The following is a 57,671-nucleotide window of genomic DNA, read 5'->3' as shown; positions in this document are numbered from 1 at the left end:
CCGCCAGATTGACGTACATTGCTTCGTAATCGAGTGAGGATGTAAAATTGCCGACGCTGTAAGTTGAGTTATAGCTGTGCGAAAGCGTAAAGGCGCTAAATAGCTTTCGGAACGGTTTCAGTTGCGACAGTCCATTGTAATCGACCCGCCAGTTGGGCAACGGAAACCGCAGGAATGGATTCTTATCCACCGTGTTGGGATCTTTCCCGCTGTAAGCCGCAAAAAATGCCGGAATCAGCACGTCCTGCGACGTCAGATTATATTGTCCGCCGTTTCCGGATTCGGGATTTTCCCGCGTCAGACGATTCAAAATGATTTTGCGGTATTCGGCAAAGCGATCGAAAATGGGCGATGAATTATCCTTATTCAGCTTGGAAAAGGCGGTTTTGAACGACAGGAACGACATGCTGAACTGGCCATTCCGGTAGGGACTCAGGCTCTTGTAGGAACCACCGATGGTATCGGGCCGGTAGATTTCCTGGTAACTATCCTGCCGGGTCAGCCGGGCTTCTACCGTAATCCGGAAATCCTTGAACGGCTCCAGCGTAGTCCGGGCGTCGAACTTCTTGCCCCGGGTTTGGGTAAACGGCTGATTTTGAACGGTACTGTGCGACAACCAGCCCCGCTCGGAAGCTTTGCGGTTAATAGCCCGATCCTGACTGCCTAACACAAACGGCAGGCCCGGCGCATTCTCGCGCGAAAGGCCAAAAAACCGGGGTGTCGGTAAAAAGCCGGGCAAAATGGTCGATTCCTGAATGGTATAGTTAAAATTAATCCCCCGAATGGTCAGCAGCGTGCGGACGAAACTCTTCAGCACCCGGCTCTCCGACCGCTGAATGTCCTCGATATCACCGGGATTTCGCGTGAAATTTTTCCGGGGAACGGAGGGCGTATTGGCAAACCGCAGGGACTTGATTTTATTATACAGCCGGATGAAATCCACCCGTCCCTGAACGCCCCACTCCCGGTTATTCTTGATGGTATTCCCAAACGGAACATTCAGCGTGTCCGTAATGCCGAATGAATTGGCCTGAAACTGATAGCCAATGTTGTAGGTAAGGTCGGCGGCCACCCAGTCGAGCAGCGGTATTTTGTCCAGCGGCATCCGGTACGTTGTCCGCATGTTCTGTTCAAAGTTTTTCGTCCGGCCAAACCGTTTGGCATTGGCCCAGACCGAATCGATTTTGGCCTGCGTGTTCAGATCCCCGGCGGGTTCGTCGATAATGGCGTTGGCGCGGGCGTTGTAGGTAAAAATCAGGTTGCGGGTCAGGTTCCACTGCAAATCGTAGTAGCGATTGAACCAGAAGAATTTTTCAAACTGCGGCACCATACCGGCCGTGGTCAGTTCGGAATTCCGGAGCTGGGTTTTGATGAAACTCCGGTCCACCTCGCCCCGAATTTGCACCTGCGTGGGCAACAGCGTCAGGTTAAAATCCCGCAACCAGCGCAGATACGGGCGCTCCAGCGATTCAAATCGCTTAAAGGGTTCAAACGGTTTTGGCTGAGCGCTGTACACATAAGCGAGTCCACCCCGGGTTTGCTTTTGTACGTACTGCTCGGTCAGAATATTGGTCCGGGTCGCTTCGTTGAACGCGTACGTAAACGACAGGTTTTCAACATCGTAGAAATGGTTTTTCGCATTCGGATTGGTTTTTACTTTCCGGAGATTGGACAGGTTAAAGCCACGCCGGATCGAATTATCCTCCACCAGTCGCCGGTATTTTTCCCGTTCATTTTCATTCAGCGTCGAAAGGGTCGTTTCCAGCGGGGTGTCTGGATCAAGCGGGTTGAAGTGCGGCTGAATCAGTCGTTTATCGTAGTTGACATAGAGCGGAATCCGCAGGCCCCATTTCTCGGGCAGCAGTTTATCGACCGAAATCTGCGACTGAATCCCGTACTCCGTCGTCGTTTCCCGCGATCGCTCGGAAATCCGTTGCTGCACCCCGCCAAAACCGAAGGTAGATACTTTACCCGAGGCCGTCACCGTGGCCACATCCGCCAGTTTGGCGTTCAGGACCCCCACGGCGGCTCGTCCGGCGGTTTGGTCAAACCCATTTGCGCGCAGTTCGTCCACCCAAACGGTAAAACTTTTGGCCTGTTCATCCGGCGATTTCGGGTTGCGAACCCCAATCATAACCACTTGAACCGCGCTCAGGTCCGGGTTCCCGACCACCGTCAGGTTATAGCGCCCGTCGAGACTGGCCATCGAAAATGGTTGCTGGGAAGATCGGGTAAACTGGCGGTTTTTCTCAGCTTTGAGGTTAATCAACTCATCGATGGCGATATCCAGGTCATTGGCCGCTGGCCACACCACATCGTCAGGCTGGGTTCCTTCGGGCGTATTGACCAGTTTCGGAATCTCGATTTCGTAATAGTTGTCCGTAAAATCGGTTCCCAGCCGGACAAAAGCCGACACCTGGCCGCTTTCTTTTTCCTCGTTGTGCATGTGAATGAACATCTTCAGCCGCTCCCGGAACAGGAGATCGAGGTTGGTATTTTTGAAAGCCGCCCGCGAATCGCCATCCCGCAGGTTGGTTACGCTCAGGCTCATCGACTGTTCATTTAATTCAACCTGGTTGATTTGCGTAAAATCGCGGTCGCGTTGAAAACCGGGTGGCACCCGGTAAATGTATTTGTTGTTTCCGGGGGCGCTGTTCTCCTCAATGTTCACCGCAGCCACTTTAAACTGCGCGTCATACGGTTCCGGCACTTCCTGCAACCCGCGGACCGACAGATCGCCGGTATATTTCCGGTATTGGTTGGAGGTCATCTGCAACTGCGCAAACCGCAGCACCACCGGATCGCTAAAATCCGTCAAGTACATCCGCGCAAACCGCATCGACTTAAACCCGTTGATATTCCCGACTTTCCTGGGATTATCCCGCACCGGGATCCGGAACAGGTACCAAGTTACCGGTTTCCCGGCTTTCGACTGCACATCCACTTTATCGACAATGTACCCCTTGCCAACCGCCAGCTGGCCCGGCCGCAGATCGACTTCGTATTCGTAATACGCTTCGTTATCGTTGATGGTGTTGTCGGTATTCAGGTCTTCAATGTCGGGCAGGGTGGTCGATGCGGGCGTCACCAACTGATTGCGGTCCTGCGATTCCGGCGAATTATTTTCCATCCCCATGTATTGCTTGTACCGGCTGACGATGTACTTGACCGAATCGGCACGCTGGCCGTAGTAGAAAATAAAGTCATCATTGGCGGGGTCGCTCAACAGCCGTTCGCGGGCCTGGGCATTCAGCCGGGGCGATACCTGATCGATGTAACTCTTGAAATACCGGTTTTCGTCGCGGTTGCTCAGACCGTCCAAACCGACGTCCTGTTGCGGTCGGGCCACGTTATCGAATGCCTGCGTGACAAATTGCGAACGCGTGACCCGTCCCCAGGCGGTTGAATCGGGAGATAACCCATTCGGAACCGCCAGACCATTTTCAAAACCGTACCGGCTGTCTTTGACAACGTCTTCCGAAATATCACCCAGGTTGAAAATCAGTTTACCACCCGTGAGGTTTGCTTTGTTTTCAAAGCCGTCGCGAATAATGGCATTTTCGGCGTCAATCGCTCCCAGAAAGGGGTCCATCAGCCAGAATTCGATGTTCTCGATGTTGGCATTGTCGAAATCCGCATCGGATGAAATGGCCCGCATGACGGAACCGAAATTCTTTCTTGGATCACCAGCCAGCCGACCATCGGGAGCCAGGTTCGGGTTAAAATTATACATCCCCCGTTCCCGCGGGAAATAGGCGACGTCCAGAATATTTTCCGGCAGGTTCACCAGCCGCGCCGAGCGCCCTTTGAACAATTCGTTGGAAAGGAAGAACTGTTCGTAAAAGTTCTTCAAATCATTGTCGGTCAGGTTATTCTGCGGTGCCCGGTTAGAGGCTATTCCGGTCGATGTACTAAAAGTATTGTCCACGGTATACACCGAGATTCGGGCGCGGTTGAAGGCGTACCCCAGCGGTTCGGCGAAGGTTCCCTGCGGAAAAGCCCGTTCCGGGGTAGTCGGTGTCGAGCCCAGCCGCCAGCGCGTGGGTTGGCGGGTCAGATCGTAAAGGGTTCGGGCGGCTTCAAAATCGTCGATGAACGCGTTATTGTTCACTCGTGGAGCCACTCCGGGAAACAACTGCGCGACTTCACCTTGGAAAGCGACAGTAGACAGTTCTTTCGTCTGAATGAGGGGCAAACCATCCAGCAGCTTGGTCAATAACCGCGAATCCTTCCGAATCATGGCATCGAATCCCAGGATGGTGTTGTTGACCGGTTCGTTACCAATGGCCACGCGCGTCAGAAAACCGGCGGGCGTCTCCCGCATGTTCATGGCGGTCATCCCCAAATTGACTTCCGGACTCAGCTTATAATCGAGCCGCGTTCCGACCAACCGCCGAATCTGGTTCTGAAACAGGTCCGGACGCTCGAACCGCACTTTAATTTCCTGCCCGGAATTCAGCATGCTTTCGTTCAGAAACCGCACCCGGCCAATTTGGGACTCCACCACAAAGTCAACACCCGGCGACAGCGGAACTCCGCCCGCCGTGACCTGAACCGATTTTTCGTCTACACCATACGGCAAAGACACATCACCGGCGGTTGACGACTGGTAACTTCCCTTCAGGAAAAATTTATTCTTTCCCGCCACCTGTTGCGCATCAACCAGGGTAGTCCGGTACAATTCGTTGTAAACGTACTTCGCTCTAAAGACGTCGGCGTCTGTACCGGTGCCCAATTTCCGGGACAAATACGACCCGAAGGGTTCCAAAACCGGGAATATAACCCGGCCATACCGACTGTCGACGGTGACACCCTCAACAAAATCAAAATTACCGTCCTTCTGCGGATCAAGCTGGGCGTTCACCTGGTCCATGTTGAAGACCTGCACCAGCGGAATATCCTTGATCTGACTTTCCTGCAGGTTCGGGTTATCAATACCGGTTAAATCGTCTTTGTAAACGACTCGCAACTGGAAATTCTGCTTGTTGATCTGCGTGGTGTTGAGCGAATAAATATTCTTCATCATCAGGTTCCACATCGGCAACTGCGTGTTGTTGCGAATCGTCGATGACTTCAACAGCTTCAGAATCAGCACTTCATTATCCTGACGGCTTTGGTAATCTTCCGTCAATTCACCGACCTGATACTTGCGTCCCTGGTAGGTGTATTCGTACGAAACAGCCAGCACTTCGTCGTTGCGCAAGGGCGTCACCAGCGAGATATACCCCAGTTCAGGCTGAAATTTATATTCGGTCTCCGTCAGGCGTTTGGCGCCCCGCAACAGTTCGTAATCGATGCCTTTGGCAAATCCAAAACTCCCATCCAGCAATGCGTTTACCTGATCCACCTGCCGAATGGCGGCATTGGCTTTCAATTTGGTAAAAAGTCCATTACCCGTTGCATTATCCGCCGGGCTGGCCGGATTGGTATTGACGGGTTGTACATTGGGGTTCGCGGTATTGAAGGGCTGAGGTTCGGCCAGATCTGCAAAACCGACAATATTCCGCAAGGTCGTGGTGGTATTGGTGCGGTTGGTCACGTATACCTCTAAACGAGTAATGGTTACACCCGACATGATTTGCGGTAACCGGTTCAGCGCCCGCTCGTAGTTATTCCGGAAAAACTGCGAAAGGAAAAAGTGGCGGTTTTCGTCGTACGAGTCAACCCGGATTTCGTAATTCTTCTGCAAGGAACCGCCTTTGATTGTAATTTCATCCTGCTTCGAACGTTGCTGGGAGGCCACCACCGTGGCATACAATTTCCCGAAACGCAGCTGGGTTTTCACGCCAAACAAGTTCTGAACACCGGGAATCAACTGGCTACTGAGAGGCCAACTAATGTTACCGGCTTCCAACCCCTGAATAATACTGGGGTCCTGCGCCTGAAACTGAGGCACATCCGATTGCATCAGGCTTCCCGCTGTTGGCAAACCGCTTGTCAGGCCGTTGGTACTTGGCAAACCGGGCAATCCATTCGTCAAACCGTTGGCGTTGGGCAAAGCCGGAACCGGCGGGCGGTAATTCAGTTTCAGGACGTTTTCAAAATTGAAACTGGATTTGGTGTCATAATTGGCCGTTACCCCCAACCGTTCCCCGATCTTTCCGTTGAAATTAATATTGATCTGTTCGTCAAATCTAAAATTTCCGTTCCGACGCTGCAGAACCGGTGTCAGCGGGTTATCGATGAATTGGTAGAGGTACCCGAAATCGAGCAATACGAAACCGTTCGGCTTGAAATCCACCAGGTTACCACCAAACAACCGATCAAAAACCGGTGGCAGTTCCAGCTTCGGAACCAAACCCCGCCCACTGACCGCGCTTTGCCCGTCGTTGCGGGCGCTGTATTCCCGCCACAAACTTTTCTGAACACGTTGGTTCTGTAATCGGTTATAGTCTTCGTACGACATCGTTTCGGCCGGACGATACGGTAAACCGGGTGAGGGTTTGGCCGGATTTGTCCCACCGACGGGTGCAATGGTGGCGCCGGTTGTAGCCGCGGGGGCGGTTGCTGTCGCGGAGTTCGGGCGCGTTACGTCCCGCTGGGAACCGATTCGTTCCAGCACCGAAATCTGCCCGGGTTCACTGAGTTGGATGTCCGTAGAAACCGCTTTGGGGTCGCGCAGTAAAAAAGGTGATTTGGGAATTGAAATTGAAAAAGGACTCACATACCGGTCACGCCAGCGAATGATCGGTCGACGTTCAGCGGTGCGCGTGGCCCGGATACTGTCCTGACGTGCGCGCGCAATCGAGTCAGCCAGTGAGACCGGACGGCGTTGTGCAGGTGTCTGGGCTGCCAGTGGATGCGTCCAGGCCGATCCTAAAATTAACGCACACAACACCCCCAACCAGGGCCCTATCCGGCTATTAATCAACCGCAACCGGGTTGATTGGTGGGACTCAACACATTCCAAGAGAGGCACGTATAATTTGATTCGGTGGAATAGGTAGTTTGTTTAATTAAGAGACATCTCTATCACCAAACGGCGAAAACCTTGCCAATATTTTAGTCAAAAGTTAAGAGTTAGGCGTTAAGAGTTGGCTGACACATGCCATTTATCTCACAACTCTTCATTCTTAACTACTAACTATTTGAGTGCTAAACGAATAAGCTGTTCCACACTTAATTCTTCGCCTTCGCGTTTGAGGATTGTATCCAGACTTTTTTCCGCAGCTGGCTTGGGAATTCCCAAGGTTACGAGTGCCGCCAGCGCTTCATCACGCACCGGATTGATGCTCATCCGGTAATTCGGCGTATCGGCCTGCGCCATGATACCCGCTTTCTTCATCTTATCGCGCAGCTCCAGAATAACCCGTTGAGCGGTTTTACTTCCAATGCCTTTGATTGCCTGAATAGCCCGGATGTTTTCCATCAAAATGGCCTGGCGAAGTTCAACGGGCGTCAGCGTCGACAACATGGTCAGGGCAGTATTCGGACCAATTCCCGACACTCCAATCAAATCCAGAAAAAGATTTTTTTCGTCAAGATCCGCAAAACCGTATAAGGTCTGGGCGTCTTCGCGAATGTGCTGATACGTATACAGTTTAAACGGTTCGCCGAGCTTCGGTAATCCCGTTGAAGTATACAGCGAGAGGTGTATTTCATAGCCTACTCCATTGGCTTCCAGGATGACAAGAGTAGGTTCTTTGTGGGTGATTTTTCCGGAAATATAAGCAATCATAGAAGTCTCTTCGACCCGTTGTAAACCGGTCTCAAACAGACAAATATAGGAAATAATTATGAGTTATGAATGATGGATTATGAGTTAACTTACGCACTTTTAACTCATAATCCATCATTCATAACTCATAATTATTTCGGTAATTTCGCTGATTAGCCTACGATCAATCGCTGACCGGGTTTGAGCGAATTGCCTTTGATTTTATTCAGTTTTTTCAGTTGATCGACCGTCAGATCACTGTAGCGCTGCGAAATATTCCAGAGGGTATCGCCATCCTGAACCCGGTGGTATTTGGGTTTATAGGTTTTGGTCCGCTTCGCCACTTCCGGCCGGTCGCTGTTATTTCTGGTCGACTTTGCTACCCGCGAGGAGGTCGTGGGGGCCGCCGGTTCGCGCAGAATGATGAGTTTCTGTCCTTTCTGAATCCGGGTTGAACGCAGGTGGTTCCATTTCTTCAGATCATAGACCTCCACGTCGTATTTTTCCGCTATTCGCAAAAGTGCTTCCCCGCGTTTGACTACATACGTAATTTTTCGGGGCTTTCTGCGGACAACTTCCTCAATATTTTCATCTTCCGAAGCAATTGGATTGGCAGCTACTACCGGTCGAGATTCGCGGGCCTGTTCTTCATTGGCATCCGTAAAGGGGAAATAATCCCGCTTCCGCGACGAATCTGAACTATAATTGACACTCTCCGTCGAAGCCAGCAGCATATTTGTCGACACGGTTGGAGTCCGTCCGGCGGAGTCCAGAATCGCCCGACGGTTTGCCGCAAAATAATCGAAATGGGCCTTGGGTACGCGCAGCACAAAACTGCGGGTTTGATCCGATAGAACACCGGTCATGATCGACGGATTCATCTTTTGCACTTCGGCCAGCGGAACACCGCTGTAGGTACAAAACCGCTCGATCGACAGATAACCGTTGACGTGAATGGTGTCGCAGGGAATGGGGTATTCGGGTTGTTCCGCGTAAATGCCGTGATCATTGGCGTGGTTCATCATGTAAGTCAACGCAATGAACTGCGGAACATAAGCGCGGGTTTCCTTGGGCAAAAAGTTATAAATCGTCCAGAACGAATCGCCCCCGGACCGACGCATCGCGCGTTTGACGGTTCCCGGACCGCTGTTATAAGCCGCCAGCGCCAGGTGCCAGTCGCCAAAAACCCGGTACAGATCTTTCAAATACCGGCAGGCGGCATCAGTCGATTTCACCGGGTCCATGCGTTCGTCGATGTACTCATCCTGATACAGTTTGAAGTCCGCCCCGGTATACGGCATAAATTGCCATAAACCGCCCGCTCCCACTCGCGAAACCGCTTTTGGATCAAGCGACGACTCGACAATTGAAAGGTATTTGAGTTCATCAGGGATTTCGTACTGGGCAAGCAGGCGCTCATACAAAGGGAAGAACATCGGCATCCGCTCCATTACTTTCTTGGTGTAACTCGGACGGCGGAAGGTGAAGTAATCGATAAAACCGTGGACGGTTTTATTGTAGTTTAGCGGGATGGTCTGCTCCAGTTTTGCCAGTCGGTCACGGAGAACGTCTTCCGGAACGGATAAAACTTCCGGCACATCCACCACTTCAATGGTTTCCTGGGTCGAATCAGCTCTGACAATCGTGGTGTCGGCTTGAAAATAAGCTCCCCAACTGCGGGGAACGAGGCTTAAAAAAATCAGTACGGTACAAGCCAATCGGAGGCCGTGAAGGGTCTTCTTCAGGTTCGACATGAGCAGGTGTTTGGTTACATGATGGTTAAGTATTTTTCAAGGCAAGAACGGTCTGGTCGATAAAAATAGGACAAAAAATAGTTTTCATCAAATTTTTAGGCAAAATAGGCCGCAAAACGAATGAAATCAGTCGTTTCTCCAGACGTAAATTTGTGGATATTAGTCAATTAGTCGAAAACCAATTTTCGTGCCGCAGCTTATACGATTTCGATCATTTCTTTACGCTTTCTCTACTAACGTCTGAGTCAGTTCGTTGGCCGCGGCCAGTAAATCAGCTTCCTGGAACGGCGCAGCCATCAGTTGAAAACCGATGGAAAGTCCATTTTCGTCAGTCCCGTTCGGAACGGAAATAGCCGGACAACCAACGACGTTGGCCTGCACCGTGAATATATCCGCCAGGTACATTTGCAGCGGATCGCTGGACTTTTCACCAATCCGGAAAGCCGTCGTCGGTGTTACGGGCGAAGCCATCAGATCGTACTGCGTAAAAAATGCATCGGTTTCGTTTTTGATTAAACGACGAACCTGCTGGGCTTTGGTATAATAGGCGTCGTAATAACTGGAACTAAGGGCAAAAGTGCCAAGGATAATCCGGCGACGAACTTCATCCCCAAAGCCGTCGGTCCGGGATTTTTTGTAGAGCGATTCAAGATCCGTAGCTGCGGGGCTGCGGTACCCAAACCGGACGCCATCGAAGCGGGAGAGGTTGGAACTGGCTTCGGCGGTAGTTAGAATATAATAAGTAGGCAGGATGTGTTTCAACAACGGAAAATCAACGGGCTCAACCGTATGCCCCTGTTCGCGCAACCGGTCCAGGGCTTCCCGCGTTTTTTGCCGAATAACCGGGTCAACGCCTTCACTTTCCACGCCATCGCGCAGGTAGCCAATTCGCAAAGGGCGGTTTAAGGTCAGTTGCTTCGTATAAGCTGGAACCGAGTTTCGGCTTACTGTACTGTCAAATTCATCGGCGCCCCCCATGATTTCCAGCAGCAAAGCCGCATCCTCGACCGAACGGGTAATGGGTCCGATGCAATCGAACGACGACGCGTAGGCAATCAATCCCCAGCGCGACACCCGGGCGTAGGTGGGTTTCAGGCCGACCGTACCGCAAAATGCCGCAGGCTGACGCACGGAACCGCCGGTATCCGACCCCAGTGAAGCCAGACATAATCCAGCCTGAACCGCCACGGCGGAACCACCCGACGAGCCGCCCGGCACCCGGTCGGTATCGTCGGCATTCCGGGCCGGACCAAATGCCGAATTCTCGTTGGATGAGCCCATCGCAAACTCGTCGCAGTTCTGACGTCCGATGATGATCACGTCCTCGTCAATCACCCGTTGCACGGCGGTGGCAGTAAATTGCGAGACAAAACCGTCCAGAATCCGGCTGCCCGCCTGAACGCCGTGCTGGTTGTAACAGAGAACGTCCTTGATTCCCAATACCATTCCGGCCAGTCGCCCGGCCTTCCCTTCTTTTACTTTCGCATCCACTTCGTCGGCCCGTTGGCGGGCTTCGTCGGCGTAAACCGCTACGAAGGCGTTAAGGTGCTTATGGTCGTCAATTCGCTGCAGGTAGTGTTGCACCAACTGGCGGCAGGTAATCGATCCGGCAGCCAGATCGCGCTGAATTTCAGAAAGGGAATCGTACGGTTTTCCGGGCATAGTAAAGTACAGCTGGTAGAAAAAAAGAGACAACAGAACGACCGTTCAGGCCGAGCTGTTGTCTGAAATTCTGATAAAATGATAAATCTTAAATGTAAAATGTCGAATGTAAAAGGTACTGACTGTTACCCACTTTTACATTTAACATTCATCATTTTACATTTATCATTCCTTATTTGATATTCGTATCGCGAAGTCCTTCTTCGATGTTTTCGCGAACGTCTTTGGTAGCGTCTTTAAATTCTTTGATGCCTTTGCCGAGCCCCTTCATCAGATCAGGAATCCGTTTTGCACCGAAAAACAACAGAATCACCAGACCAATCAAAAGAAGTTCAGTTCCACCAAGTGAGCCTAGGAATGCATAAATTGTGAGTAATGCCATGATAGTATGAGTTATGAGTGTATGCAGAAACTCTTTACAAAAGTAACGAATATTACGAATTTATTGTGCACTAAAAAAACGATTTCACCCAATTTTAATCGACGACGCGTGGTTACGCTCCCACTCGGTAAACCGGTTGATATCGTCCGAGATCGAACTTACTAACCAGAACAAAAGCGCAATATCGTCGGTCATTCCCAACAGTGGCAACACGTCCGGGATGAAGTCGATGGGTGAAACGAAGTACACCAAAACCGCTACCATCCGCAGGAGTGTCTTTCCGGGAATGGCCCGGTACTCACCCTTGGCGTAAGCGCGCACCATGCGCACCAATATATTAATCTGGTCTTTGGCGGCCGAATAACTGGCACCAACACCCAATACCCGGGTCTTTTCAGCAACACGGTGAAGCAAATCGAGCAGGCTCTTGCCGCTTCGGGCGTACCGTGACGCTTTCTCAGTCGAACGTTTAAAAAAAATAGAACTCAGGATTGCCGTTAATAAGCGACGGTTTGCCATAGGTTGATTAGGAATTAAAGTCCTTGGATCGCTGGACATACCTATAACACATTTTATACCCCAAATGTCTTATTTCTTAAAAAAAAGCCTGCGTCACGGTGTCAGTGTTCAGCGGCTGTTCTATTTTTGTGTCGTTTAAAATAGTTGTCAGTTAATAAACCATTAACTCTATGAAAATTACCGTAGTAGGTGCCGGGGCCGTCGGAGCGACCTGTGCCGATAACATCGCCCGACGCGAATTAGCCGAGGAGGTTGTGCTCCTGGACATCAAAGATGGTCTGAGCGAAGGCAAAGCGTTAGACATGCTTCAGGCGTCTACTTTGTTAGACTGTGATGTAAAAATTACCGGTTCTTCCAATAATTACGAATTAACGGCCAATTCAGATGTTGTCGTGATCACATCGGGCATTCCGCGCAAGCCGGGCATGACGCGTGAGGACCTGATCGGCACGAACGCCAACATCGTGAAAGGCGTGACCGAAAACATCCTGAAACACTCTCCTGACGCTATTTTCGTCATTATTTCCAACCCGATGGACACGATGACGTACCTGGCGCTGAAGTCGTCCGGTTTGCCCAAAAACCGCATAATCGGTTTGGGAGGAATTCTGGATTCGGCCCGTTTCAAGACGTACCTGTCGCTGGCGCTGAAGTGCTCGCCCAACGATTTGCAGGGAGTGGTCATCGGCGGACACGGCGATACGACCATGATTCCTCTGACGCGGCTGGCAACTTATTCGGGTGTGCCGGTTAGCCATTTCCTGGACGCTGAAACGCTGCAAAAAGTGGCTGCTGATACGATGGTCGGTGGTGCTACGCTGACCAAACTGATCGGAACCTCGGCCTGGTATGCACCGGGTGCTGCGGGTGCCGCTTTGGTGGAAAGCATCGTTCGCGATCAGAAACGTGTCATTCCGTGCTGCGTATATCTGGAAGGTGAATACGGTCAGTCGGACATTTGCCTGGGCGTACCGGTGGTAATCGGTCGCAATGGCTGGGAGCGGATCGTTGATTTTGAACTCAATGACGAAGAACAGGCGGCTTTCAACAAGTCGGCCGACGCCGTTCGGAACATGAACGACATTCTGAAAACGCTGTAGTGAAAAAGACAAGAGAGGTGAGAAGTGAGACAAGAGACTACAGTTTCTGGCTCATTTCTCACCTCTCTTGTCTTACTTCTTTATTCTTAAATAAACACCTGATACTGAAGCACCAGCTGGCCGCGCCGACCCTGCTCCTCCAGCTTTCCGGTAACGGGCTGCGCGATGTAATACGGGCGGTTTTGGTAATCGAGTGTTAATTTGGAATTATGGCCTTTGATCAGCCAGTTGAGGCCGAGGCTGTAAACGCCCATGCTGCCATTTACGCGGTCATAATTGCCAAGCTGTGCCTGAGCGTATGGCATTAGCGTTCCGTTGCTGCCCAGTAAATCCTGCCGGAATAAGTACCCAAGCTGCGAATAAATTACCTGCCCCGTACCGAACATTGGAAACGCATTGCCCTGCGTTCCACTCAATCCACCGATGGGCTGCGTGGTTCCGCTGGCCGGGTTCATAAGGCCGTTGTACCGCAGGTAGTTCCGGCCGTAATCAAGGTTAAAATACCCCAGATACGCATTTATCGCATTTCCCCTGGCCCGATTGACGGGCATATCCACGAAAGCGGCTACCGACCAAAGGTTCATCGTGCGGTAAACCGTATCGGTTGCGGTATCGCCGGTATGCCAAACCGCCTTCTTCTGGGTAATAAAACCGGCTTCGAGGTTCACGATTTTCTTTTTACCCAAATACGTGCCCGTCATGTAGCCCGGTGTCTGGTGCGATTCTTTATCGAAAAACGAGTACAGCAGCATTCCCTGCAACTGTTTGGTCTGCCCTTTCAACGCAAAATTCGCATTTGGCCCCAGCGCCGGCGGAGTTGCGCCATTGGTCTGAATCGGAAACGGATCGCTAACGGCCACGCGGTAATCGATCGGCCCCACCTGACCGCGGGCGTAAATACTCAGCTTCCGGGCAAATTCGTCGGTCTGGTCAACCGTGGCCTGGGCAAAAACCGGTACGTCCATCGACATAATGTTGCTTACTCCCGGTTGTGTGAAGCGGGATAAACCGCTGACGATGGTCAAACCGCCCCCGATCTTCAAATAATCTTTGTTCTTAAAAACCAGGTATTCCGCCACCGCGTCGTGGAAAAAAGCCTGAATTTTCCGGTTTGAAACCGTACCGTTGGTATTAAACGCCGGTGATGCATTCAGGAAATTGAAGTTGTTCATCCCAAACTGGAAGTACAGCAACACCCGGTCGTTGATCTGGCCGAACAGCTGAATTCGGGTCCGGCGCAGGCCAATGTCGAAGGTATTGTCTTTGGGATCGCCAACTACCGTCGTACCGGGATTGCTCTGGTTGAGTCGCAACCACGTCTGATTCAGGAACGTAACTTTAAAAAAATGGGAACCCGACTCGTTCAGATTGTATTTCAATTCATTTTTCTCCGGAATGCGTTTGACGGACGGGGATAAGGAGTCCGCCGGTTGTTGGGCATAAACAAAATTGGTACTGACCAGACCAAGGATCGTCACTAATTTTCTCATAGGAGGTTGTGTGATGGACATACGAATAGAGTCCGGAAGCGAAGAACTCTACTCAGATGGTCGCTTTTATCTCCGGTATGTACCCCGCCGGAAAATCAAAAACCGGACGATCTGATGCCTGATCGTCCGGTTTTTGATTCGGTCAACTGCGGATTTGATGGCGTCGGATGCAACTGAGATGCGTTGCCATCTCATCCTAAACCACCGGTTTTGCCTTTAACTCTGCTTAAACCCAAATTTTATTTGTCGACTGATAAATACCACAACCGCCATCGTCAGTAATCCCACCACCGAACCGATGCCGCCCCACATGATGTCTAAAACACTAAAATTACGGAGCGGTAAAGCCAGTTGGCCTACTTCGGCAATGGCGGCAATGGCCGTCAGTCCAAGGGCGGCCACCAACCACCATGACCACGAATAACGCGAATAGGCGAGCCAGGTACCGGTCAGGAAACCCAGAAATACAAACGGTACCGCCGTGCGAAGATCTTCATTTTGTTTGACATCCGCCCAACGCGCCACCCAATCCGGCAAAAACCACACAAACCGCATGATGGGACTCGGCACCCAGCTTAAATAGAAAACCAGGGCAACACCCAAAATGATAAAAAGATACACAATGCGCATAGAGCAATTCTGCGAATAACTGCCTGAAACTGGCGACGATACAGTCTTTTCAATGGTAAATCAAACCGGGAGACTGAAATCCAGTCTCCCGGTTTGATTCAAAAACTATACCATAATTCTTAATTTGGTTACTTAGTCCACTCGCAGGCCGGTTCTCCCAGCAGGGAATCCAGCCACTCCTGACCGGTATCGATGGGCGCTCCGTCAGGGAGAGTCAAAACCGTTGGTTGGGGTACCAGAGTCGGATTTTGTTCGTATTGCCGGATCAGGTGCGTAATCAGTCCGTAATTAGAAATTGGGTTGGCCAGAGCGGGTTCAACCATCGTTTTGATCCGTAAAAGAGAACGGTGTGCCAGGTCGCGGGTGGTACCGTCGGCGTCTTTGTTCTGAGCTAGTGCGATCAGTTGTTCCGTCAGTTTCAGGGCGGTCATGTGATTTATCGTTCCGGTGTAGGTTTTGTCGACCGGGCGCTTGTAAACGGTTTTAATGAGCTGATCCAGCAACTCATCCAGCCCCAACTGGTTCGGATAGAACATTTTCTGGTAGACCAGCCGGGCGCACCGCTCCGGATTCAGCATCAGCCGCAAAGTCATCCCAACGGCGGCTTCGGGTGGTCCCAGCGGATCGAACGTCATGCCCGTCCGGCGTTTGAATACCTCACGCGGGTTGGCATTGTAACGGAACGGTCGCGGTGGAATGGATTTCAACAGGTAGGGCGGCACCGCCAGAAAAACCGGGTTGAGCGTGCTCAGCAACGCATCCAGCGCCCGGCGTTGTTCGTCCACCGGCACCGTCGACAAAACCGGTTGTCCGTCACCCCGCAGCGCGTTGGTGTAGGTTTGCCCACCCAGCACCTTGGCCGCAGCTTCGGTCTGGTAGCGGTGAAAAAGGTACATTGGGACAAAAACCTCTTCCAGCGTCGCCATCGGCGTTCCGGCCGGTATTTTCTTTTCCGAGAAATTATCCAGCGCAATCCGGCGAACTTCCGTGGTCCGCTTCAGTTCGTCGACGGCATTGCTGCCATTGTCCCACAAATGCGTTGCCGGATGAGCACTCCCTTCGGGCCGGGCATCCTGATCCGTCAAAAAAGTCAATCCTTTGGCGTGCATTTGCTGGACGATTTTATCCAGTTCCTGCTTTTCATTCGTCCCGGCCGGAAAATCCTGGTACCCCCAGGTAATACTCCATTTATCGTAATCGCCGATGCCTTTGGTGTACGCATCCGACAGATCGATACTGGCCCCTTTCACTTTGGCTACCATCGTGGGATAATCCATGACCGACGCCCGGTTTTGCGTGCTGGCAATGTAGTTGTGCGGCAAACCGAGCGTGTGTCCGATTTCGTGGGCGGCCAGCTGGCGCAGCCGGTCGAGCGACATCTGCATCATTTCGGCAACGTGCGATGTATCCGTGTCGAATTTCCCAACCAGCCCCTGCGCAATCAGGTAATCCTGCCGTACGCGCAGTGAACCTAATGTTACTTTCCCCTTGATAATTTCGCCCGTTCGGGGATCGATAATGCTGGCGCCGTATGACCAACCCCGCGTGGAGCGGTGCACCCACTGCACCAGATTATACCGGATGTCCATCGGGTCGGCATCGGCGGGGAGCAGTTTAACCTGAAAGGCGTTCCGGTAACCGGCAGCTTCAAACGCCTGATTCCACCAGGCCGCCCCTTCCAGCAAAGCCGTACGAATGGGTTCGGGTGTGCCGGGGTCCAAGTAATAGACAATCGGTTTAACGGCTTCACTGATGGCGGCTTTCGGATCTTTCTTTTCCAGCCGATGCCGGGAGATATAGCGTTTTATGATCGGCTGACTGACGGGCGTCGCGTAATCGAAATACTCAATGCCACCGTAACCAATTCGCGGATCAAACTCCCGGGCTTTGTAACCCGGTTCCGGCAATTGAACAAACGAATGATGCTGGCGCATGCTGACGGCCGTTGGTGTTGGCACCACCGAACGCAGATAAGCGCCGGGCGCATCGCCGGTCAGCGTGATGGTCGCTTCAAATTCCGTGTTTTGGGGAAAAGCCCTGGAATGAGGCAGATAGATCGCACATCGACTGGCATCCAGCTTGAAACTCCCCTGCCGGGTCTGGCTGATGTCCTGAACCGCTCCCACGGCATCGAGCAATAAAAATGGCGTCAGATCGACCAGAACCCGGTTTCCTTCCTCGGCGACAATATCAAACCCCCAATGAACCGACTGCGCAAACGACTCCTCAACGGCCCGGCGTTCGAGTGGATCATTGCTGATGGCCCGGTACCGGAAATTGGGTTCTACCAGCAATACTTTGGGACCGGTTCGCTGAAATTTAACGATGTGTTCCTGCCCCAATCGCCCGCGGTCCAGGCCGATGTCATTGGAACCAACGCCCGACGCCAGCGACGGGTAATAAAGCAGCTCCGTATCGAATTTATCAATTTCGAGCCAGATCTTTCCCTTTTTTGCGTCCCAATAAAAGGTTAGAAAACCGGGTTGTTTTTCCATCCCACTGGTAAACGTGGAGATAGTTGGTGCCGCCCCGCCCGCCGTCTGGGCTGGTACTAATCGAACAAAAAACAGGAGGCAAAAAAGGAGTAGGCGGTATTTCATCGGTTCTGCTGGTTTGGTACCTAAACATACTTCAGGGGACGATTAGACAAAAGAAAAAAGAGGAGAGAGTTCGTCTTTGATTTTAAGCGGTTAGTCGTTTATCCATTCTCTTTTTCTTTTGTCTGCATTTAGAAAGAACCTTTCCCTTACTGCTCTTCGGCTTTCGCCACGCTGCCGGGCAATTCATACAGCAGCCAGGTTTTGTTCCGAATTGACACCGACTTCTGCCGGATTAAGCGGATGAAATCCGTAATGCCCAGCGGCTCATTTCCGTTGGCGTGGATCAACACCAGGCTGCCCTGCTTCGGTTGCTGATTTTTTGCCAGCCAGGCATCGCTCCCAATGGGCAACAGGCCGAACGTCAGCACCCGATCGAAGACGGTTTTGTCGGAAACAAGTCCCGGAAACCGGAAGAAAATGGACGGCAGCAAACCGTTCAGGATCATGGCCTGCTCGTTCATCAGCACCTCGTCGTTCAGGTTTGTGGCCGGTTCGAGCAGAAAATTAACGGGCAACGGCAACCGCGGATCGTAGCGGTGATGAAACGAATGGTTGACCCACGTAATGTCCAGGTCCCTCCGTTTGACGAGGCTTTTTAAATACGCCAGATCCGACACGTGGCTTTGCATCCACAAACCGGTGATGGTGATCGTCACCGGAATCGGTTTTTCTTCCGGTTCAAAAGCCGCAATCAGTTGTTCAAAAACCGCCCGCGTCAGCGGTTTGGTGGAGGGGCACAAATCGATCGTCAGGCTAAAACCGCGTTCGGTGGTGTCGGCCCGTTCAATGCCCGCGTCCTGCAACGACCCGTCGCGGTTTTTCTCGGCCTGCAACGCCCGCATGTAAGCGGTTTTCGAAAATCGCTGTTCAAGGTCTGCCCAGGTCGCGGCCCGAACACTGGCTGTCGGCGGACTGATGATGCGGGTTTCCAGGGTCTGCGGATGAACGACCAGATACTGCATCCGGCCATTTTGCTGCCATTGACGAAGCAGAATCTGCTGATCGGTGGTGGTTCCGAAAAAGACTTTGTAGGATGATAATTGCCCAAAAACCGGTACCGAAAAAACCAGCCAAATCAGCCCAGTTCGGCTAATCCGGCTCATTTTAACTCAAACGTTACTTTGACCTGCGCCGGGATCCGGATCGTTTGCGGAATATCGAGCAGGTTGCTGCCGTAACCAACCCGGGCGGCCATAACATCCATTTCGGCCCCAAACCGTCGCTGCAAAACCGGGTCCGTTTCTTCCGTATCCCGAACGCTTAACACCGCGCCTAAGGTCCGCCCGGCGGCTTTTGCCATCACGGCGGCTTTTTCGCGAGCCACTTCAACGGCCTTTTCCAGCACACTGTTTTTGCGTTCCTCCTGCTTGGTGGAGCGATAGGACGCCTGAAACCGGTTAAAACCGGCACTGATCAATGCCAGCTGCAAATCCGGATAGCGCTCCGGTTTTTTTAGCTCAAAAATAACCTGCTGCATCGTGATAATTTCCTGCTTCCGTTCCCCGGGTTGGTAAATACCATTATCGTTTTTTTGAACATTCAACAGCGTATACCGAATGTCTTTTTCATCAATCTGGTAATCTTTCAGTAACTTCACCAGTTGCTTTTCGGCATTCTGATGCGCGGCATACGCCTTCCGGGCGTCAGTTGGGTCCGAATATTGCAGGCTTACCGTTACGCGTACCTGATCAGCAGGCAGTTCCAGTTCTGCCTCGCCAATTACCACAATCCGGTTCACGGGCAGATCGGGCGTTTGAGCCAGTGCGGAAGAAAGACTAAGAACACTTAAAATAAATAATGAAAGTTTTCGCATGTTTGTAAAAGATAACCTAAAGTTACCCGTTTTTCAATCGTGATTATTTGTAATTAACACTCGGAATGAAGGTGAATTGCCTTTATGATTCTCTGAATAAATCCATCGAATGCGCATTATATTCTATTTATTGGTAATCTCCCTGATCGGGGTTCATGGATGCAAACATTCCGGTCCAACCATTGACCCTACAACGCCGACAACGGTGGTTTATCATATCAAAGCCGGGGAGAATTTCGCCGATCACAACGACCTTTCGTTTCTCACCAAAACCAGTTTGTCGTTTAGCGCCGTTTTTGACAGCTCCGCGATTTATACCAGTAAAATCCCTGAAAACCAGCACGATATAAACAAATTATACGGTTTTTCCGACTGCGATTCTCACCACCAGACCGCCAGTGCCCGGTACGGCTGGAACTGGCGGGATAAGGCCCTTCGCATTTATGCCTACTGCTACCGCAACGGTGAACGCGTCTCCGAAGAACTCGGCACGGTCGAACTAAACAAGCCAACCGATTACCAGCTCAGCATCGTCGGTGGTAACTACGTGTTTACCTTCAAAGGAAAAGAAACCGTCATTGCCCGTGGTTGTACGACGGTTGATAGCAAGAATCGTTACCGGCTCTATCCGTATTTTGGTGGCGACGAACCCGCTCCCCACAACATTACCATTTCTATCACGGAAAAATAACTTCGGAACTACAGTCCCGGAATTTGCAAAAACAGGTTCGGATTCGGGCAAATCGCCAGGAACCACTCCCGATCCGTCAGCGAACAAACGCCCGGAAAGTCTCCGGTATGACCCAGCAGATCGGTTATCAGTTGGAAATGCAGGTGCGGTGGCCAATCCCCGTTCTCCGGAAACGGACCAATTTCCGCGATTTTCTGACCGGTTTTTACGGGCATACCGACTCGTAATCCCGCCAGCGACGGGCGGTTTAAATGGCCGTAGAGCGAATAAAGCGGTTTTTCGTTCCACTGATGTTCGAGAATGATCGTCGGGCCGTAATCGCCAAAGTGATTGTTGTCCTGAAAACTATGCACCACGCCATCAAGCGGGGCAAAAACCGGCGTTCCGGCAACCGCCCAGAGGTCGATGCCCAGATGGATGCAGCGTGGCTCCTCGGTCTGGTTGAAATGCGGACTGCGCCGGTAAATGACGCGGTGTTCGTTGTAACCACCCACGCCAACGACAACTCCGTTTCGCTGAAGTTTACCAAAAACGTAATTCGTAAACACTTTAGTGTCCGTAAGGTCGATCCCGGCCAGTTCCGGATTGTTGTCAGTAAAATCCAGAATCAGGAACGGGTCCCGGTGAAAATCGAATGGCAGAATCATGGCGCAAATTTGGTCAGTTTCGTTTACAACCTATCAACATTTGGGAGATTCCGGCGCAAGATTTATATTTAATGTTCTTTTACTGAAAAAAGCCGGTTTTTCGTTTTTATTATCATCAACTACCCAACTCAATGGAAGCAACCGTTTCAGCCCCTCAACCCATTTCCGCCAAACATCCGCCAGGCTTGTATGTCCTGTTTTTAACCGAAATGTGGGAGCGGTTTAGTTACTACGGCATGCGGGCCATTCTGCTGCTCTTTCTGATCGACAATGTTCGGGGCGGCATGGGGCTCAGCGAAATGGAAGGGGCGGCCATCTACGGTTTGTATACGGCTTCGGCTTACCTGCTGGCGCTGCCCGGCGGCTGGATTGCCGATAACATTCTCGGACAGCGAAAATCAATCTGGTACGGCGGTTTCGTCATCATGTTCGGTCACATTCTGCTGGCTATTCCGGCCGGTAATGCACTGTTTTTCATTGGCTTGATAACGGTTGCGCTCGGAACTGGATTGCTTAAACCCAACATCAGCTCCATCGTTGGCGAGCTGTATCCCGAAGGGGGTGCCCGGCGCGATGCGGCTTTTTCCATCTTCTACATGGGCATCAACATGGGCTCGTTTCTGGGCATCACCGTGGTGGGTTACCTGGGTCAGAAAGTTGGCTGGCATTACGGTTTCGGGGCAGCAGCCGTTGGCATGTTGTTCGGCCTGATCGTCTTTCGGATTCTCGGACAAAAATACCTTAGTAACTACGGAAACGTGCCGACCAAAACCGAAAAAGCAACCGAAGGCGGAACGCAAAACCGCAGTCTGTTTTTCCTGATTGGTTTGATTGCCCTGCTGATCTTCATGCAGTTTACGGGCGTTCTGGATCTGACCACCGCGCAGGGATTGGCCAAAGGCGCGGGAATTATTATCACCCTTACCGCTGTCGGTTACTTTTTGTTTATTCTGCTGCTGGGCGGTTTAACGCTCGTTGAGAAAAAACGCGTGGGCGTTTTGTTCGTGTTCTTCGCGGCTTCGGCCATTTTCTGGGCCGGTTTTGAACAGCAGGGCTCCTCGTTTCAGATTTTCTCCGACCGGTATACCGACCTGAATGTATTTGGCTGGCAAATCCCGTCGAGCTGGTTTCAGAATTTCAACCCGGCTTTTATTCTGATTTTTTCACCCGTTCTGGCGGCTCTCTGGATTTTCCTGGGCAAACGCAACCTGAACCCTCCCCCCCACCTCAAGTTTGCCGTGGCGCTGCTGCTGTTGGGATTGGGTTATCTGGTTATGGTCGTGGCGTCAAAAATCGCGCTGACCGGCGAGCTTACCTCTCCACTTTTCCTGACGTTCACCTACTTATTCCATACGCTGGGCGAGCTTTGCCTGAGTCCGGTAGGACTGAGTTCCTTCACGAAACTGGCTCCGAAGCGGTATGTGAGCCAGTTGATGGGCGTCTGGTTCGTCGGTACTTCACTCGGTAATCTCATTGCTGGTTTGTTCGCGGGAGGTTTCGACGAAAGCAATGTCCATCAAATGCCCGAACTGTTCATGAGCGTCGTCTACTTCAGCTTCGGTTTTGCAATCCTGATTCTGATATTCTCCAAACCGCTGAAAAGCTGGCTGGGAGGGGTTAAATAATTAACAATGAACAATTAACAATGAATGGCTAACGAACTATTCATTGTTAATTGTTCATTTAAAAATAGCTTCCTCATAAACATGAAAACCACCTTTCTTGCGCTGACCGCCTGGCTTTTGGCGGTTCATCTGGTTGTTGCCCAAAAACCGGGGGCGGTTCCGGAGTGGAAAACCGCTACCAGTAACGGCTACTCGTACCGCTACGTGACCAATGACCCCATGAAGACCCGGTTTTATACGCTCAAAAACAGTTTGACGGTCATTCTGAGTGTCAATAAAAAAGAGCCGCGTATTTTCTCGTTCATGCCAACGCGGGCGGGTTCAAATACCGATCCGCGATCCAATACCGGTTTGGCCCATTACCTCGAACACATGCTTTTCAAAGGCACCGATAAATACGGCAGCCTGGATTGGGCCAAAGAAAAACCGCTGCTCGACCAGATCGATGCGCTCTATGAGCGGTATAATAAAACGACGGATACGGTACAGCGGAAGGCCATTTACCGGGAAATCGATCAGAAATCGGGGGAAGCGGCCAAATTTGCCATTGCCAATGAATACGACAAAATGATCGCCAGCATGGGCGCGCAGAATTCCAACGCGTTTACCAGCTACGAGGTGACGTGTTACCTGGAGGACATTCCCGCCAACGCCGTCGACCGTTACCTGGCGCTTCAGGCCGAACGCTTCCGCCAGCCGGTTCTGCGTATTTTTCATACGGAACTGGAAGCAGTTTACGAAGAAAAAAACCGGAGTCTCGACAACGATCCCTGGAAAGTGGAAGAAGTGCTGATGGCGGCTTTGTTTCCGGTTCATAACTACGGCCAGCAAACCACGATCGGGACGGTGGAACACCTGAAAAATCCGTCGCTGGTTGAAATCCGGAATTACTTTACGAAGTATTACGTGCCCAACAACATGGCAATCATCATGGCGGGCGATCTGAATCCGGATGATTTAATCAAAAAGATTGACCAGAAATTCAGTTTCTGGCAACCGAAAGAAGTCCAGTTGTACAAACCCGCTCCCGAGGCTCCGTTGACGCAGATTCAAACCCGCGAGGTGTTCGGCCCCACGCCCGATAATGTCCGGATTGGCTACCGCATTCCGGGCGCGCTGGATGTCAAATCGTCGCTGCTGGCCACGCTGGCCGACGAAGTGATGTCGAACTCGGCGGCCGGTTTGATCGACCTGAACCTGAACAAGCAGCAGAAAATTCTGGGTGGCGGCTCAACGCTCGAAAAGCTGAAGGCTTATTCGGTCTGGTCGTTGTCGGGACGGCCTAAAAAAGGTCAGACGCTCGAGGAAGTCAAAGACCTGTTGATTGGTCAGGTGGAAAAGTTGAAACGCGGGGAGTTTGACGAAAAAATCCTGCGGGCCATCATCAACAATTACAAGCTCAACGCCATTCGGGCGCTGGAAAACAACTACAGCCGGGTAAGCCCGTTGCTGGATGCGTTCGTCAACGACAAAGGCGAAAGCTGGGTCAGCTACACCCGACGGCTGGATGACATGGGCAAAATCACCAAAAAAGAGGTCGTCGATTTTGCCAATCAGTGGTTTAAAGACAATTACGTGATTGTTTACAAACGCAAAGGCGAGGATAAGAGCATTCAGAAGGTCGACAAACCGACCATTACGCCCGTTGCCACCAATACCGACAAGCAATCGCCTTTTCTGCAAACGGTTAACGATATGCCGATGGCTCCGGTAAAACCGGTCTGGCTTGATTACAAGAAAGATGTGAAACGCGGAAAAGCCGGAATTGCCGATGTATTGTATGCCCCCAACGTTGAAAACCAGATTTTCCGACTGGGTTACCGGCTGAAACTGGGTACTTACCACAGCAAACTGTTGGGTCTGGCAACGCAATATCTGTCGTTTTTGAGCACGGATAAGTTGAGCGCCGAGCAGGTTAGCACCGAATTCTACAACCTGGCCTGCGGTTATTCCATTCAGGCCAGCACCGATTACACGACCATCCGGCTGAGCGGTTTACAGGAAAACTTTGCCCCCGCCGTGAAACTTCTCGAAACGCTGATTCGCACCTGCAAACCCGACGAAAAAGCGCTGGAAGAACTCAAAGGGCGGATGCTGAAACAGCGCGCCGACACCAAACTGAGTAAACAATCGATCATGCAGGGGTTGATGCAGTACGCGCAATACGGCCCGAAAAATCCGTTCAACAATCAATTGACCAACGACGAACTTCAGAAAGTGACGGCTACGGAACTGGTGGCGTTTATCCACGGTTTGATTGATCTGCCGCATACGATTATTTATTACGGACCAGAACCGCTGGCGGCTTTTGAGAAACAGATCGTCACTTTACATAAACTTCCGGCTGCGTTTGCCACTGTTCCGAAAAAGCAGGTTTTCACGCAAGTAGCGCAACAGGAAAACCAGGTGCTGTTTGCGGATTACGACATGGTTCAGTCCGAAATTTCGTGGGTTCGGAATACCAAAGTGTTCGACCCAGCTCAGACTCCCATCGTTGAATTTTACAACAACTATTTCGGGGGTGGTATGGCTTCGGTCGTTTTTCAGACGCTCCGGGAATCGAAAGCACTGGCGTATTCGACGTATGCTTACTACAATACGCCCTCCAAAAAAGATGAACAATATACGCTCATCGGTTACATTGGTAGTCAGGCCGACAAACTTCCCGAAGCCATCGGCGGCATGAACGAATTATTGAATGCGTTGCCGGAATCGCCGGTGGCGCTGGATGCCGCCAAAAAAGGACTGAAAAAAGGCTACGAAACGGAGCGGATTTTGCAGGATGCCGTCATTTACAATTATTTATCCGCCGAAGAGAAAGGGCTTGATTACGACGAACGCCAGAAGATTTACGAATCGCTCGACCAACTCAGCTTCACCGACCTGAAGAAGTTCAGCGACGAATACCTCGCCAACAAACCCTATACCTACTGCATCGTTGCCTCCGAAAAGCGCGTCAACCCCGCCGATTTGAATAAATACGGTAAGGTTATCAAACTATCACTGGAAGAAATTTTCGGATATTGAATGATGAGTTATGAATGATGAACGATGAATTACTGCGTTAGCCCATTCATCGTTCATCATTCATAATCCATAATTCCTCCTCATCCCCCCGCTTTCTTCGCCTTATACCCTTTCCCCGTCAGCCACGCCAGGACTTTGTCGCGGTGATCGCCCTGAATCAGAATTTCGCCGTCCTTGGCCGAACCACCGGAGCCACAGGCGGTTTTTAATTGCTTGGCCAGCTCGGTCAAATCGGCGTCGGTTCCAATAAAATCCCGAACGGCGGTAACGACCTTTCCTCCACCCTTTCGGTCGAGCCAGATTTTCAGGTTTTGCTGCGCCGGTTTCAATGTCTCTGCTTCCGATTCGCCGGATTGATACGCGTAATCCGGATCGGTGGAATACACGATTCCGAAGCGGGATTTATCGCTGGTGTTTTTCTTGCTCATGGTTCTGAGAAATTCCCCTGCTTCAATGCGCTCTTAGAGGGATTGGGTTGCCAAATTTGCCGGTTTCCAAAACACGCGCACTTTACTGGTGTCTACTTTGCGCCGTGCCTGCGCAAGATCGTAGTTTTCCTGCACAGAAAGCCAAAATTCCGGTGTTGTGTTGGCAAATGCAGCCGCCAAACGAATCGCCATTTCAGGTGTTACGCTTTGCTTGCAGTTAATAATGGCTGAAAGTGTTTTTCGGGTTGTACCTAGTCCATCGGCAACTTCCTGCACAGTCAATTTTTGACCGGTTTCCTCCCGCAAACCTTCAATTGTTTCACGAATCAATTCGCCCGGATGGGCTGGAGCAAAGAGTGCCATATTTACGTTTTTGTGTTTCAGTGATAATCCAGGTAATCCACATCGCAGGCATTTTCACCGTCGAAACGAAAAATAATTCTATAATTACCCGATACTTTTACGGAATAAAACCCTTGCAAATCGCCGGAAAGCGCATGGAATTTATATCCTGGCTGATCCAATTCTTGCGCACTGGAAGCTGCCTCCAAACGGGTCAAAATCATTTTTATTTTCTGAACATGCAGTTGATGAAGCTTTGAACGATCGCCTTTTAAAGCGTATAATTCCAGACCTTTGTGTCGGTAACTGACAATAATAACAATATAGTAACGTGAAACGTGCCAGGTAGCAAGAAAAAATTTATTGCTTTTGCAAGCAATAATATAAATAACTTTCGTCGCAATTTCTAAAAAAATTTTACCGAATCACCAGCAAACTCGACGGAACCACTTGCACCATCGCAGTAGCGGTTTCCAGCAAAATGGGCTCGCCATCGACGTGAATCAACAACGGCTCCGCCCCTTTCACTTCCACGGATCGGGCGGGCCGAACGCTCAGGTAACTGGACTGATCGAGTGTTTTATTGAAAAGCTGCCACGCCAGCATCGCAACCGCCTGACGGGGAAACGGTTTCAGATAACAAACGTCCAGCAAACCATCGGAAACGTTGGCTTTCGGCGCAATCCAGGCGTTGTTCCCAAACTGCCCAGCGTTGGCAACCGTCAGCGAAAATAAGGTGTGGCTTTGCCGGTCAATTTCGTAGGCGACCGGTTTGTAATGCCAAAACGCCTGGTATGCCGTTCGGATGTACGTCGGCAATCCCCGCACCGGTTGTTTGGCAAACGCGTGGGCGACGTAGGCATCAAACCCGATACCGGTGGTACAAAAGAAAGGATGCTCGTTGATTCGGCCACTGTCAATCACCACCGGTCGGCCATTGACGGCCTGTTCGATGGCTTTCCGGGGATTGAGCGATAAACCCAGGTGTCGGGCCAGGCCATTTCCCGAGCCAACCGGCACAATTCCCAAAGCGGTTTGCGAGTTCAGAATGGCCCGGGCGGTTTCGTTCACCGAGCCGTCGCCCCCAATAATCACTACCCGGCGAATCCCCGCCCGCATGGCGTTGGCGGCCAGTTCCGTTGCGTGACCCGGGTGTTGGGTAAAAACCGCTTCGGGCGTAAAACCGGCGTCGGTGGCTTTTTTCAGCAAAAATTGAATCCAGTTCTGTTTGTCCTGAATCGAAGCGGTGCCCGATAACGGATTGACAATCGCCAGCAAAGTTGGTTGCGCCACGATCAGGAAAAGAAAATAAACAGAATCAGAATAAACACAATGATAAAAACATAATACCAGCCATCCGAAAAGATGTAGGGCTTATATTCTTCGTAAAATTTGCGGATTTTATTCATTAGTATTGGGGAATTATACGCCATCAAAGTTCGGTATAAAATGAAAAAACTAGGTAGCCTATTCCTTTTTTTGTTGGTAATCACCGCATCTCAGGCTCAGACACCAGCTGACCGGAAAGCGATTCTCGGCATTCTGGATCGTCAAACCGCCGACTGGAACGCCGGAAACACGACGGCTTTTATGAACGGCTACTGGCAATCGGACTCGCTGACGTTCATCGGCAAAGTTGGCGTCACCTACGGCTATGAGGCCACGTTGAGTAATTACAAACGGCGCTATCCCGACCGGGCGTCGATGGGAACGTTGAAGTTTACGATTCTCAAGCTGGAGTTTCAGGCCCCGACGGTGGCGTATGTCATCGGGAAATTTCACCTGACACGCCCGAAAGTTGGCGATGCGGAAGGGTATTTTACCTTACTTTGGCGAAAAATGAACGGGAAATGGGTCATCGTCAGTGACCACTCCAGCTAATCGTGATGTTATGACAACTTTTGAGTTAAACGCCGTTCACCGGCACACGTTCCGTTTTTCGCAGACTGACGTGGAAGCTTTTGCGAAAGTAACCGGCGACGACAATCCGCTGCACCTCGACCCGGTTTTTGCCGCTCAGACTCCTTTTAAGCGCCCCATTATTCACGGCATGCTGGGCGCCAGCGTGTTTACCAAAGTACTGGGAACGGAGTTTCCGGGGCATGGCTCGGTGTACCTGAAACAAACGCTCGAATTCCTGCGGCCGATGTTTGTCGACGCCGACTACGAAGCGGTTTTTACGGTGATCTCGACCAATCCCGACAAGCATACCGCCGAAGTCTCGACCGAAATCAAAGACCAGCAAACCGGGAAACTGACGACGCGGGGCGTGGCGACGCTGATGTATAAAAAAGGATAAGTCAACTGAAAATTGGAACCCGGTTTTCCCATAACCAAACAAGCCCGGCGAAATTCGCCGGGCTTGTTTGATCTGGAGCCAGATCGGGTTTACGCTTTCGCATTTTTCTGACCCTGAACTTCAGAACGAATCTCCTGAGCCAGTGTTTTCAGATCTTGCATGCCTTTACGTACTCGCGTCCCTGCTGCCTGGTTGCCTTTTTCGTAGAATTTCTCGAAATCACCTTCCAGAGAGGTCACCAAATTTTTTATTTCATCGAAGCGTGCCATAACAGAATGTATGGGGTTTAAGTTGTGAAAAATGCCCTATAACGCTCAAAAACCGCGTTTTTGACGAAATATACGCATTCTATTATTCCACGCAAGAATTCGGCAAAAAAAAACGTTGGAAAAGTCCAAATAAAGCACGTTTCCTTACTAAACGGTTATTCAGCGGCCGTTTTTGCGACTTCTGAGGGCATTACATCCCCTCCAATCACCATCAGGTGGGCATTTTCGCGATAATAGCCCCGATTCAGTTTTTCAGACACGTCACTAAACGCATTCAGGGTATGTTCGACGTCTTCGAGCGAGTGAGCCGCCGTCGGGATGATCCGCAACATAATGACCCCTTTCGGCACCACCGGATACACGACGATCGAGCAGAAAACGCCCATGTTCTCGCGTAGATCCCGAACCAGAACACCCGCTTCCGAAACACCGCCTTCGCTTTGCAGCAAAACCGGGGTTACGGGGGAAGTCGTATCGCCAATGTTCAATCCGCGTGCCCGCAAACCGTCCTGCATGGCCCGAACATTTTCCCACAGCTTCTCGCGCAGCTCAGGGTGGTTCTTGATGAGTTCAAGCCGCTTCATTGCGCCAACGACGTAAGGCATCGGCAGCGCCTTTGCGTACGTTTGTGAACGCATGTTGTACTTCAGGTACATAATGATGTCGTGGTTACCGGCAATGAAGGCCCCAATGGCTGCCATCGATTTGGCAAATGTGGAGAAGTACAGGTCGATGCCGTCCTGACACCCCTGCAATTCGCCAACCCCAGCCCCCGTCGCGCCCATCGTTCCGAAACCGTGCGCGTCGTCGACCAGCAATTTAAAATCGTATTTTTCCTTCAGCGCCACGATGCCCTTCAGGTTGCCGACTTTGCCCGACATCCCGAACACGCCTTCCGTAATCACCAGAATGCCCCCGCCTTTTTCGGCGGCTTTTTTAGTAGCCCGCTGTAAATTTTTCTCCAGACTTTCTATGTCGTTGTGGTTGAATTTGTAGTATTCGCCCATCTTGGCTTTGTGCAGCCGGATACCGTCGATCAGACAGGCATGACACTCGGCGTCGTACACAATCACATCGCGGTGATCGACAACGGCTTCGATCGCCGACATGACGCCCTGGTAGCCGTAATTGAGCAGGAAAGAATCTTCCTTGCCCACAAACTCGGCCAGTTGCTTTTCCAATTCTTCGTGAAGATTCGAATTTCCGGACATCATCCGGGCACCCATTGGATATGCTAACCCCCATTCGGCCGCAGCTTCGGCATCGACTTTCCGAACTTCCGGGTGATTGGCCAATCCCAAATAATTATTCAAACTCCAGTTGAGCATTTTCTGGCCCCGAAACCTCATGTGCGGCCCTAATTCGCCTTCCAGCTTCGGAAATGCAAAATAATGGTGTGCGTTAAACTCCCGCGAGGACGACCCGATGGGTCCGAGGTTGGTGCGTAATTTCTCAAATAAATCCACTTTATTGCGCTATTTACCGGTTTATAATGAGTTTGTTAACCACATAAGTACAAAAGTAAATTAAAATCCGCCAACCGCCAAGCCGCACCTGGTTTTAGAAATAACGGGCAGAAATTAGGAGCGGGCAGTGAGAAGTATATTTTTGTAAGCGCATTTCTTTTCGGTTCTGTACCGTTCAACTACCCGATTCGCGCCGAAAAAGAACGATCAATGTATGCCAGCCCGATGACCAAAATTCACAAACTTCTTGTTGCCAACCGGGGCGAAATTGCCCTGCGGATTATGCGAACCGCCCGCGAAATGGGCATTCCAACCGTTGCCATTTACAGCGAAGCCGACCGCGCGTCGCTCCATGTCCGGTATGCCGACGAAGCCGTTTGCGTGGGTCCGCCCCCCTCTTCCGAATCTTACCTGAAAATCGATACGGTCATTGAAGCCTGTAAAAAAACCGGTGCCAACGCAATTCATCCGGGGTACGGTTTTTTGTCGGAAAATGCCGGGTTTGCGCGGGCGGTTCGGAACGCCGGGCTGATTTTCGTCGGGCCTTCGCCGGAGTCGATCGAGGTTATGGGCAGCAAGCTGGCCGCCAAGGCTGCGGTAGCCTCCTACAACATTCCGATGGTTCCGGGCACGCCCGAGGCCATTACAGACCGCGAGGAGGCCAAGAAAACCTCGGCCCGGATCGGCTACCCCATCCTGATCAAAGCCAGCGCGGGCGGGGGTGGCAAAGGCATGCGGATCGTGGAACGGGAAGAAGATTTTGACGAAGGCATGAACCGCGCTGTGAGTGAAGCCACTTCGGCCTTCGGCGACGGATCGGTTTTTATCGAGAAATACGTTACCTCGCCCCGACACGTTGAAATTCAAGTACTTGGCGATCAGCACGGCAACATTATCCATTTGTTCGAGCGCGAGTGCTCGGTGCAGCGCCGACACCAGAAAGTGGTGGAAGAAGCGCCGTCGTCGGTGTTAACGCCCGAAATCCGGGCCGAAATGGGGCGCTGTGCGGTCGAAGTGGCGAGGGCCTGCGGCTATTACGGCGCCGGAACGGTGGAGTTCATCGTCGACGACCAGCTGAATTTTTATTTTCTGGAAATGAACACCCGGCTTCAGGTCGAACACCCGGTGACGGAGCAGATCACGGGCATCGATCTGGTGAAGCAGATGATCTATATTGCGGAAGGAAAACCGCTGGAAATCAAACAGGAAGACCTGGAAATCAACGGCCACGCCATCGAAATCCGCGTTTACGCCGAAGATCCCGCCAACAACTTCCTGCCCGACGTCGGCACGCTCGAAACGTACGTGCGGCCCCAGGGAAACGGCATTCGGGTTGATGACGGTTTTGAGCAGGGCATGGCCATTCCGATTTATTACGATCCGATGATTGCCAAGCTGGTCGCTTACGGTGCCACCCGCGCCGAAGCCATCGAAAAGATGATCCGGGCCATCGACGAATACCGGATCACGGGCGTCCAGACGACCCTGCCGTTCTGCCGGTTTGTGATGCAGCACGACGCGTTCCGGTCCGGTCAGTTCGACACCCATTTTGTTAACCATTACTTTACGCCCGACAAACTGACTTCGGAAACATCGGCGGAGGAAACGCAATTGGCAGGGGTGCTGGCGGCCTGGTTATTCGAAAATAGCCAGCCCAAACCCGAAACTGCTGCGCTTGGCTCGACGCAGCGAAGCAGCAAATGGAAAGAACGACGGCTCCGGTAGCCGCTGCGGTTTTTGCGGTTCCCGACAAAGCGATCAATAATGTTTACGCAAAATATCCGGTTTTACCTCGAACTGGCGGCCCGGTTCTACGTATTTCTCATCATGAATGTGTACGGCTGGGCCAAAATGACGGGCCACCAGTTTTACCGACCCGGTCATTTCCCGGAAAGGGCGGCTCAGATTCCGTTAGCCGAAGCCAGCGGTTTTGATCTGGCCTGGGCCTTTTTTGGGCATTCGACGGCCTATATTTTATTCATTGGCATTGGGCAGGTCATTGGTGCCGGGTTGTTACTCTGGAACAAAACGAAACTAATCGGCATCGCAATCCTCCTCCCGATTTTACTGAACATCGTGGTCGTTGATATTTTCTTTGAGATTGAAATCGGGGCCATGTTCGTTGCATTGAGCTGTTTACTGCTATTGCTGCTTGTTTTGGCCTTAAACCGATCCACTCTGCAAGCTATGTTTGCGGTGGCCTGGCAAAAACCGGCCTCCCAAAAGGTAGCCCTGCGCGAGCGGGTGAAGGCAACGGTTTTCGCGCTGATCCTGCTGGTGCTGCTTTTTGTTCTCGAAAATTTGCTGGCCCGATTCGCCGGATAGCGAGGCTGTTCCATTTGCTTCCGTCAAAAAAATGGAACAATCGGTAAGTAACAACTGAAGTAATTAAGACGGTTGTGTAACTTAGCAGCGGAAATAAAACAGATTCCAATAAACCCTATGAAAAACCTGGTAGTTATTCTGTGTGTAGCGCTCCTGTCTGGGGCCTGCTCAAAATCGTCAACAACGAAAACCGCATCCGGTGGAAAAGCCGCCAAACCGGAAAAAGGCTGGATCAGTCTCTTCGACGGCAAATCGTTCGACGGCTGGAAAGTGGGTAAAAATGCCGATTCGTTTAAAATCGAAGATGGCGCCATTGCGGTGAACGGCCCCGTTGGCCACCTGTTCTACATGGGTCCGGTGAAAGATCACAACTTTAAAAACTTTCAGTTCAAAGCCAAAGTGATGACCCTGCCGGGTTCCAACTCCGGTATGTATTTTCACACGCAGTACCAGGAGGAAAGCTGGCCTAAAAAAGGCTTTGAAGTTCAGGTTAACAACTCGCACACCGACTGGCGCCGGACGGCCAGCCTGTACGCCATTCAGGACGTGAAAGAAACTTACGTCAAAGACAATGAGTGGTATACCGAAGAGATTATGGTTCAGGGCAAAAAAGTAACCATCAAAATCAACGACAAGGTGGTGAACGAATACACCGAACCCGAAGGTGTCGAGCGGCCGAAAGACATGTCCGAGCGCAAAATCGGCAGCGGAACGTTCGCCCTGCAGGCCCACGATCCCAAAAGCAAGGTTTACTACAAAGACATCATGGTGAAGGTGTTGCCTGATTGAGTAGGAAAAAGAGCATAGAGTATAGACAAGAGAGGAAAGATAAAAGGTAGTGTTTACTATTTTTTGTCTTTCCTCTCTTGTCTATACTCTATGCTCTTTTTCAAAACATCTTCCGCGCTTCCGGGTTTCTTAACTATCAAATAACGAGAAACACCATGCATCATTTCGAAACCCTCACGGAAGCAATGGAAAGTCTGCGGGAGCGCGGCTACACACACGATTTCAAACCTAAACGGGATTACCTGGAAGAAACCGGCACCGGTTTAAAGTTAAAAAGTGAAGAAATTAATGTCGATGAATTTCACCGGTTCGAAGGCACGTCCGACCCCGGTGACGAAATGACGCTCTACGCGATTTCGACGACCAACGGCATGAAAGGCGTCTTTGTGTCGGCTCAGGGCACATATGCCAACGAAGTAACGCCGGAATTAATGCAAAAATTTTCGATTGCCGAACGGGCAGAAACCAACACAGAAGGCGCTGTAAAGCCCATTCACGCGATTGGACTGGAAGCAAACGAATAGGAAGCAGCAAGCCGTTTACACGATTTACTTGCAATCGCCCCCCCGCGCAACGTATATTTGCCGGTGACCGTCTGCAAGTACCGTGTTTTTTCAGGAAAAAGCCACGAAATGTAATCGGCTCATCGTCAACTGCTAACTGTTTTTTTGCTAATTTTGCGCTCTTTTAAAAGAGATGCTCTTTTCATGACCGTATGAAGCTGTCCGAATTTAGGTTTGACTTACCCCAAAGTCTTGTTGCCTTGTATCCGCCCGAACGTGGGGAAGCGCGGCTGATGGTTGTTGATCGGAAAACAAAAACCATCGAACATAAACAGTTCTCCGACATCCTGTCTTATTTTGGTGACGGCGACGTGATGGTGATCAACAATACCAAGGTGTTCCCGGCACGGCTTTACGGTAATAAAGAAAAAACCGGTGCTAAAATTGAAGTTTTTCTGCTGCGTGAACTGAACCGCGAAATGCGGTTGTGGGACGTTCTGGTCGATCCGGCCCGGAAAATCCGGGTGGGAAATAAGTTGTATTTCGGTGATAGCGACCTGGTTGCGGAAGTAATCGATAACACCACTTCGCGCGGACGGACGATCCGGTTTTTGTTTGAAGGCTCGCACGAAGAGTTCATGAAAGCCATCGACGAACTGGGCGAAACGCCCCTGCCCCGGGAAATCAAGCGCAAAACCGAAGATTCTGACCGCGACCGGTATCAGACCATTTTTGCCCAGCACGTTGGCGCCGTTGCCGCTCCGACGGCCGGTATGCACTTCACGAAAACCATCATGAAGCGCATGGAAATCAAGGGGATCCACTTTGCACCAATTACCCTGCACGTGGGTTTGGGAACCTTCCGGACTGTCGACGTCGAAGATCTGACCAAGCACAAAACCGACTCGGAAAATTACTCGATTCAGGAATCGGCGGCATCCATTGTCAACGAAGCGCTGGACAACAATAAGCGGGTATGCGCCGTTGGAACGACCTCACTCAAAGCCATTGAGTCGTCGGTTTCGGCCAACGGTCGGCTGAAATCGGTGGAAGGCTGGACGGACCGGTTTATTTTTCCGCCCTATGATTTTAAAATCGCCAATTCCTTGCTGACCAATTTTCATCTGCCGGAATCCATTCTGATCATGATGACGAGCGCGTTTGGGGGGTATGATCTCATCAAACAAGCCTACGAAGTTGCCATTCAGGAGAAGTACAAATTCTTCAGTTACGGCGACGCAATGTTGATTCTTTAAATTGATAAGAGATGTTAGACAAGAGAATAGAGACTACGGAAAAGTCTCTATTCTCTTGTCTTTTTTCTTTACTCTCTTTCCATGATAACCCGTTTCGCCATCATTGTCGCCGGAGGCAGCGGCAGTCGGATGGGCATTGATTCGCCGAAGCAGTTTTTACCCATTGGCGGTTTACCCATTCTGATGCACACCATTCGGCGGTTTCGTTCCTATTCAGCTGATTTACAGATTATTCTTGTTTTGCCTGCGGTACAAATACCGGTTTGGGAAGAATTGTGCCGTCAGTATCAGTTTGATGAACCGGTGGTGATTGTTCCGGGCGGTGCCACGCGGTTTCAGAGTGTCCGCAATGGCCTGGCGCAGATCCAGACCACCGACGGCCTGGTGGCGGTTCACGACGGGGTTCGCCCTTTTGTGACGATTGACATCATTCGCCACGGTTTTGAAACCGCCGAACGTTTGGGAAGTGCCGTTACCTGCGTAGCGCTGAAAGATTCAGTTCGTCTCGTTGAGCCTGATGGCCGCAGCCGGGCCGTTGAACGGGTGAATTACCGACTGATTCAAACCCCGCAAACCTTTCAGCTGGCACTTTTCAAAACCGCTTTTCAAACGGCTGAACAGCCCTTTTTCACCGACTGCGCCAGTGTCGTTGAACACGCCGGTTTTCCAATCACACTCATCGATGGTTCTTACGACAATATTAAAATCACCACGCCCGAAGATTTAGAAATTTCAGAGCAGAAATTACGATTAAAACAGATTTGAGAAGAAAGACAAGAGAGTAAAGACCTACCCGTAAAATCTTTACTCTCTTGTCTTTTCTCTCTTGTCTTTTCTCTCTATTCTTATTCGAACTCATGCGCCGATTCCCTCCTGATCACTACATTTCCGGCATTCGCTCCGGCGACCGGCTGGTGCTCAGCCGGGCCATTACACTGGTGGAGAGCCAGTTGGAAAGCGATCAGGAACTGGCGTTAGCGGTTTTGGAGCAGGTTTTACCGCAGACAGGCCAGTCCATTCGGGTGGGGATTACGGGCGTTCCGGGGGTGGGAAAAAGTACATTTATCGAAGCATTCGGGAAATACCTGACCGGAGCCGGAAAAAAAGTAGCGGTTTTAGCCATCGATCCCACCAGCCAACGGTCACACGGCAGTATTCTGGGCGACAAAACCCGTATGGAAACCTTGTCGATGGACCCGCTGGCCTACATTCGGCCGACGCCTTCCGGCGGGTCGCTGGGGGGAGTTGCCAACAAAACCCGGGAAACGATGCTGCTCTGCGAAGCGGCCGGATTTGAGGTCATCCTGATCGAAACCGTGGGCGTGGGACAATCCGAAACGCTGGTGCACGGCATGGTCGATTTTTTTCTGCTGCTGATGCTGGCGGGCGCGGGCGACGAACTTCAGGGCATGAAACGCGGCATCATGGAACTGGCTGACGCCATCGCCATCACGAAAGCCGACGGCGATAATGCCAACGCTGCCGAACACGCCAGACTGGACTATCAGAACGCGCTGCACCTCTTCCCTCCTGCCGCAACGGGCTGGATACCACCGGTTTTAACTTGCTCAGCGCTCCAGAATCAGGGAATTGTCGACCTCTGGCAAATCATTACCGACCATCAGCGTCTCCTGATGGAGAACGGTTACCGCGACCAAAACCGGCAACAGCAAAACCTGGACTGGCTGCACAGCACCGTCCGGCAGCGGTTGGAAAACCGGTTTTACGCCCAACCCGGTATGCGGGCAAAGCTAACGGAAATTGAAGACGCCGTGCGAAATGGTGAAATTCTGCCTTTGCAGGGTGCCCGGCGCTTAATGAATTTCTCTCCTTAATATTCCTCTGTGGCCAGACTGTAATTTAGCCGCGACCGATACCATTCCACAAACCGGCGAATGCCTTCTTCAATCCGAACAGATGGCTGATATCCAATCAGTTGAGACGCTTTTGCAATATCAGCATACGTCAGCTGAACATCACCGGGTTGCATCGGCAGGCGGTTTATCCGGGCGGTTTCGCCCACGGCCCGTTCGATCACATGAATCAGATCCGCCAACGAAATGGGGTCAGAACCACCAATATTCAGCACTTCGTATCCTTTCAGATTCTCCAGCGACTGGATGATGCCATTGACAATATCCTCGACGTATGTGTAGTCACGTGAGGTTGAACCGTCACCGAAAACGGTGATGGGCCGTCCATTCAGAATACTGTCCGTAAACTGACTGATGGCCATTTCGGGGCGCTGCCGGGGGCCATAAACGGTAAAAAAACGCAGGCAAAAAATATCAAAACCGTACAGGTGGTGGAAGGTATGGCACAGCAACTCGGCGGCCCGTTTGGAAGCTGCATAGGGCGACAGGGGTCGGTCAGCCGTATCGGTTTCCAGAAACGGAACTTGCTGAGAGTCTCCATAAACCGATGAGGAAGAGGCAAATACCATTTTTTTTACCTGCCAGCGTTGCATGGCCTGCAAAACCGTCAGCGTACCGTTTACGTTGACGTCATAATACAAACCCGGGTCCTGAACCGACGGCCGGACGCCCGCCCGCGCGGCCAGATGAACGACCGCGTCGAAGGCATAATTCTGAAATAACGTATCGATCAGTTCCGAATCGCGGATATCGCCTTCGTGGAAGTGGTACTCCGGATCGTTCAACGTTTCCTGAACGTTTCGCCATTTGATATCCGGATCGTAATAGCTATCCAAATTGTCAAGACAAATCACCCGATGACCTTCTTCCAGTAATTGTTTGGCTAAGCTAGAACCGATGAATCCTGCCCCGCCAGTTAGTAAAATAATCATGAACTGAGGTCTTTCGTTAAAGTTGCTGATTGAAAACTGTATACATGACCCGCCAGTGATACCACGGCCGTAATCAGGTAAAACAATAAACTCACGGAAACAGCCGCGTCGGCGGGCACATTTAACACCTGAGCACCTATTAAAAAGGTCAGTTCCCGCGCCCCTGCTCCGCCAATGGTGAACGGAATGGTGGCCACAATCGATGAAAACAGAAACACTAATACATACGTTTCCGGTTTTCCCTGCGCTTCAATGGCCTGCAGCAAAGCCAGAATTTCCAGCATCTGAAGTCCCTGAACCAGGCCGGACCAATCGATCGAACGTTCAAAAACCGGATAAAAAGCGGGCATAAACCGTTCCATCAGTTTTTTGGCCCCAAAATGAAAAACCGGTATACACAACAGCCAAAGCCATCCGATCTGATATTCCAGCCAAAGCGACACTTCCGGAACCACCACCACAAAAACCGCCAGGGCATATACCAATGGTAATAAACCAATCAGTCGATCGATTAGCGTCGCACCTATTAAAACCTTAACCGATGTTCCGGTCAGACGGTTCAATAAAAAAACCTTATATCCGTCGCCACCAATGCCGCCCGGTAAAAAAAGGTTGTAATACATCCCCAACCAGTACAGTTTCAGGTTGGGCAACCGACGCAACCGCAGGTTAACCTGAGCAAACAGCACCCTCAACCGCTCGGCCGATGCGACTTTTGACAAAATGAATAAAACCGTTGCCACCACCAACCAGAATACGTTGGCCTGGGTCAGAACGTCCCAAACCCGTTCTGGTTCAACCTTGCGGAAAACCAGCCACAACGACAGGACCGATAACGCAATTTTAAGAGCGGTTTTCAGAAAGCCCGGCATCATTCCACTTCATTAAACCAGCTCAGACTTGTAAATCCGTCGAATTTTATACGGTTTTTTATCCTGAGATTCATAATATGTTCGCATCTGTAATTCAGTCATGATACCGAATGTAATTAGTTGGATACCCGCCAGAACGAGTATGGTTCCAAGAATCAGCAATGGCCGACCCCAGATGTCGTTGCCCATGAGTTTCAAAATGAGCAGATAACCGTTGATCAGCAGCCCCGCCATCAATGCAATAAGCCCCCAGTTACCGAACAGGTGCATCGGTTTTCGGAGGTATTTTTTCATGAACAGCATCAGGATCAGGTCGCTGACTACTTTCAGGGTTCGTCCCAGGCCATATTTGGATTGACCAATTCGGCGAGGATGATGCTGTACGTCGGTTTGCGTCATTCGCGCTCCTTCCAGCCGGGCCAGCACCGGAATAAACCGGTGCAGTTCGCCGTACAGTCCCAGATTTTTGGCCAGATCTGCCCGGAATACCTTCAGGGCACAACCGTAATCTTTCAGGTGAACGCCCGATGTTTGCCGGATAACCCAGTTGGCAATACGGCTGGGAAGTTTCCGAAGTAGTGCTCCGTCCTGCCGGTTGGCCCGAATGCCGGCCACCAGGTCATAATCGCCTTCTTCGGCCAGCCGAACCATCATGGGAATGTCGGCGGGGTCATTTTGCAGATCCCCGTCCATGGTAACAATGAATTGTCCCTTTGCCACGTCGATACCGGCGGCCAATGCCAGACTCTGCCCGTAATTTGTTTGCAGGTCAACCACGATCAGTCGGTCATTGTGCACGGATTTCAGTTCGGCCAGCGTCCGATCGGAAGAGCCATCATTGACGTATACAATCTCAAAATTGTAACCAACCAATGCCCGCTCGATCTGCTCGATCATCGGAAAAATATTCCCTTCTTCATTGTAGACACAGATTACGATCGAAAGGTACGGTTGCATAAATATTATTTTTTCAAATCGAGGTTAAATCGCTGACAATCAGAACGATTTAAAATCGAATTAGTTTAGCAGGGTGCCGGTCATAGAGGAAAAAGTCCGAAAGTGTCTGGTACCGTTCGTTCCACAGGCTGACCGAGTCGGCGATATAAAGTGCATTCGGAAGCTTTTTGTCCGTCTTCCGCAGAATTTCACTCCTGATTACTTCAATGTGGAAACTGTTAACATCAGTCTGTCCGTCGGAACCGATTGTCTGTTTATACCCATACAGCGGATGTCCTAGCGATTGTTTGGCGATCCGTTCCGACGAATCTTTATACTCCTGTCGGTGGGCCAGCCGGGGCGGAATAACCAGCCAGTTGAAACCATTTCGGAACATGGCCAAAAACGCAATTAAAATAATCAGCCGGTGTTCCGGTTGCCGGATATAGTGGTAAGCGATAAAGGCCAGACCCGCAAACAGCACCCCACATTTCCACCACAAACCGGGTATTACTTTGGTTTCCGGGTGAAAAAACGGCACCCAGGAACCTATTGTCAGAACAACCAGGAAAATGCCCAGAAACCCTTCCCAGCCCCGACGTCGCCAGTCGGTGGGTTTGGTTCGTTCGTAATAAACATAAGCAAAAACCGTAAAGAGCAGGGGCAGCAGCATCAGCAAATACCGGGCATATACCTGCGGAGAAGACCAGTAAATAACGAAGTTTACCAGAAAAATGAGGGCGTTAAAAAGGATAAAAGGATGTCCGGTAATGAGCGGTTTTTCAGAAGCACTTCCGTCGGTTGCTTTCGAGCGTTGAAAGACGCCTTTTCGGAATAACAGAATGACCAGGAACATCCAGGGCGCGTAGTGATACAGCATCTCAAACGGAAACGTCAGCATGTGCAGCAACGTCTCCCTGATACCGAATTGCACCACCGTCCGCTTGGCGCTTTCATCAAACAAAACCGTCGCTATCTTCTCCGGCGGGATGTTGTTACGGTCGAAATATGCCAGGTAATAACTGCCGATGATCAGCAGAAAGAGACCAATTCCGGCAAAATGGGCCAGGCTGAACAACTTCCTAAATTGTCGGGTATAAAGAAAATAAGCAAGTAAAGTCAGTCCCTGGAAAACGATCGATGGCAAGCCTTTCATCATGAACCCCAGCGCGGTCAGCAGGTAAGTCGTCAGAAATAACGCCCAGTAGTTCTTCTTCCGGTCGAAATGATACACCAGAATAAAAGCCGCATAAGTCAGCCATGAGAAGGTGATATCAATCAGACCCAACATGGAATCGTACAATAAAATCCGGGTATTGGTCACGAGCATCAACGCGGCCGCAAAGGCAATCCGCGCGCCCAGTTGCGGCTTTACCAGCAGGTAAATTGTCAGACCATACAGCACCAGCGACACGGCCATCGGAAACCGCAGGGCGAAGGATGAGTAATTGCCAAAGAGGTGGAATGAAGCCGCAATCAGCCAGTTATAGAGGGGCGGTTTGTTAAAATATAATTCACCATTCAACGTCGGCGTGAGGTAATCGCCCGATAAGATCATCTCCAGCGCCACTAATGCCCGGCGGGGTTCGTCCGTACCGGTATCGAGCGGCAGAAAGCCGAGGTACGAAAAAAGGGCCGGAATCAACAAGCCAATACTGAGCAGTTGCCAGAAAACCGGTCGCTGAAAGATGGGACTTTGCATCCTGTAAAGGTAGGACGGATTTACAATCCATCGATACCAATCGATGGGAATAATAGCCGTCCAACAAAAAAGCCCACTGGATGTGGGCTTTAAAAAATACAAAATATGACTTTACGAATGTCCGACGGCTTCTTCGGTATCGCGGTTCCAGTCGGCCCCCGGAACCCGGTCTTCATTCCATTTCGAATCGGCCAGGGCGCCGTCTTCGTCGCGGGCCAAAGCCTCATCGGAAACATCGCCCCATTCAGAAGAATCATTTTTTACCTCATTGGATTGGGCTTCCACCGGTTCGACATCCTCCAGCTCAATATCGTTGGATTGATATGATTCGGAAGGCAGCACATCGCCCGGCAAATCGGTTTTGGCCAGTTGGCTTTGTTCCGGCGCAACACCCATGGTATTGCCCATTCGCTGAGCGGCATATGATTCCGTACTTTCTTTTCTCGAATTGCTTGAAAGGCTCATAACGTTGTTGAGTTAAAATTAATAAACTGGTTTGTGCTCCGTCGATGTGCCCGTGTGGGCCACATCCTCCTCGGTCTTTTCCTGGTCCTGGTCAGCTTTACTAACCTTATCCTGTTTCTTCGCAGCTTTCTGCGCTTCGGGTGTCGGGACATCCTCTGACGAAGCATAATCGTCGGGGCCATGGGTGGTAACATCCACGGTACTCGTATTGGTTTTGGTACCGGCAATGCTCTCCTGACCTTCTTCCGTTATATCTTCAGCGGGATTGTCATTCTCCTGATCGTTGAAACGCAGTAAACCGTTGGCGCTGTCCATGTCCGTACTGCCGATAAACCGGTCATTGCGGCCATCCTCCCCACCGGTTATCTCCCGGCTATCCATCCCGTTGGCCGAATTTTCCTGTTCCGGCCGATTTCGGTTATCTATCTTAGCAATATCCTGCTCGTTGATCTCATTTTCCATACCGTTGAGTGGTGGTTGAAAAGACCACAATGCTATAACCAGCCAGTCGGAAAAAGGTTATCATTTCAATCCATTCTTTTATTCTATTCCGGCCCGATTAAATCCCACAGATTGCCGTATAAATCCTCGAAAACCGCTACCGTTCCATAGACTTCTTTTGATGGATCACGAACAAAGACTACCTCATTCGCAACGAGTTGTTTGTAATCACGCCAGAAATCGTCGGTATGCAGGAACAGAAAAACCCGGCCGCCGGTCTGATTTCCCACCCGGCTTTTCTGCAATTCATTGGCGGCTTTCGCCAGCAACAACCGGCAGCCGGTCGAGCCCGGCGGAGCGACGACAACCCACCGCTTGGTTTCCGACAAAACCGTATCCTCAACGAGGGTGAACTGTAGTTTTTCGGTATAAAACCGGATCGCATCGTCGTAATCATCGACGACCAGCGCAAGTTGAGCAATGTTCTGTTTCATAGTACGTTTAAATCACCAATCTGCTCTCTAAATAACCGGTAAGGGCTCTGACATAAGAAGCCTTCGGCGAACTTCTACCTGACCCTAGCTTTGCGCCCTCGACAATAACCGCATCTTATTCATGAATGCCAAATTACTTTTTATCGCAGCCTTATTGTTCGTCGGCTGTTCCAAAGATCCATCCGCTATTGAAGGGGGAAAGGCCGATTGGGGAATCCAACCCGCATTACCGGTTGTGAATGGGGAAGCAACGTTCAACCTCAATGCCGCCGACGATTACGTAAGTGTCATGGGAAATTCTGTTCCCAGAATGCCTAATTTTCCGAAACTGAGCGCCAGATCGGGCGTCGTTCGCGGTTATGTGGCGGATTTAAGCGGAAACCCGCTGGAGGGAGCGTACATCGGTGTTCGGTCCACTGCAACGGGCGGTTCGTATTCCGGGGCTTCCGACGAAACCGATGTCAACGGCTACTACGAAATTACCGTTCCCTGGGGTGCCGCAGAATTTTATGCCGCCGGTTATACCATTGATTACGGCGAAGGGAGAGCCGTCGTGAGTTTGGGCGCTGCCGACGGCAAACTGGGCAGTTTTGCCTCCGCCGAAGGCCTGGTAAAAAACTTCGTTTTATTATCGTATGGGGTCTTTAATAAAGACCTCGTTAGCCAGAAACCGCGAGACCCGACCAATTACGCGGGTGGCTGTTTCTACATCACCTACAACGTAGCCGACGCATCCAGCGTTTATAATCCGGAAACCTACATCCCGGAGAATGCCGAAATCCAGGTAACTCTCACGCCGGATGAGCCCGGTTTATTCGGCGAAAACAAGAAATTCGTGATTAACAAAAAAGCGAGCCTTCAGAACTATAATTTCATTGTTATGAATGTTCCGATCGGTCGGTATACGCTTACTGCAAAGTTGAATGGAAAACCGCTGCGTATGGAAGCCGTTGGCCGATACGCCAATCTGTACCCCTATTTTGGGTTGAAGCCCGGAACAGCAACCGGTTCGGCCAAGCTCCTTTTTACGCCCGATACCCAATCCGGCAATTCACTGACACTGCCCAACAGAGGTAACTGGGGTTCGCTCCAGATCAAAGTGGAACGGGCCGAATAGACTGACTGTTCAATCGTTTAACCAAAACCCCAACGGAGACATGCACTTAAGACCCGGCTCCGTTGGGCTCAGCAATATTCAGGAATTGTATTTTCCTTCTTTCTTCAATTTCCCCGCCATTGCTTTTCGCAATTTTTCCACTTTGGGCAGAGAAACGTTCTGAATGTAAGGTTGATTGGGGTGCAGTTTGCAATAATTCTGGTGGTAGGTTTCGGCGGGGTAAAACACCGAAAACGGCACCACTTCCGTCACCACTTTATTCGGGTAATGTTTCGACTCATTCACCCGCTGAATGGCGTCTTCAATGGCTTTTTTCTCCGCTGGATTTCGATAGAACGCAATGGAGCGGTAATCGCGCCCAACATCTGGACCCTGGCGATTAAGCGTCGTAGGATCGTGACCAGCAAAAAAAGCATCGAGTAACTCGCTGTAACTGATTACGCTCGGGTCATAATATACCTGCACGGATTCAGCGTGGCCGGTTTCGTCCGTGCCAACCTGTTCGTAGGTCGGATTTCTCAGATTTCCGCCCGAATAGCCCGAAATAACTTCCCGAACGCCCTTCAATTGGTCAAATCCTTCTTCCTGCGCCCAGAAGCAACCTCCCGCGAAGGTCGCAACGGCTTCACCCGGTTTTGGTGTTGGAAGCTTGGCAAAGCTGGGCGATGCTCCAAGCAACTGTGCCTGTGCAATGCCCGCGTATAGACAACCAACCAGTAAAAAAAACAATGGAGTTTTCATGTTATACAGCCATTTTGCGGGTTCAACGCCATGAAGCGGCCCGTCTTTGATCAACGCAAAGCCTGGCTAGTTTGTTGCTTCGCCCGGTGTTCAGAACGTTATTCTAAAAACCGCCGACTGGCTTTTCCAAAACAAAACACCCCGGCTGGCCTTGCCAGTCGGGGTGTTTTGTTTCCTATTCTGAAACTGATTAGTTCGGATAACCGGGATTCTGCGGTTTCAGGTTGGGGTTGTTGAGCATCTCCTGCTTGCCCAGCGGCAGCAACAGGTGTTTCTCCTGCAACGGCTGATTCGAGCTCAGGTTGACGTGGCCCACAAAGTTGTCGAAACCGTTCGTCTTCTCGTTATATACCTTCCGCAACCGAACCATGTCGAACCAGGTCAGCTGCTCGTAGCACAGTTCGTGCCACCGTTCCCGCCACACCGCTTCCCGGAACGTCGCCTGGGTGTAGGTGCCCAGGGCTGGAGTCGTCAGACCCGCCCGATCCCGGATTTTCTTGAACGCATCGTAAGCCGCCTGCGTCGGAGCACCCAATTCATTTTGTGCTTCGGCATAGATCAACAGCGTTTCGGCGTACCGGATTTGCGGCACGTTCAGGTTGTTCTGACGTGTTCCGGCAACTCCTGACGTACCATTCGACGTCCGGTTGAAGTGCTTGAAGATGTAGTTCGCACCCAGGGCGAACGGTGCCCCGTTTCCGTTGGTGTAGTAGGTCGAGTAGAAATAACCGTCCTGATCTTTCGCCCGAATGTCACCCGGCTCATACGATGCGTAGAATGATGGCGTCGGCACCGTACTTCCCGTTCCTGATGGTCCGTTGTAGGTCACCGGTTTGAAGTTCGGGTACATGTTGTCCATCGGGTTACCCGCTACCAGCGTGTTGTATTGCAGCATGAACAAATGCTCCATACGGTTTTCGGTGCTTTCCCGGTGTACATCGTTATAGTTGGTAAACAGACCGATCGCCGTTGGGTTGGCATTGGCGTAGGTGATGACTTCCAGGGCTTTGTCAGCCGCCAGTTTGTAGTGCGTAGCGCCTTTGCTCAGTGGGAAACCAGCCATCGTCAAATACACTTTCGACAACAGGGTTTTCACGGCGGCCAGGTTTACCCGACCCGTCAAATCCGTCCAGGCCAGACCGGCGGCTTCAGCGGCTACCAGGTCATCGACGATTTGCTTGTAAACGGCATCCTGGGGCGTGCGCGCGGGCATGAAGTCTTCCGAAGTCGCCGTTTGCGGTTTGGTAATCAGGGGCACATCCCCCCACAGACGAACCGCCGTGAAGTAGGCATTGGCCCGCAAAAACCGGGCTTCGCCCAGAATTTTAGTTTTCTGAGCGGCATCCATCGGCGTAATGCCCGGCACGCGATCGAGAACCTGATTGGCCTGCGCGATCACTTTGAAGAGCCCGTTCCAGTAATTGACCACGTGCACCGTGTTGCCGTCGTGGACCAACCCGTAGAGGTTGTTCAAATCCGAGTTCTGAGCGGTTTCAGTGGTGGAGGTACCGGTGAGCGCTTCCAGCAGTTGCCAGTTGGAAGAGAAAATTCCGGCGCCATCGCCCATGAAGCGCATATCGGCGTAGACCGAAGCAATGGCCGCTTCCGCGTGGTCGGGGATGGTGTAAAAATTGTCGGGGGTCAGGTTGGAGGGTGCTTGCTCATTGAGGAAGTCCTTGCAACCGACGGGTCCCAGCAGAATAGCTCCCAGCAGGGCTACTTTGCTCACTTTACTCACAATATGTTTCATTTTAAGAAAGTCTTTTTTAGGTACTTAGTAAATGGGGTAACTGTGCAAATTTGATTTTCAGTATACGGTTTTCAGTATACGCCAGACCATCACCACCGTTGTGGCTTTACGTCGAGCCTTGCACTCCTCAGTAATCCGCAGGGGTCGCCCGTGCGATACTGAAAACCGATTACTAAAATCTTACAAACCGATTTGGAGACCGAACATGTACGTAGTCGGTTTGGGGTAGTTGTGCCAGATCATCCCTTGTGAGAACGCGCTGTTACCATCACCCTGGTTGGTCGGCGTTACTTCCGGATCACCTACGATTGGATCATCAACCAGCAGGAAGAAGTTCTGCACCGACACGTACGCCCGCAGACGGTTCAGTTTCAGCTTGCTCGTCACCAGGCTCGGGAAGGTGTAACCCAGCAACAGGTTTTTACCCCGCAGGAACGATCCGTCCTTGATCCAGTGGCTGTCCACGTTCGTTACGTAACCCGCCCGCGTGTCCCGAATCTCAGCGATCATCGTGTTCTGATTCGTCGGCGTCCAGGCATTCAACACCGAGGTGTAGCTGTTGGCCAGCGCCTGACGGTCTTCGCTCGGGTGCAGGTTCATCAACATCACATCGTTGCCGTACGAGAACTGCGTCTCAAACGTCAAATCGAAGTTCTTGTAGCGGAAGCTGTTGGTGAAAGCACCCCAGCCTTTCGGGCTACCGTTTCCGATAATGCTCCGGTCGGCGTCCGTGATGGCTTTGTCTCCGTTCACGTCCAGGTACTTGATGTCACCCGGCAGAATCGTCAACCCGTTCCGGTAGCTGGTGAACTTGGCGGCTTCTTCGCGTTCCGCTTCGCTCCAGACACCCACCCGGGTCAGACCCCAGAAAGCACCTACTGGCTCGCCAATGCGAATGACGTTGGTTGGGTTGGTGAAGTTCGGACCACCCACGTTGAAAATATCCGAAGGCGTCGCTAACGTCAACACTTTGTTGCGGTTGAACGAGATGTTGAAAGTCGTGTTCCACTGAAAACCGCCCGCGTCGATGTTCACCGTGTTCAAACCAATTTCGAAACCTTTGTTCTGCATTGAACCCACGTTCCGACGGATGGTGGCGTAACCACTCGTGCGTGGTACGGGTGCATCCAACAGCATGTCCGTCGTCAAACGATAGTAGTAGTCCATTTCCAGGTTGATGCGGCCTTTCAGCAAGCCCAACTCAACGCCAACATCCGTTTGGGCGGTTTTTTCCCAGCGCAAATCCGGGTTAGCCAGACGGCTGATCCCCGTTCCCGATACTTTCGTATCGCCGTACACCGTTGCGTAATTCGAGCTCAGCAGCGACAGCGAGGTGTAAGCCGGGATTTCCGAGTTACCCGTCAGACCGAAGCTGGTCCGTACTTTCAGATTGGAGATCAGTGAGTTGCCTTTCAGGAACTCCTCTTCCGATGCCCGCCAGGCCAGAGCCGCTGAGGGGAAGAAAGCGAACTTGTGGTTTTCTCCAAATTTTGACGAACCATCCGCCCGACCCGTTACCGTCAACAGGTATTTGTCCATCAGGCTGTAGTTGATTCGACCGAAGTACGAGTTAAACGCAAACCGCGAGGCACCCGAGCTCACGCTGGGGTTGGTGGCACCGGCACCTAAGTTGTTGAAACCGAAGTAGTCCGTCGCAAAACCGCTCACGCTGGCTCCAATGTTGAACACATTGGTTTCCTGCCAGGAAATCCCCAACAGGGCGTTGATGCTGTGCTTCTCGTTGATCTGCTTGTTGTAGGTCAAATAGTTTTCCAACGACCAGAACGATTCTTTCCGGTTATTGGTCGATGCGTTACCGTTCCCTCCAATGTTCAGCGTCCGGGTTACAGAGTTGTTGAACTCTTGCGTTTGAATGTTTGCTCCCAGAATCGTCCGCATTTCCAGTCCTTTAGCAAAGGTGATGTTCGAGTACAGGCTACCCAACGTGGTTTGCGTATTGAGGATGTATTTGGTATCCATCAAACGGTGCACCGAGCTCATCGTTCCTTCCGCATATGGGAAATCCCGGTTATTGGCGTAGGTCCCATCTTCGTATTTCACGGGCAGGAAAGGGAAGTCTTCCACAATCTGGCGAGCGACCGCATCGCCCTGATCCACAATGTTTTCCGACTGGTTGTTGTAGCTCAGCGTACCTCCGATTTTCAACCACTTCTTCACCTGATCATCGATCGTAAACCGGCCTGAATACCGTTTCATGTACGACGTCTTGATCAAGCCCTGGTCATCCCGATATCCCAACGATACAGAATACTGGGTACGATCGTTACCCCCGCTGAAACCCAGCTGGTGGTTTTGCGACAGCTTGTTCTGGGTGGCTTCTTCCAGCCAGTTCGTATCGTATTTCGGACTGCCATCGGAGTTCCACACCCGTGGATCAATCCGGCGGAGTTTGGGGTTCAGATACGCCCATTTGCCAGCCGCCCAGCCGACGGGGTCATACTTGGCCATGTTGGCCCACGCCAGGTCTTCCGTCGCCATGTATTGAGCCGTGTTCAATACGTGCGGGCGGTTGGGCCCGATGGTGTTCACGCTGAAATCCACGTTATACGTCACCTGACCTTCACCCGATTTTCCTTTCCGGGTTGTTACCAGAATAACCCCGTTGGCACCCCGCGCCCCATAAATGGCGGTTGAGGAGGCATCCTTCAAGACTTCCACCGACACGATGTCGTTGGGGTTGATGTAGTCAATGGCCGAGCTGAACTGGGCTCCGTTGCCCTGGGGAAGCATCACGCCATCCACTACGTACAGGGGGTTGTTGGACGAGTTGATGGAGCTGAAACCGCGCACGCGGATGGTGGTCCGACCACCCGGGCGACCCGAGTTGGTGTTGACCTGCACACCCGGCATCCGGCCCGACAGCGCCTGCTGCAGCGACGGAGCGGGGCGTTCTTTCAGTTCGGCTTCTTTCACCGTTCCGACCGCACCAGTCAAGTCACTTTTCTTGGCCGTACCGTAACCGATGACGACGATTTCTTCCAGCACTTTATTGTCGGCCTTCAGGCTAACGTCAATCGAATTTCTTGAACCAACACTAATTTCCTGAGACAGGTATCCCACGAATGAAAAAACCAGGGTAGCACCTGATTCCGGTACGTCAATTTTATACTGGCCATTGGCATCCGATACAGTACCGCGTTGGGTACCTTTCAATACGATACTAACCCCTGGCAAAGCCGAGTTCGACTCATCGGTCACTTTCCCGGTCAGGGTACGATCCACCGTGACGGTGGCTAAGGCAGATTTTGAAGAGGTTCCCGAATTGGGGTCCTTCGCAGCGAAGGTAGTACTCATGCAGACAGAAGCCAGCAGGATTTGAGGGACAGACAATCTCATCATCCTGACAAGCCGGGCTTGCGGTAGTAAGAGTTTTACCATAGATTTTCTGGGCCGTTTTAACGGCAGTTTAATTTAGAGTGGTAGATTTAGTTGGAGGGGAAACATCATTATTTTCTGTAAAACTAATAAAATGTTAGGTTGAAATCTCTAAATAGTGGCCACAATTAGTAAAAAATATTAATAATGTTTTTTTTATTTGAACTTATCAATCAATTTCCTTTATTACCGCACGAGGGCTTTAATCTTGTTTTAATGCGATTTTAACGCCTTTTTGCCACATTTCTGTAATAACTAACTGTTTATCAAAACATTACTAAATTAAATTTCTATTACTTGACTCAGAGCTTCGATCAATTTATAGTCATTTATTGTTAAAATAGAGTTGTATGTGCACATCATTTAATGAAAATTATTCAAAAAAAAATTTTCATTTTTTTCTTCTCAATCGCATTATAGCGGGTTCTGTTGAGCCGAAATCCTCAAAAGAGTAAGTGTATATTTTACTCTTATACCCACTATTCGACCAGGAACGGAAGGGTCAATTACGAAAACCCTGCCGCGAAAACCCAGTGAAATTGTTAGTCAAAGTACCATTTAAGCTCATCTTGAACGCTTTGCATCCTGGGATTTTCCCGCATACGCTTGTACCTATTAATTATATAGGCGAAAAGATGTTTGTCGCAGGTTTTTGGCGTTTGATTCAGGAAGAGAAAATGCCGTTTACGGCTCAAACGGGTTCGTTCAATTTCAAGCCGGGTTGCGTTAGGCAGATAAGAGGCAAGGAATTACTTTTAACACCTGGCGGTGTCCAAAACGATGCTGGTTCGGGCATAAAAAACCGTCACAACCAAAACCTTAAAAGAATTGATTATGACGGTTTTTGAATGTGGTTTTAAGGCCGTACGAAACGTAAATGGCCATTAGCGCAACACGATTGGCTGAAAAACCGTGTGCGTTTCCGTTCAAAGACTCTGCTCTTCGGCATCGACGGTAACTTCTTTCTGGTTACCCGTCAGTTCGTCCAAGAGTTCCTGTACATTGATGGTGGCAAAGCTGCTGGCGTAGTCCGACATGGCATAGGGAATAATCAGTTCATTCCCATTGATAAGCCCCCCACAACTGTACACCACATTCGGGACGTATCCTTCCCGCTCATTTTCGTCGGGACTCAGCAACGGCTCTTTCGAGCGGCCGATTACTTTTCCGGGATCTTCCAGATCGAGTAAAAACGCGCCAATCGCGTATTTCCGCATCGGGCCAACGCCGTGGCTCAACACCAGCCAACCGGCTTCCGTTTCAATCGGCGAACCGCAATTGCCGAGTTGTACAAACTCCCAATGATAGGTCGGTTTCAGCAGAATTTCCTTCGTTTGCCAGAAATACAGATCATCCGAATACATAATATAAATGTTTTCGCCATCCTGGCGCGAAAGCATCACGTACCGCCCGTTGATTTTTCGGGGAAACAACGCCATTCCTTTATTCTGTACTTCGGCACCATTTAACGTGCTAATACTGAAGTGGGTAAAATCCTTGGTCTGAAGCAGTTGCGGAAAAGTCACCTGACCATTGTAGGCCGTATACGTCGCGTAATACGTGACTTCGCCGTCGTCCTCGACAAACCGCACGAACCGGGCGTCTTCTATCCCGTTGGTCTCGTTGGGTGATGTTGGAAAAATACAGCGTTCATCCAAGCTCTGATCTTCCTCAAAATCAAGCTCATAATTAGAGCGCGCGAGCGTCCGTAAACTACTCGCAATGGCCTCGTATTCAGCGTGGTGACGGTATTGATTGAGGACACGCTTCAGCCGGTCTTCCATTTCTTCCAGCGCAAATTCCTCGCCCAAACCGCTCATCATCATTTCCGAAATGGGGTTCGACAACCGAAGTTCGTAGAGTTTCCGCTCAAACTGGGTTCGGTTAAACCTGTGGTTGGGTACAATTTCCGGGGAAGTAACATACCGCGACGGCTTGCGCAGGATAATCTTGCTGTCCTGATCGATGTAGCCCATCCGGAACGTAATCGACGAAATATGGCCTTCCCCCGTCGACCGCATGCTCAGAATAAACCGTTTAAATCCCGGCGGCACATTGGTCTGGTCCGGGTGCCAGACCATCGACGGATTGAATAGGGCCGCCGATTCCAGCGAATATTCCATGGTAAAATAGGCGCCCAGAAGGAGTTTTCGCTCCAGTGTCAGTGGCTCGTCGGTGAGTAACTGCGATTTGATGTGATTGAAGCGTTTCAGGAAAAACCGCTCCAGCTTATAATGTCGACTTCCAAATTCGCGAATAACTTCTCCCAACTTCCGCTCCGCTTCTTCCTCGGTCATGGCATTGACCCGGGCAATTATTTTAAGCGTGCGTGTCGAGCTACTGCTTTCAAAAGGACGAAAAAGAACGCGGGTGGGGTCGGGTCGTAGTACAATTCCGGTACGAGTTGCCTTAATCATAGTTACTTCAAGTTAATAACGAAGAATTAAGCTAACGTAATGAGGGAACGAATGGCGCTAAAAGAGTCCAATTCATTCCCTCATTACGTTAGCTTTCAACGTTTAGACTAACAATGTTAGTGCCGCATTTGTAACTTCAGCGTCAGAAATTTGTTTTTGTGTCAAATGAAGTTCGGTTAAAGCCATCAGATAAGCCAGCGTTGATTCTGCGCCCTGATTCTGGTTAACCCGATCGACGTGTAAACCGTCGCGGCAGCCACCGGTATTGGGATCATAAACCGATAATCCAAGGTCGTTGTGGCCGGTAAACCACTTGAATATTTTCGTGGCCCGCTTTAGCCAGACGGCTTCCCTCGTCACCCGATAGGCCGCCAGACAGGCCGACACAGAACTTTGAACTTCAAGAGGTTGCTGATCGAAATACGCCCTTTCACCACCTTTGACGTAAAAACCGTTGGTACCGATCGGCTGAAAATAACCGGTGGTGGAAATACCGTTGCCGGTCATCTGTAACCCGATCAGCCAGTTTAAGGTCTGAATGCCCAGGTCGCTCAGTTTGCCGTCGTTTAAGGTCTCCCCGGCGCAGATGAGCGCGTGCGATAACTTGGCATTATCGTAGGTTAGATACCCTTCGAACCACGGCCAGTCTTTGGATTTGGCGTCGTTGTACCGAATGAGCATTTTATCGACCAGTTGTTGCAAGATCGTTTTGACCAGTCGGTCGTTGCCAAACCGCTTCAGGTATTCGCAGGCACCCAGAATCCCGAAGGCCCAGGAACGGGGCGAAGGCAGATCAACCAAGGTAGGCAGGGCCTGGTGCAACATTGGCATGGCCCAGGTAATCAGATTCTTATCCGCAGAGCGGCCCACGCAGGTACCCAGCGCCCAGATGGCCCGGCCCGTACTGTCGTCGGAGCCGACATCCTCGAGCCACCGGCGGTCATAACTCATGAAATTGCGGAATTGCCCGCGTCCCTGAATAAAGGCGTAATTCAGAAAAGCCGCAAAATCGTCAGCCGTTTTCGCCAGTTTCCGATCGCTTTGCCCGGCTTCTTCAACCATCACGGTCAGGATCAGCGCCCGGGCGTTGTCGTCGGTGCAATACCCTTCATCGTAATGCGGCAAATGGTAGCGGGCGTGCTGAATAATACCGGTCGAATCCGTCAGACGATACAGGTGATCCAGCCGAATCGGTGGTAACTTATAGGTTCCATTGCCATTTCCGTTCATCAGCGCCAGCGGACTGCCGGGCAATGCAATCGGCTGTTGCCGGGCCCGGACAAACGAATCGACGTAGCGCTCCATGGCTCGCTCCCAAATCATCCCCCGACCCAGCATATAAGCTTTTTTGCGCATACCGTGTCGAAGCGGTTCGTCGCTCATCAGGTTAAGAATGGCGTCGGCAACGGCATCCGAATCGTTGAACGGCACCAGAACGCCCCGTCCATCGGCCAGCAATTCTTCAGCGTGCCAATACGGCGTCGAAACAACGGCTTTTCCGCAGCCGAACGCATACGACAGCGTTCCCGATGTGATCTGGGCCGCATTCAGGTATGGAGTAATGTAAATATCAGCCGCACCCAGAAATTCCATCAGGTTGTCAAGCTCGACAAACTGATTGAAAAAGAGCACGTTATTTTTGACGCCGGAGTCGGCAGCCAGTTTTTTCAGGCTGTCGCGGTACACCTCGCCCTGGTCGCGAACCAGATTCGGGTGCGTGGCTCCCAGCACAATATAAACCGTATTGGGAAATTTTTCGACGATGCGCGGCAGCGCTTTAATGACGTTTTCAATGCCTTTATTGGGCGACAGCAAACCGAAAGTCAGCAGTACCTGTTTGCCTTCGATGCCAAACCGGTCCTTGTGAAAATGCGGATCGACAAACGGCATATCGGGAATTCCGTGGGCAATGACGTCGATTTTATCTTCCGGAACATCGTAAATATCTTTCAGGAATTGCCGACCTTTTTCAGTCATCACCACCACCCGCGCCGACAGATCGGCGATGGTTTTCAGGACCATCAACTGATCCTGATCGGGATTGCGCAAAACCGTGTGGAACGTTGTAACCACCGGCATCGTCAGGTTCCGAAGCAGGGTCAGAATATAATTGCCCGCTGTTCCACCGTAAATACCGTATTCGTGCTGCAGACAGACCACTTCGGTATTCATCGAATTCAGGAACTCGGCAGCTTTTTTGTACGAATTCAGGTCGTGCTGGTAAAATTCGTATCGAACTTCATCCGGATAGTCGTAGCCTTCGGGCACATCATTAACCGACACCACCATCGCCGAAGATTCCGGATAAAAAGTGGTAAATGATTTGTATAAATCAGAAGTGAACGTGGCGATTCCGCATTTGCGCGGCAGATAATCACCGATAAAGGCTACACTGGTTGGCGTGTGTACGTTCGGGGTTAGGCCTTGTAGTGAGGAATAATTCATAATTTTTTGAAGATATAATGGTATAGAATCCAGTCCAACGCGCTTCCGATTTCAATAAATAAAGAATGAACGACCGTAAATCTGTGTATCCTTAAAGGTAAACCACCAATCCCCCCAGTTGTTTAGAATCAATTTGAATTTAATTAGGCTATGACCGGTTTTCGGCTCTCCGCCTATCTTAATGAGCTGGCAAACGGCGACCGGTTTTTGATTGATCAGAAGTAAAATATCGGACAAAAGCCAGTCGATCCGATTGATTCTCAGTTAATTTCTAAAATAGTACTTAATCAAGCTCCACTCAGGAAGCCGGGGAAGTGTTTGGCGGTTCATTTTCAAAAACTATCCTGATTTAGTACCTTGCAGTCCTAATCTTCAGTTCTGTCTTGATGTTCTGGCACCGCGTTTCGGATTATATTTTAAAAAATCGCATTTTCCTGCTTATTTTCATTTTTGTAGGAACGGTCTTTATGGCCTATCAGACCACCCGCATTCAGCTTTCCTACGAAATTGCCCGGATTCTCCCCTCCAACGACCCCGACTTTGAGCTCTACGAATCGTTTAAAAAACGGTTTGGGGAAGATGGAAGCGTTATGGTGATCGGCATTGAAACCGCTGACCTGTATCGATTACCGGTTTTCAACGGCTGGTACGCACTGAATCAGGAAATCAAGAAATCGACGGGCGTACAAACTGTTCTTTCAGCGGCCAGTTTGTTCCGTATTGTCCGGAACGACAGCATCAAACAGTTTCAGGTTTTGCCTCTGGCCCCGCGCGCACCTACCACGCAGGCCGAGGTCGACAGCATTCAGTCAATGGTGGCTTCGCTGCCGTTTTACAAGGGTTTCGTGTCCGACAGCGCCGGTCGCTCGCACCTGATGGCGGTTACGTTCGACCAGAAAAAACTGAATACCAAGGAGCGTATTGGCATTGTCCTGGATATTGAGAAAAAAGTCCGGGCGTTCGGAGCCCAATTCAACATTCCGGTTCACATGTCCGGCATGCCCTACATCCGCACGAAATTTACGGGCAAGGTCAGCAACGAAATGGTTTTGTTCATGGCGCTGGCGTTTGGCGTTACGGCGGTGATCCTGCTGTTTTTCTTCCGATCCGTCGTAGCGGTTTTGGCCGCCATCAGCATTGTCGGTGTTGGAGTGGTCTGGTCGCTGGGCTTTCTGGTGTTGTTCGGCTACAAAATTACGCTGCTGACCGGTTTGCTTCCGCCCCTGATTATCGTCATCGGGATTCCGAACACCATCTTTCTGATTAACAAATACTTCGAAGAGTTTAGTCACCACGGCGACAAAATCCGGGCGTTGAACATTGCGACGGAGCGCATCGGCGAAATGACTTTTTTCGCTAATGTTACCACCGCTATTGGTTTTTTCGTCTTTTACTTCGCCAGCAGCCCGATGCTCGCTCAGTTTGGTCTGGTGGCTTCGCTGGGAGTAGTGGTTACGTATGCGCTCTGTCTGGTGTTGATTCCCATCGTGTTTGGGTACCTGCCCGAGCCGTCGTCGAAGCAGCGGGGCCACATGGATAGCCGCTGGGTCGTGTCCTTTCTGAACTGGGTGAATCAAACCGTTCACCACCGGCGCCGGGCCGTTTACGCCATCATCGGTATTCTGGTGGTTGTCAGCGTGGTTGGCGCCATGCAGATCAAAGCCGTCGGTTACGTCGTGGACGACTTACCGAAAAACGATCCGATTTATACCGACCTGAAGTTTTTCGAGAAAAGCTTTCGCGGGGTTCTGCCCTTCGAAGTTTCCATCGATTCCCGCCAGCCGGGACGCGTTCTGACGCCCCAGACCCTGACCAAGATGCGGCTTTTGCAGCGCGAGTTCGAAAAATACCCCGAATTTACGCGGCCGCTCTCGGTGGTAGAAGCCGCCAAATTTCTGTACCAGGGCTATCGCGGGGGCGATCCGAAATACTACGTCCTACCCGGTGCGCTCGAAATGGCCAAGTTAGCCAGCTATGCGCCCCAGATGAAAGGCCAGTCCAACGTTTTCAAGGGCTTTCTGGACAGCACCCGGCGCTACACCCGCGTCAGTTTTCAGATGGCCGACGTCGGAACCGTTCGCATCCGGCAACTGCTGACCACACTGCAACCCAAAGTCGATTCCATTTTCAATATCGACCGTGAAACCGGCAAACGGGTTTCCAACGGCGATATGTATGACGTCCGGATTACGGGAAGCAGCACGATTTTCACGAAAGGCAATGAATACCTGGTCGACAACCTGAAGGAAAGTGTCTATCTGGCGGTGATTCTGATCACGGCTTTGCTGGCGCTGCTGCTCCGCGACGTCCGGACGATCATCATCTGTTCGCTGCCCCGGATTGTTCCGCTGATCATCACGGCGGGCATCATGGGCTACGCCGGTATTCGGTTAAAACCGTCCACCATCCTGATTTTCAGCGTGGCCTTCGGAATTGCCTCCGACGGAACCATTTATTTCGTGGCCCGGTATCGCGAAGAACTCCGGCGCGGGCTGAGTATTTCCAAAGCCATTACCAACACCATTCACCAGGCGGGTATCAGCATGATTTACACGGCTTTTATCCTGTTTGCCGGTTTTGCCATTTTCGCCTTCTCGACCTTCCAGGGAACCGTTGCCCTGGGCGTTCTGGTGTCGATTACGCTGCTGATGGGGATGGCCGCCAACCTGATTCTACTCCCGGCTTTCCTGCTCTCCCTCGACAAACGCAAAAGCCGCAAGGAGCTTTTGGATCAGGAGCGGGCAGCGTGAGGGCGGTTTTCGCCGGGCCGACGTTTAGGTAGGCTACCGAAACCTCGGCCCGGCGACAACTGTAA

46 protein-coding genes (1 of these 46 running past the window's edge) are annotated in these 57,671 nt (G+C 51.1%); 16 read left to right on the top strand and 30 right to left on the bottom strand.

Annotation, left to right across the window (positions count from 1 at the left end; all coding sequences use genetic code 11):
* The 6 genes from sov to GJJ30_RS13760 form a co-directional block, all read right to left on the bottom strand.
* A protein-coding gene (gene sov / locus GJJ30_RS13785) for a T9SS outer membrane translocon Sov/SprA (RefSeq protein WP_229313118.1) crosses the window boundary here: on the bottom strand, positions 1 to 6,877 show its 5' portion. 587 nt of this gene lie to the left of the window's left edge; 6,877 of the gene's 7,464 nt are visible here — the first part of the coding sequence; its start codon is at positions 6,875 to 6,877; its stop codon lies off the left edge, out of view.
* Positions 6,878 to 7,084: 207 nt separating this feature from the next.
* The gene (ruvA, locus tag GJJ30_RS13780; protein WP_154175743.1) at positions 7,085 to 7,678 is read right to left on the bottom strand and encodes a Holliday junction branch migration protein RuvA; all 594 of its coding nucleotides are present in this window, start codon (positions 7,676 to 7,678) and stop codon (positions 7,085 to 7,087) included.
* A 152-nt stretch (positions 7,679 to 7,830) separates the two neighbouring features.
* A complete protein-coding gene (locus GJJ30_RS13775; RefSeq protein ID WP_154175742.1) occupies positions 7,831 to 9,411 on the bottom strand; it encodes a lytic transglycosylase domain-containing protein in 1,581 nt (526 codons plus the stop codon).
* A 219-nt stretch (positions 9,412 to 9,630) separates the two neighbouring features.
* Positions 9,631 to 11,073: an Asp-tRNA(Asn)/Glu-tRNA(Gln) amidotransferase subunit GatA gene (gene gatA / locus GJJ30_RS13770; RefSeq protein ID WP_154175741.1), complete on the bottom strand. Its 1,443-nt coding sequence runs from the start codon at positions 11,071 to 11,073 to the stop codon at positions 9,631 to 9,633.
* Positions 11,074 to 11,245: 172 nt separating this feature from the next.
* The gene (locus GJJ30_RS13765; protein ID WP_154175740.1) at positions 11,246 to 11,455 is read right to left on the bottom strand and encodes a Sec-independent protein translocase subunit TatA/TatB; all 210 of its coding nucleotides are present in this window, start codon (positions 11,453 to 11,455) and stop codon (positions 11,246 to 11,248) included.
* A gap of 84 nt (positions 11,456 to 11,539) precedes the next feature.
* A complete protein-coding gene (locus tag GJJ30_RS13760; protein ID WP_154175739.1) occupies positions 11,540 to 11,974 on the bottom strand; it encodes a YkvA family protein in 435 nt (144 codons plus the stop codon).
* Positions 11,975 to 12,144: 170 nt separating this feature from the next.
* On the opposite strand from GJJ30_RS13760, the gene mdh reads away from it, so the two are divergent.
* The gene (gene mdh, locus GJJ30_RS13755) at positions 12,145 to 13,074 is read left to right on the top strand and encodes a malate dehydrogenase (RefSeq protein WP_154175738.1); all 930 of its coding nucleotides are present in this window, start codon (positions 12,145 to 12,147) and stop codon (positions 13,072 to 13,074) included.
* 86 nt (positions 13,075 to 13,160) lie between these two features.
* Here mdh and GJJ30_RS13750 read toward each other — a convergent pair whose 3' ends face one another.
* The 5 genes from GJJ30_RS13750 to GJJ30_RS13730 form a co-directional block, all read right to left on the bottom strand.
* Positions 13,161 to 14,564: a hypothetical protein gene (locus GJJ30_RS13750; RefSeq protein ID WP_154175737.1), complete on the bottom strand. Its 1,404-nt coding sequence runs from the start codon at positions 14,562 to 14,564 to the stop codon at positions 13,161 to 13,163.
* Positions 14,565 to 14,780: 216 nt separating this feature from the next.
* Positions 14,781 to 15,194 (bottom strand): VanZ family protein, encoded by a 414-nt coding sequence (locus tag GJJ30_RS13745; protein ID WP_154175736.1) that lies wholly within the window; start codon positions 15,192 to 15,194, stop codon positions 14,781 to 14,783.
* A 128-nt stretch (positions 15,195 to 15,322) separates the two neighbouring features.
* Positions 15,323 to 17,794 carry a zinc-dependent metalloprotease gene (locus GJJ30_RS13740; RefSeq protein ID WP_154175735.1) on the bottom strand — a complete coding sequence of 824 codons (2,472 nt, stop codon included), beginning with the start codon at positions 17,792 to 17,794 and terminating at the stop codon, positions 15,323 to 15,325.
* A gap of 146 nt (positions 17,795 to 17,940) precedes the next feature.
* Positions 17,941 to 18,897 (bottom strand): polysaccharide deacetylase family protein, encoded by a 957-nt coding sequence (locus tag GJJ30_RS13735; protein WP_205880563.1) that lies wholly within the window; start codon positions 18,895 to 18,897, stop codon positions 17,941 to 17,943.
* Positions 18,894 to 19,607, bottom strand: a complete 714-nt coding sequence (locus GJJ30_RS13730) for an SIMPL domain-containing protein (RefSeq protein WP_154175734.1) — start codon at positions 19,605 to 19,607, stop codon at positions 18,894 to 18,896. The genes GJJ30_RS13735 and GJJ30_RS13730 overlap by 4 nt, the downstream gene beginning before the upstream one ends.
* A gap of 109 nt (positions 19,608 to 19,716) precedes the next feature.
* Between GJJ30_RS13730 and GJJ30_RS13725 the strand changes: the two genes are divergently transcribed.
* Positions 19,717 to 20,298, top strand: a complete 582-nt coding sequence (locus tag GJJ30_RS13725) for a hypothetical protein (protein WP_154175733.1) — start codon at positions 19,717 to 19,719, stop codon at positions 20,296 to 20,298.
* Positions 20,299 to 20,306: 8 nt separating this feature from the next.
* On the opposite strand, the gene GJJ30_RS13720 is transcribed toward GJJ30_RS13725, so the two are convergent.
* Positions 20,307 to 20,945 carry a peptidoglycan DD-metalloendopeptidase family protein gene (locus tag GJJ30_RS13720; protein WP_154175732.1) on the bottom strand — a complete coding sequence of 213 codons (639 nt, stop codon included), beginning with the start codon at positions 20,943 to 20,945 and terminating at the stop codon, positions 20,307 to 20,309.
* Positions 20,946 to 21,076: 131 nt separating this feature from the next.
* On the opposite strand from GJJ30_RS13720, the gene GJJ30_RS13715 reads away from it, so the two are divergent.
* Positions 21,077 to 22,570 (top strand): peptide MFS transporter, encoded by a 1,494-nt coding sequence (locus GJJ30_RS13715; RefSeq protein WP_154175731.1) that lies wholly within the window; start codon positions 21,077 to 21,079, stop codon positions 22,568 to 22,570.
* A gap of 81 nt (positions 22,571 to 22,651) precedes the next feature.
* A complete protein-coding gene (locus tag GJJ30_RS13710; protein ID WP_154175730.1) occupies positions 22,652 to 25,597 on the top strand; it encodes a M16 family metallopeptidase in 2,946 nt (981 codons plus the stop codon).
* 80 nt (positions 25,598 to 25,677) lie between these two features.
* On the opposite strand, the gene GJJ30_RS13705 is transcribed toward GJJ30_RS13710, so the two are convergent.
* From GJJ30_RS13705 to GJJ30_RS13690, 4 genes are all read right to left on the bottom strand, one after another.
* The gene (locus tag GJJ30_RS13705; protein WP_154175729.1) at positions 25,678 to 26,025 is read right to left on the bottom strand and encodes a translation initiation factor; all 348 of its coding nucleotides are present in this window, start codon (positions 26,023 to 26,025) and stop codon (positions 25,678 to 25,680) included.
* A gap of 33 nt (positions 26,026 to 26,058) precedes the next feature.
* Complete coding sequence (locus tag GJJ30_RS13700; RefSeq protein WP_154175728.1) at positions 26,059 to 26,388, bottom strand: HigA family addiction module antitoxin; 330 nt, start codon at positions 26,386 to 26,388, stop codon at positions 26,059 to 26,061.
* Between the two features lie 17 nt (positions 26,389 to 26,405).
* Positions 26,406 to 26,681, bottom strand: a complete 276-nt coding sequence (locus GJJ30_RS13695; protein ID WP_310588282.1) for a type II toxin-antitoxin system RelE/ParE family toxin — start codon at positions 26,679 to 26,681, stop codon at positions 26,406 to 26,408.
* 103 nt (positions 26,682 to 26,784) lie between these two features.
* Positions 26,785 to 27,660, bottom strand: a complete 876-nt coding sequence (locus GJJ30_RS13690) for a diacylglycerol/lipid kinase family protein (protein ID WP_310588245.1) — start codon at positions 27,658 to 27,660, stop codon at positions 26,785 to 26,787.
* 156 nt (positions 27,661 to 27,816) lie between these two features.
* On the opposite strand from GJJ30_RS13690, the gene GJJ30_RS13685 reads away from it, so the two are divergent.
* Both GJJ30_RS13685 and GJJ30_RS13680 read left to right on the top strand, forming a co-directional pair.
* A complete protein-coding gene (locus tag GJJ30_RS13685; protein WP_154175725.1) occupies positions 27,817 to 28,248 on the top strand; it encodes a YybH family protein in 432 nt (143 codons plus the stop codon).
* A gap of 10 nt (positions 28,249 to 28,258) precedes the next feature.
* Positions 28,259 to 28,666 carry a MaoC family dehydratase gene (locus GJJ30_RS13680; protein WP_154175724.1) on the top strand — a complete coding sequence of 136 codons (408 nt, stop codon included), beginning with the start codon at positions 28,259 to 28,261 and terminating at the stop codon, positions 28,664 to 28,666.
* An 89-nt stretch (positions 28,667 to 28,755) separates the two neighbouring features.
* On the opposite strand, the gene GJJ30_RS13675 is transcribed toward GJJ30_RS13680, so the two are convergent.
* Together GJJ30_RS13675 and GJJ30_RS13670 are read right to left on the bottom strand one after the other, a co-directional pair.
* Entirely contained in the window at positions 28,756 to 28,935 is a 180-nt protein-coding gene (locus tag GJJ30_RS13675; RefSeq protein ID WP_154175723.1) for a BF3379 family histone-like protein, read from the bottom strand.
* 155 nt (positions 28,936 to 29,090) lie between these two features.
* The gene (locus tag GJJ30_RS13670) at positions 29,091 to 30,401 is read right to left on the bottom strand and encodes an aminotransferase class I/II-fold pyridoxal phosphate-dependent enzyme (protein ID WP_310588244.1); all 1,311 of its coding nucleotides are present in this window, start codon (positions 30,399 to 30,401) and stop codon (positions 29,091 to 29,093) included.
* A 225-nt stretch (positions 30,402 to 30,626) separates the two neighbouring features.
* On the opposite strand from GJJ30_RS13670, the gene accC reads away from it, so the two are divergent.
* The 7 genes from accC (at position 30,627) to meaB (ending at position 37,109) form a co-directional block, all read left to right on the top strand.
* A complete protein-coding gene (gene accC / locus GJJ30_RS13665; protein ID WP_154175722.1) occupies positions 30,627 to 32,126 on the top strand; it encodes an acetyl-CoA carboxylase biotin carboxylase subunit in 1,500 nt (499 codons plus the stop codon).
* Positions 32,127 to 32,165: 39 nt separating this feature from the next.
* A complete protein-coding gene (locus GJJ30_RS13660; RefSeq protein WP_154175721.1) occupies positions 32,166 to 32,726 on the top strand; it encodes a hypothetical protein in 561 nt (186 codons plus the stop codon).
* 117 nt (positions 32,727 to 32,843) lie between these two features.
* Positions 32,844 to 33,515 (top strand): 3-keto-disaccharide hydrolase, encoded by a 672-nt coding sequence (locus tag GJJ30_RS13655; protein ID WP_154175720.1) that lies wholly within the window; start codon positions 32,844 to 32,846, stop codon positions 33,513 to 33,515.
* 155 nt (positions 33,516 to 33,670) lie between these two features.
* A complete protein-coding gene (locus GJJ30_RS13650) occupies positions 33,671 to 34,039 on the top strand; it encodes a hypothetical protein (protein WP_154175719.1) in 369 nt (122 codons plus the stop codon).
* Positions 34,040 to 34,230: 191 nt separating this feature from the next.
* Positions 34,231 to 35,274, top strand: a complete 1,044-nt coding sequence (gene queA / locus GJJ30_RS13645; RefSeq protein ID WP_154175718.1) for a tRNA preQ1(34) S-adenosylmethionine ribosyltransferase-isomerase QueA — start codon at positions 34,231 to 34,233, stop codon at positions 35,272 to 35,274.
* A gap of 81 nt (positions 35,275 to 35,355) precedes the next feature.
* A complete protein-coding gene (locus tag GJJ30_RS13640; RefSeq protein ID WP_154175717.1) occupies positions 35,356 to 36,039 on the top strand; it encodes a 2-C-methyl-D-erythritol 4-phosphate cytidylyltransferase in 684 nt (227 codons plus the stop codon).
* 92 nt (positions 36,040 to 36,131) lie between these two features.
* A complete protein-coding gene (gene meaB, locus GJJ30_RS13635) occupies positions 36,132 to 37,109 on the top strand; it encodes a methylmalonyl Co-A mutase-associated GTPase MeaB (RefSeq protein WP_154175716.1) in 978 nt (325 codons plus the stop codon).
* On the opposite strand, the gene GJJ30_RS13630 is transcribed toward meaB, so the two are convergent.
* The 7 genes from GJJ30_RS13630 to GJJ30_RS13600 form a co-directional block, all read right to left on the bottom strand.
* The gene (locus tag GJJ30_RS13630) at positions 37,106 to 38,080 is read right to left on the bottom strand and encodes an SDR family NAD(P)-dependent oxidoreductase (protein WP_154175715.1); all 975 of its coding nucleotides are present in this window, start codon (positions 38,078 to 38,080) and stop codon (positions 37,106 to 37,108) included. The two genes, meaB and GJJ30_RS13630, sit on opposite strands and share 4 nt — an antisense overlap.
* Positions 38,077 to 38,955 (bottom strand): lysylphosphatidylglycerol synthase transmembrane domain-containing protein, encoded by an 879-nt coding sequence (locus GJJ30_RS13625; RefSeq protein WP_154175714.1) that lies wholly within the window; start codon positions 38,953 to 38,955, stop codon positions 38,077 to 38,079. The genes GJJ30_RS13630 and GJJ30_RS13625 overlap by 4 nt, the downstream gene beginning before the upstream one ends.
* A 9-nt stretch (positions 38,956 to 38,964) precedes the next feature.
* A complete protein-coding gene (locus tag GJJ30_RS13620) occupies positions 38,965 to 39,909 on the bottom strand; it encodes a glycosyltransferase family 2 protein (RefSeq protein WP_154175713.1) in 945 nt (314 codons plus the stop codon).
* 49 nt (positions 39,910 to 39,958) lie between these two features.
* Entirely contained in the window at positions 39,959 to 41,590 is a 1,632-nt protein-coding gene (locus GJJ30_RS13615; protein WP_154175712.1) for an ArnT family glycosyltransferase, read from the bottom strand.
* A 111-nt stretch (positions 41,591 to 41,701) separates the two neighbouring features.
* Positions 41,702 to 42,055 (bottom strand): hypothetical protein, encoded by a 354-nt coding sequence (locus GJJ30_RS13610; RefSeq protein ID WP_154175711.1) that lies wholly within the window; start codon positions 42,053 to 42,055, stop codon positions 41,702 to 41,704.
* A gap of 18 nt (positions 42,056 to 42,073) precedes the next feature.
* Entirely contained in the window at positions 42,074 to 42,517 is a 444-nt protein-coding gene (locus tag GJJ30_RS13605) for a hypothetical protein (RefSeq protein WP_154175710.1), read from the bottom strand.
* An 83-nt stretch (positions 42,518 to 42,600) separates the two neighbouring features.
* Positions 42,601 to 42,990: a VOC family protein gene (locus GJJ30_RS13600; protein ID WP_154175709.1), complete on the bottom strand. Its 390-nt coding sequence runs from the start codon at positions 42,988 to 42,990 to the stop codon at positions 42,601 to 42,603.
* Between the two features lie 121 nt (positions 42,991 to 43,111).
* On the opposite strand from GJJ30_RS13600, the gene GJJ30_RS13595 reads away from it, so the two are divergent.
* A complete protein-coding gene (locus tag GJJ30_RS13595) occupies positions 43,112 to 44,107 on the top strand; it encodes a carboxypeptidase-like regulatory domain-containing protein (protein ID WP_154175708.1) in 996 nt (331 codons plus the stop codon).
* A 78-nt stretch (positions 44,108 to 44,185) separates the two neighbouring features.
* On the opposite strand, the gene msrA is transcribed toward GJJ30_RS13595, so the two are convergent.
* From msrA to GJJ30_RS13580, 3 genes are all read right to left on the bottom strand, one after another.
* Positions 44,186 to 44,848, bottom strand: a complete 663-nt coding sequence (gene msrA, locus GJJ30_RS13590) for a peptide-methionine (S)-S-oxide reductase MsrA (protein ID WP_154175707.1) — start codon at positions 44,846 to 44,848, stop codon at positions 44,186 to 44,188.
* 190 nt (positions 44,849 to 45,038) lie between these two features.
* A complete protein-coding gene (locus tag GJJ30_RS13585; protein ID WP_154175706.1) occupies positions 45,039 to 46,598 on the bottom strand; it encodes a RagB/SusD family nutrient uptake outer membrane protein in 1,560 nt (519 codons plus the stop codon).
* Positions 46,599 to 46,778: 180 nt separating this feature from the next.
* The gene (locus GJJ30_RS13580; protein ID WP_205880562.1) at positions 46,779 to 49,997 is read right to left on the bottom strand and encodes a SusC/RagA family TonB-linked outer membrane protein; all 3,219 of its coding nucleotides are present in this window, start codon (positions 49,995 to 49,997) and stop codon (positions 46,779 to 46,781) included.
* A 530-nt stretch (positions 49,998 to 50,527) separates the two neighbouring features.
* On the opposite strand from GJJ30_RS13580, the gene GJJ30_RS13575 reads away from it, so the two are divergent.
* The gene (locus tag GJJ30_RS13575) at positions 50,528 to 50,842 is read left to right on the top strand and encodes a hypothetical protein (protein WP_154175705.1); all 315 of its coding nucleotides are present in this window, start codon (positions 50,528 to 50,530) and stop codon (positions 50,840 to 50,842) included.
* 78 nt (positions 50,843 to 50,920) lie between these two features.
* On the opposite strand, the gene GJJ30_RS13570 is transcribed toward GJJ30_RS13575, so the two are convergent.
* Positions 50,921 to 52,411, bottom strand: coding sequence for a glycoside hydrolase family 130 protein (locus GJJ30_RS13570; protein ID WP_154175704.1), 1,491 nt, complete (start codon positions 52,409 to 52,411; stop codon positions 50,921 to 50,923).
* Between the two features lie 102 nt (positions 52,412 to 52,513).
* Positions 52,514 to 54,856 (bottom strand): glycosyltransferase family 4 protein, encoded by a 2,343-nt coding sequence (locus tag GJJ30_RS13565; RefSeq protein WP_154175703.1) that lies wholly within the window; start codon positions 54,854 to 54,856, stop codon positions 52,514 to 52,516.
* A 467-nt stretch (positions 54,857 to 55,323) separates the two neighbouring features.
* Here GJJ30_RS13565 and GJJ30_RS13560 point away from each other — a divergent pair, with 467 nt between their 5' ends.
* On the top strand, positions 55,324 to 57,606 hold the full coding sequence (locus GJJ30_RS13560) for an efflux RND transporter permease subunit (protein WP_310588243.1): 2,283 nt from the start codon (positions 55,324 to 55,326) through the stop codon (positions 57,604 to 57,606).
* The last annotated feature ends 65 nt before the right edge of the window (positions 57,607 to 57,671 follow it).

Source organism: Larkinella terrae, from assembly GCF_009668025.1.
In the GTDB taxonomy this organism is placed as follows: Bacteria; Bacteroidota; Bacteroidia; order Cytophagales; family Spirosomataceae; genus Larkinella; species Larkinella terrae.
The sequence above is the reverse complement of the archived record's forward strand: the minus strand, read 5'-3'. Positions and strand labels throughout refer to the sequence as shown.

Coding starts and splice junctions, on each gene's coding strand:
- ruvA (WP_154175743.1), bottom strand. CDS start 7,678: ATGATTGCTTATATTTCCGGAAAAATCACCCACAAAGAACCTACTCTT.
- GJJ30_RS13775 (WP_154175742.1), bottom strand. CDS start 9,411: ATGTCGAACCTGAAGAAGACCCTTCACGGCCTCCGATTGGCTTGTACC.
- gatA (WP_154175741.1), bottom strand. CDS start 11,073: ATGCCCGGAAAACCGTACGATTCCCTTTCTGAAATTCAGCGCGATCTG.
- GJJ30_RS13765 (WP_154175740.1), bottom strand. CDS start 11,455: ATGGCATTACTCACAATTTATGCATTCCTAGGCTCACTTGGTGGAACT.
- GJJ30_RS13760 (WP_154175739.1), bottom strand. CDS start 11,974: ATGGCAAACCGTCGCTTATTAACGGCAATCCTGAGTTCTATTTTTTTT.
- mdh (WP_154175738.1), top strand. CDS start 12,145: ATGAAAATTACCGTAGTAGGTGCCGGGGCCGTCGGAGCGACCTGTGCC.
- GJJ30_RS13750 (WP_154175737.1), bottom strand. CDS start 14,564: ATGAGAAAATTAGTGACGATCCTTGGTCTGGTCAGTACCAATTTTGTT.
- GJJ30_RS13745 (WP_154175736.1), bottom strand. CDS start 15,194: ATGCGCATTGTGTATCTTTTTATCATTTTGGGTGTTGCCCTGGTTTTC.
- GJJ30_RS13740 (WP_154175735.1), bottom strand. CDS start 17,794: ATGAAATACCGCCTACTCCTTTTTTGCCTCCTGTTTTTTGTTCGATTA.
- GJJ30_RS13735 (WP_205880563.1), bottom strand. CDS start 18,897: ATGAGCCGGATTAGCCGAACTGGGCTGATTTGGCTGGTTTTTTCGGTA.
- GJJ30_RS13730 (WP_154175734.1), bottom strand. CDS start 19,607: ATGCGAAAACTTTCATTATTTATTTTAAGTGTTCTTAGTCTTTCTTCC.
- GJJ30_RS13725 (WP_154175733.1), top strand. CDS start 19,717: ATGCGCATTATATTCTATTTATTGGTAATCTCCCTGATCGGGGTTCAT.
- GJJ30_RS13720 (WP_154175732.1), bottom strand. CDS start 20,945: ATGATTCTGCCATTCGATTTTCACCGGGACCCGTTCCTGATTCTGGAT.
- GJJ30_RS13715 (WP_154175731.1), top strand. CDS start 21,077: ATGGAAGCAACCGTTTCAGCCCCTCAACCCATTTCCGCCAAACATCCG.
- GJJ30_RS13710 (WP_154175730.1), top strand. CDS start 22,652: ATGAAAACCACCTTTCTTGCGCTGACCGCCTGGCTTTTGGCGGTTCAT.
- GJJ30_RS13705 (WP_154175729.1), bottom strand. CDS start 26,025: ATGAGCAAGAAAAACACCAGCGATAAATCCCGCTTCGGAATCGTGTAT.
- GJJ30_RS13700 (WP_154175728.1), bottom strand. CDS start 26,388: ATGGCACTCTTTGCTCCAGCCCATCCGGGCGAATTGATTCGTGAAACA.
- GJJ30_RS13685 (WP_154175725.1), top strand. CDS start 27,817: ATGAAAAAACTAGGTAGCCTATTCCTTTTTTTGTTGGTAATCACCGCA.
- GJJ30_RS13680 (WP_154175724.1), top strand. CDS start 28,259: ATGACAACTTTTGAGTTAAACGCCGTTCACCGGCACACGTTCCGTTTT.
- GJJ30_RS13675 (WP_154175723.1), bottom strand. CDS start 28,935: ATGGCACGCTTCGATGAAATAAAAAATTTGGTGACCTCTCTGGAAGGT.
- accC (WP_154175722.1), top strand. CDS start 30,627: ATGACCAAAATTCACAAACTTCTTGTTGCCAACCGGGGCGAAATTGCC.
- GJJ30_RS13660 (WP_154175721.1), top strand. CDS start 32,166: ATGTTTACGCAAAATATCCGGTTTTACCTCGAACTGGCGGCCCGGTTC.
- GJJ30_RS13655 (WP_154175720.1), top strand. CDS start 32,844: ATGAAAAACCTGGTAGTTATTCTGTGTGTAGCGCTCCTGTCTGGGGCC.
- GJJ30_RS13650 (WP_154175719.1), top strand. CDS start 33,671: ATGCATCATTTCGAAACCCTCACGGAAGCAATGGAAAGTCTGCGGGAG.
- queA (WP_154175718.1), top strand. CDS start 34,231: ATGAAGCTGTCCGAATTTAGGTTTGACTTACCCCAAAGTCTTGTTGCC.
- GJJ30_RS13640 (WP_154175717.1), top strand. CDS start 35,356: ATGATAACCCGTTTCGCCATCATTGTCGCCGGAGGCAGCGGCAGTCGG.
- meaB (WP_154175716.1), top strand. CDS start 36,132: ATGCGCCGATTCCCTCCTGATCACTACATTTCCGGCATTCGCTCCGGC.
- GJJ30_RS13630 (WP_154175715.1), bottom strand. CDS start 38,080: ATGATTATTTTACTAACTGGCGGGGCAGGATTCATCGGTTCTAGCTTA.
- GJJ30_RS13625 (WP_154175714.1), bottom strand. CDS start 38,955: ATGATGCCGGGCTTTCTGAAAACCGCTCTTAAAATTGCGTTATCGGTC.
- GJJ30_RS13620 (WP_154175713.1), bottom strand. CDS start 39,909: ATGCAACCGTACCTTTCGATCGTAATCTGTGTCTACAATGAAGAAGGG.
- GJJ30_RS13615 (WP_154175712.1), bottom strand. CDS start 41,590: ATGCAAAGTCCCATCTTTCAGCGACCGGTTTTCTGGCAACTGCTCAGT.
- GJJ30_RS13610 (WP_154175711.1), bottom strand. CDS start 42,055: ATGAGCCTTTCAAGCAATTCGAGAAAAGAAAGTACGGAATCATATGCC.
- GJJ30_RS13605 (WP_154175710.1), bottom strand. CDS start 42,517: ATGGAAAATGAGATCAACGAGCAGGATATTGCTAAGATAGATAACCGA.
- GJJ30_RS13600 (WP_154175709.1), bottom strand. CDS start 42,990: ATGAAACAGAACATTGCTCAACTTGCGCTGGTCGTCGATGATTACGAC.
- GJJ30_RS13595 (WP_154175708.1), top strand. CDS start 43,112: ATGAATGCCAAATTACTTTTTATCGCAGCCTTATTGTTCGTCGGCTGT.
- msrA (WP_154175707.1), bottom strand. CDS start 44,848: ATGAAAACTCCATTGTTTTTTTTACTGGTTGGTTGTCTATACGCGGGC.
- GJJ30_RS13585 (WP_154175706.1), bottom strand. CDS start 46,598: ATGAAACATATTGTGAGTAAAGTGAGCAAAGTAGCCCTGCTGGGAGCT.
- GJJ30_RS13580 (WP_205880562.1), bottom strand. CDS start 49,997: ATGGTAAAACTCTTACTACCGCAAGCCCGGCTTGTCAGGATGATGAGA.
- GJJ30_RS13570 (WP_154175704.1), bottom strand. CDS start 52,411: ATGATTAAGGCAACTCGTACCGGAATTGTACTACGACCCGACCCCACC.
- GJJ30_RS13565 (WP_154175703.1), bottom strand. CDS start 54,856: ATGAATTATTCCTCACTACAAGGCCTAACCCCGAACGTACACACGCCA.
- GJJ30_RS13560 (WP_310588243.1), top strand. CDS start 55,324: ATGGCCTATCAGACCACCCGCATTCAGCTTTCCTACGAAATTGCCCGG.